Here is a 42,924-nt window from a genome sequence, read left to right on the forward strand (position 1 = left end):
GGCTATCAGGAGTATTTCTACTCGGCCCAGCGCAAGGGATATTCGGGCACAGCCTGCTACTGCCGCACCCAGCCTCTGGCGGTGACCATGGGGGTGGGGATGGAGGAGCACGACCAGGAGGGCCGCGTCGTCACCCTGGAATACCCCGGTTTTTACCTGGTGAACTGCTATACCCCCAACAGTCAGGACGGGCTCAAGCGCCTGGACTACCGGATGGAGTGGGAGGCCATGTTCCGCCGCTACCTGCTGGATCTGGACGCCAAAAAGCCGGTGATCCTCTGCGGCGACCTGAACGTGGCCCATCGGGAGATCGACATCAAGAACCCCGCCTCCAACCGCCGCAGCGCCGGCTTCACCGACGAGGAGCGGAACGCCATGACCCAGCTGCTGGAGGCCGGCTTTGCCGACAGCTTCCGGCTGCTGCACCCCGACGAGGTGAAGTACAGCTGGTGGAGCTACCGTTTCCGCGCCCGGGAGCGGAACGCCGGCTGGCGGATCGACTATTTCCTGGTTTCCCGGCGGATCGCCGACAAGGTGCAGGCCGCTGAAATTCATAACGAGATCATGGGCTCGGACCACTGCCCGGTGGAATTGGTCATTGATCTTTGAACCGAAAGGAGCATATAGGTATTATGGAAGAAAAACGGTCTGAGACCGCGTCCGTCGGGACCGCCGACCAACGCCTGGGCACAGCGCCCCTGCTGCCCCTGATTTTCAGCCTGGCCCTGCCCACGGCCCTGGCCCAGCTGGTCAACATGCTGTACAACATCGTGGACCGGATTTACGTGGGCCACATCCCCGGCACCGGCAGCCTGGCGCTGGCCGGCCTGGGCGTGACCTATCCCATCATCGTCCTGATCACCGCCTTCTCCAACCTGGTGGGCATGGGCGGCGCGCCCCGGGCCTCGGTGGCCATGGGCCGCGGCGACTACAAGACCGCCGAGAAGATCCTGGGCAACTGCATCACCATTCTGGTGGTGCTGTCGGTGGTGCTGAGCGTGGGGTTCACCATCTACGGTGAGCCGGTGCTGCTGGCTTTCGGCGCCAGCGAAAACACCCTGCCCTACGCCATGGCCTATCTGCGGATTTACCTGCTGGGCACCATCTTTGTCCAGTTCACCCTGGGCATGACCCCCTTTATCACCAACCAGGGCTTTGCCAAGACCAGCATGGCCACCACCTGCATCGGCGCCATCAGCAACATCATCCTGGACCCCATCTTTATCTACGGGTTCAACATGGGCGTGGTGGGCGCTGCGGTGGCCACCATCCTGAGCCAGGCCCTGAGCATGATCTGGGTGCTCTGTTTCTTCCTGGGCAAGCGCAGCGTCCTGCGTATCCGCAAGGAAAACCTCATCCCCGACAAGGCCATTCTGGTGCTGGTGCTGTCGCTGGGCGTCTCGCCCTTCCTGATGACCGCCACCGAGTGCCTGATTCAGCTGTCCTTCAACACCGGCGCCGCCACCTACGGCGGCGACAGCGCCGTGGCCATCATGAGCATCCTGTTCTCGGTGTCCCAGATCGCCAGCCTGCCGGTTCAGGGCTTCTGCCAGGGCGCACAGCCCCTCATCGGCTATAACTTCGGCGCGCAGAAGCTGGAACGCGTCCGCAAGACCTTCCAGGTCATGCTGACGGTGTCCATGAGCACCACAACCCTGGTGGTGGCGGCGGTGGAGATCGCGCCCCAGATGTTCCTGGGCCTGTTCTCCAGCGACGCGGCCATTGTGGCCATGGGCTCCGCACCGCTGCGGATTTATATGCTGGGCCACTTCTTCATGGGCGCCCAGAACGCCTGCCAGCAGACCTTCCTGGGTCTGGGCGAGGCCAAGCTGAGTATGTTCATCGCCCTGCTGCGCAAGGTGATCCTGCTGCTGCCCCTGTCCCTGGTGATTCCCCGGGTCTTTGGCCTGCTAGGCATCAGCCAGCTGCTGGGCCTGTATGTGTCAGAGCCGGTCAGTGACTTTATCTCGGCGTCCACCTGCACCATCCTGTTCTTTGTGATTGAGTGGAAGAAGCTCAATCCCGCTCCCAAAGCTACCAACTGATCAAAGGAGGCCCCATGCTGGAAAAGTATCTGTTTGTGTTTTTCGTCTCCATGGTTCCCATCATTGAGCTGCGCGGCGCCATCCCCATCGGCCTTGGCCTGGGTCTGGACGCCCTGCCCACCTATCTGGTGGCGGTGTTGGGCAACATGCTGCCGGTGCCCTTCATCTACCTGTTCGCCCGCAAGTTCCTGATCTGGGGCTACAACAAGCCCCTGATCGGCGGCATCTGCAAGTTCTTTGTGGTCAAGGGCGAAAAGGCCGGCCGCGCTCTGGAAGCCAAGGCCGGCCGCGGCCTGGTGATTGCCCTGCTGATCTTTGTGGGCGTGCCCCTGCCGGGCACCGGCGCATGGACCGGCACCCTGGCGGGGTCCATCCTGGACATGAAGTTCAAGGATGTGCTGATCGCCTGCATGGGCGGCGTCCTGATGGCCGGCATCATCATCGGCCTGGCCAGCGCCGGACTGCTGGGCGTGTTCAGCGTCTTCTTTGCGGTGTAAACCCGTTGTTGTTTCTCAAAGCTCCCGCCCCGGCGGGCAGCTTTAGAATAGAAAGGAATGGATATCTATGGATCAGGAACTGAATCAAAAGATTGACGCCTTCATTGCGGCCAACCGCGAGCAGCTGCTCGACGACATCGCCGCTCTGGTGGCCATCAACAGCGTCGAGACCGCCCCGGCGGAGGGCGCACCCTTCGGCGAGGGGGCCCGGGCCGCTCTGGACAAGGCTCTGGAGTTGGCCGGCAAGATGGGCCTTGCCACCCACAACTGTGAGGGCTACATCGGCTATGCCGAGCTGCCCGGCGCCGACCCGGACAAGTACCTGGCCACCATCTGCCATGTGGACGTGGTGCCTGCCGGAGAAGGCTGGGAGGCCGATCCCTTCACCATGCGCCGTCAGGACGGCTGGATTCTGGGCCGCGGCGTCATGGACGACAAGGGCCCCATGGTGGTGACCCTCTACGCCCTCAAGTTCCTCAAGGAGATGGGCGTGCAGCTGCGCTACCCCATCCGCGCCCTGGCCGGCACCAACGAGGAAACCGGCATGAAGGACGTGGAGTACTATCTGGCCCACAACAAGGCCCCGGCCTTCTGCTTCACCCCGGACGCTGAGTTCCCGGTCTGCAACGGCGAGAAGGGCCACTTCCACGGCAAGCTGGTCAGCCCGGTGTGCAAGGGCAAGATCCTTTCCTTCACCGGCGGTGTGGCCAACAACGCTGTGCCGGACCGCGCCAGCGCCCTGGTGGACGCCGACATCGTAGGCCTGAAGAACGCCCCCAACATCACCCTGGAGCCCGAGAACGGTGGGGTCCGGGTCCGCGGCTGGGGCAAGTCGGGCCATGCAGCCAGCCCCGAAGGCACCGTCAACGCCATCGGCCTGGTGGTGGACTACCTGCTGGCCAATGACCTGTGCACCGAGGAGGAGCGGAAATATCTGGAGGCCCTCCACAAGCTGCACAGCTCCACCGCCGGCGAGGGCCTGGGCATCGCCACTTCGGACGGTCCCTTCGGCCCCCTGACCATCATCGGCGGCCGGATCTATATGGAGGACGGCCGGATGGTCCAGACCATGGACAGCCGCTATCCCACCTCCACCAACGGCGAGGTCATCGCCCAGGCCATCCGCAATGCCATCGGCGACGGCGCCGCCCTGGAGGATGTGGACGCTGCCGATCCCTTCTATATTGAGGCGGACACCCCCGCCATCCTGGCCTGCATCGACACCTACAACCAGGTCACCGGCAAGAACGAGAAGCCCTTCACCATGGGCGGCGGCACCTATGCCCGCCACTTCCCCTATGCCGTCAGCTTTGGCCCCGAGTCCCACGACCTGGTGCTGCCCTCCTTCGGCGGCCCCATGCACGGCGCCAACGAGTCGGCCCCGGTGGACGCTCTGCTCCAGTCGATCAAGATTTATATTCTGGCCCTGCTGCGGCTGGAGGAAATTGATTTCTGATCCATCCCTATAAAATCATAACAAAAGGCAAAACCGACACGGATTTTGCCTGATGGTATACAAAAAAGACCCGGACCTTGCGGTGTGCCGCAGGGTTCGGGCCTTTTGCTTTATGTATGGTTACAGGGGTTTCAGTTGTTCGTTGAGGGCTACCACCGCGCAGACCTCGTTCTCCCGCACAAAGGAGACCAGCCAGCCGCCGTCCTGACGGGTGCTCTTGAGCACCAGAGGGTCACCCCGCCGCAGAGGGCTGCGGTAGGAGATGCGGATGGAACGCACCCCCTGGGAGAGGATCTCCTGGGGCGCGGCGTCCAGAGCCAGATTCAGATAGGCGGTGTTGTGCAGGTGGTCGTTGTAGTCCATGTCGCTGCGGCGCAGCAGAACCGGTTGTTCGTCGGTGTAGGATGTGGGAGGCCGCAGCCGGGGCAGCCGGTCGGGGAAGGCGGAGGCATCCTCGGGCTGGTAGGCGGCCATCCGCTCAGGAGAGGGCAGCTGGGGGGTACTGGTGCTGCGGACCACCATGCACAGCTTGGCCTGGCCCCGGGCCAGCAGCTCGCCCGATTCGCTTTTCAGCAGCATTTCACGGGTGGCCTGGCGGGGACCGTTCCGCAGCCAGGTGCTGGCCGAGAAGTTCTCCTCATAGGAGGGCGACCGAAGCACCTGAATCCGCCAGTTGGTGACCACCCAGGCCATCCCGCAGCAGAGGCTCTCTTTCATGACGGAATACCCCACCAGCTCGGCGTGGCGGGAGGCGGTGTTTTCGAAGATGGACAGGAAGGCAGGCGGGGCCAGCAGGCCCCGCTGATCGAAGTCCTCCACCCGGGTGTGGACAGGAAGGGTGAATATCATGGCGTTGCAAACCTCCCGATATGTTAGTTCATGGGTCCGGTGCGTTCAAACATCCGGTTGACCTGCTGGGCCAGCAGGGCGTGTTCCGGCGCGGTGAGCAGAGGGTCTTTGTCCAGCAGGGCAGCGGCCTCGCTCTGGGCGGCGTGAAGGGTGGCGGTGTCGTTGGCCAGGTCGGCGATCTGAAGGGCCGGCAGGCCGTGCTGGCGGCTGCCGAAGAAGTCGCCGGGGCCCCGGGTTTCCAGGTCGTACTGGGCCACCGCAAAGCCGTCGGTGGTGGAGCAGAGGAACTTCAGCCGGCTGCGGACGCTCTCGGCCTCGTTGTCGCTCACCAGAAAGCACCAGCTCTCGGCGGCGCCCCGGCCTACCCGGCCCCGCAGCTGATGCAGGGCGCTCAGGCCGTACCGCTCGGCGTTCTCGATGACCATTACGGTGGCGTTGGGCACGTCCACCCCCACCTCAATGACGGTGGTGGACACCAGGGCGTCCAGCTGCCCGGTGCGGAAGTCCTCCATGACGGCAGCTTTCTCCTTGGGCTTCAGCTTGCCGTGCATCAGGCCCACCCGGCGGTTGGGCAGCAGGGCCTTGGCGGTCTGCTCGTAATAGGTTTTGACGGGGGTGAGGCTGGCGTCGGGGCCTTCCTCGATGGCGGGGCATACAATATAGACCTGACGCCCCGCGCCGATTTCCCGGTCCAGAAAGCCGTAGAGATCCTTCCGGCGGGCGCCCGTCATCACCCGGGTTTTCACCGGGCGGCGGCCGGGAGGCAGCTCGTCCAGGATGGAGATGTCCAGGTCGCCGTAAATCAGCAGGCCCAGCGTCCGGGGGATGGGGGTGGCGCTCATCACCAGCAGGTGGGGCGCGCAGCCCTTTTCGGCCAGGGCGCCCCGCTGGCGGACGCCAAAGCGGTGCTGCTCGTCAATGACCGCCAGACCCAGCCGGGCAAACTCCACCCCTTCCGACAGGATGGCGTGGGTGCCCACCACCAGGTCCGCCTCCCCGGAACGGATGGCCGCCAGGGTGGTGCGGCGGGCGGCGGCTTTCAGGCCGCCGGTCAGGAGAGCCACCCGGATGCCGAATTTGGCCAGCATCCGGTTCAGGTTTTCGGCGTGCTGTTCGGCCAGCAGTTCGGTGGGGGCCAGCAGTGCCCCCTGATACCCTGCGCCGATGGCTGCCCAGAGGGCCGCCGCGGCCACCAGGGTTTTGCCGCTGCCCACGTCCCCCTGAAGCAGACGGTTCATGGACTCGGTTCCGGCCATGTCCTCCAGAATCTCGTCCACCGCCCGACGCTGGGCGCCGGTGGGGGAGAAGGGAAGGCTGGCCCAGAAGGGGGCGGGGTCAATCCGGCGCATGGGGGCGCCGGTGGAGGCGGAGCCGCGGTTTTTCATCTGGCCCATTCCCAGCTGGAGCACCAGCAGCTCCTCGAAGATCAGGCGGCGGCGGGCCTCCTGGGCGGCCTCCGGCGAGGAGGGCGCATGGATGTCCCGCACCGCCTGGGCCTTGCCGGGCATCCGGTATTTTTGGAGCAGGGCAGGGGGGAGCGGGTCCCCCAGCAGTTCGGCATGGGGGAGAAGCTGGGCTACACAGCGGCTGATGGCGCTGCTGGTGAGGCCTTCGGTCTGGGGATAGATGGCCGCCAGGGGCGCGGCCTGCACCTGGGCGGCGGTGCGCACCTGCGGGTTCACCATCTGGCGGCGCAGCAGCCCGCCGGTGACCTCTCCCTCAAAGAAATACTCCTGGCCCACCTCCAGCTTCTGGATGGTGTAGGGATTGTTGAACCAGGTCAGCTCCAAAGTGGCCACATCGTCCCCGGCGGTGGCTTTCTCCACCCGGCGGCCCCCGGTGACGTACCGGCCGCCCTGCTTGGACAGCAGCTCGGCCCGGACCACGCACTCCACCCCGGCCGGGGCCTCGGAGGGGGGATAGGGATGGGTAAAGTCCAGATACCGGCGGGGATAATGCTCCAGCAGGTCGGCCAGGGTGCGGATGCCCAGCTTTTCAAAGCGCTGGGCCAGCTTGGGGCCCACCCCCTTGAGGTACTGCACCGGGGTGTCAGGGGTCAGGGTGGTGCGGTTTTCGGGCAAAGACGCCGGGCACATGGGCAGGGCCTCCTTTCATGGAATATGCTTATTGTAGCACCGAACCGGGGCCGGCGCAAGGAACCAAAGCTGGAACCCGCCTTCCAGCCCGCAGCCCGGGCAGGGGATACAAAAAAACCGCTGTCTCCCAAAGGAAACAGCGGTTTCTGGAGGTGGCGACCAGATTTGAACTGGTGAATGAAGGTTTTGCAGACCTTTGCCTTACCACTTGGCCACGCCACCATAGAGAGCAGAAAATCTGCTCCGTTATGGAGCGGCCGACGAGGCTCGAACTCGCTACCTCCACCTTGGCAAGGTGGCGCTCTACCAGATGAGCTACGGCCGCATATTCGACGCATTTTTCCCTGCGTCCGCCCGGCGAAGGGCGCTCCATGTTATTGGAGTAGGATTTGTTGGCGACCCGGATCGGGCTCGAACCGACGACCCCCAGCGTGACAGGCTGGTGCTCTAACCAACTGAGCTACCGGGCCAAAAGAAAGGAGTGAAACTTGTCACTCCCATGGAGCGGCCGACGAGGCTCGAACTCGCTACCTCCACCTTGGCAAGGTGGCGCTCTACCAGATGAGCTACGGCCGCATATGGTGCCTCCGATCGGAATCGAACCAATGACACGGGGATTTTCAGTCCCCTGCTCTACCAACTGAGCTACAGAGGCGCACCGGACGTTGATTATTATACCGCAAAATCCAAATTTGTAAAGAGGAAAATGCAAATTTTTTCAAAAAAGTTGAAAAAGGACGTTCAGACGCTGCTTCTTTTGCTCTGAGAGGGGCGTATATTTGACTTTTGGCCGGTGAATATGGTTAAATGAACATTTGAAAAGAATCCATCAGCAAATTTGCCGGAGGAACAACATGGCAAAAAAACAGGAATACGGCAATGAAAGCATTACTTCTTTAAAAGGGGCCGACCGGGTCCGCAAGCGGCCGGCGGTTATTTTCGGCTCCGACGGGGTGGAGGGCTGCGCCCACTCCATCTTTGAGATCATTTCCAACTCCATCGACGAGGCCCGGGACGGCTACGGCAAGGTGATCAACGTCACCCGCTGCAAGGATGGCAGCATCCGGGTGGAGGACTTCGCCCGGGGCATCCCGGTGGACTGGAACAGCGGCGAGAACCGCTACAACTGGGAGCTGCTGTTCTGTGAGATGTACGCCGGCGGCAAGTACGGCGAAGGGGACGACAACTACGAGTTCAGTCTGGGCCTCAACGGCCTGGGTCTGTGCGCCACCCAGTACGCCTCGGCCTGGATGACTGCCGACATCTACCGGGACGGCCTCCACTATCATCTGGACTTCGCCAAGGGCGAAAACGTGGGCGGCCTGCAGAAGGAACCTTATAAGGGCCGCCGCACCGGCAGTGTCATCCACTGGAAGCCGGACGAGGAGGTCTTCACCGACATCGACGTGCCGGCCAGCTATTTTAAGGATGTGCTGCGCCGTCAGGCGGTGGTCAACGCCGGCCTGACCCTCACCTTTACCGATGAAAAGGAGAAGGACCCCGCCACCGGCAAGCCCTGGCAGGAGAGCTACTGCTACCAGAACGGCATCGCCAACTATGTTCAGGAGGTGGCGGGGGAGGAGTCCCTGACCCCGGTGTTCACCTGTGAGTCGGAGGCCACCGGCCGGGACCGGGAGGACCAGCCCGATTATAAGGTGCGGATGAGCGCGGCCTTCTGCTTCTCCAATAAGGTGCAGATGCTGGAGTTTTACCACAACTCTTCCTGGCTGGAACACGGCGGCAGCCCTGAGCATGCCGTCCGCACCGCCTTTGTCTATCAGATCAACAAGTATCTGAAGGAAAAGGGAATGTACAAGAAGGGGGAGAGCAGCGTCAGCTTCCAGGACATCCAGGACTGCCTGGTGTATGTGTCCTCCAGCTTCTCCACCCGCACCAGCTATGAGAACCAGACCAAAAAGGCCATCACCAACAAGTTTATCTCCCAGGCCATGACCGACTTCCTCAAACACTATCTGGAAGTGTACTTCCTGGAGAAGCCGGAGGAGGCCCAGAAGATCTGTCAGCAGGTCCTGGTGAACAAGCAGAGCCGGGAACACGCCGAAAAGACCCGCCAGAGCATCAAAAAGACCCTGGCCACCCAGATCGACCTGGCCAACCGGGTCCAGAAGTTTGTGGACTGCCGCACCAAAGACCCCGCCCGCCGGGAACTGTATATCGTGGAGGGCGATTCGGCCATGGGCGCCGTCAAGACCAGCCGGGACAGTGAATTCCAGGCCATTATGCCCATCCGCGGCAAAATCCTCAACTGCCTGAAGGCCGATTATGCCCGGATTTTCAAGTCGGACATCATTGTGGACCTCATCAAGGTGATGGGCTGCGGCATCGAGCTGGGCGGCAAGTACAATAAAGAGCTGGCCACCTTCAACCTGGACAATCTGCGGTTCAATAAAATCGTCATCTGTACCGATGCCGACGTGGACGGCTATCAGATCCGCACCCTGGTGCTGACCATGCTCTACCGCCTGACCCCCACCCTGATTGAAAAGGGCTATGTCTATATTGCCGAGTCCCCGCTGTATGAAATCAATACCAAGGATCAGACCTGCTTTGCCTACACCGAGGCGGAAAAGGCCGCCTTCCTGAAGAAGATCGGGGACAAAAAGTACACCATCCAGCGCTCCAAAGGTCTGGGTGAAAACGACCCCGAGATGATGTGGCTGACCACCATGAACCCGGAGAGCCGCCGCCTGATCAAGGTGATGCCCACCGACGCGGCCCAGACGGCCCAGGTGTTCGATATCCTGCTGGGCGACAACCTGGCCGGCCGCAAGGACCACATTGCCGCCCACGGGGCGGAGTATCTGGACGAACTGGATCTGTCCTGACAGACCGCGCACAACCGGGAGATGAAACGATAAAACTATGGCGAAAAAAGCAACCAAAAAGCAAACCAAACCGGTGCGGCCCCAGCTGGGAGAAGGGGTGGAAATCCTGAACGCGGGCAGCGTCCTGGAGGACCCCATCACCCGCACCCTGGAAACCAACTATATGCCCTACGCGATGAGCGTCATCGTCAGCCGGGCCCTGCCCGAGATCGACGGCTTCAAGCCCGCCCACCGCAAGCTGCTGTACACCATGTACGACATGAACCTGCTGAAGGGGGTCCGGACCAAGTCCGCCAACATCGTGGGCGCCACCATGCACCTGAACCCCCACGGCGACGCCGCCATTTACGACACCATGGTCCGCATGGGCCGGGGCAACGAGAGCCTGCTGGTGCCCTATGTGGACAGCAAGGGCAACTTCGGCAAGGCCTACAGCCGGGATATGTCCTACGCTGCCGCCCGTTACACCGAGGCCCGGCTGGAGCCGGTGTGCGAGGAACTGTTCCGGGACATCGACAAGGAGACGGTGGACTTTGTCCCCAACTACGACGGCACCACTACCGAGCCCACCCTCCTGCCGGTGACCTTCCCCACCATCCTGGCCAACAACACCCTGGGCATCGCGGTGGGCATGGCCTGCAACATCTGTTCCTTCAACCTGGCCGAGCTGTGCACCACCACCATTGCCCTCATCAAGGACCCCCAGCACGACATTGGGACCACCATGCCGGCCCCTGACTTTGTGGGCGGCGGCCAGATTCTCTACGACGCCGCCCAGATGCGGGAAATCTTTGAGACCGGCCGGGGCAGCGTCCGGGTCCGGGCCCGCTGGCAGGCGGTTCCCGGTCAGAACATGATCGAGATCACCCAGATCCCTCCCACCACTACGGTGGAGGCCATCATGGATAAAATCGCCGAGCTGGTCAAGGCCGGCAAGCTGAAAGAACTCAGCGACATGCGGGACGAGACCGACCTGAACGGCCTCAAGCTGACCCTGGACCTGAAGCGGGGTGTGGACCCCGCCAAGCTGATGACCCGGCTGTTCAAGCTGACCCCCCTAGAGGACAGCTTCAGCTGCAACTTCAATATTCTGGTGTCGGGCCAGCCCCGGGTGATGGGCGTCCGGGAGATTCTGCAGGAGTGGACCGCCTTCCGCACCGAGTGCGTCCGCCGCCGCACCTACTATGACCTCCACGGCAAGGAAAAACGCCTCCACCTGCTGGAAGGCCTGGCGGCCATCCTGCTGGACATCGACAAGGCCATCCGCATCATCCGGGAGACCGAGGAAGAGGACGAGGTGGTCCCCAACCTGATGATTGGCTTCGGCATCGACGAGCAGCAGGCCGACTATGTGGCTGAAATCAAGCTGCGCCACCTGAACCGGGAATATATCCTCAAGCGGACCGGCGAGATCGACGCCCTGAAAAAGGAGATCGACGACCTGAACGACATCCTGGCCAAGCCCGCCCGCATCCGGAAAATCATCATTCAGGAGCTCACCGCCGTGGCCAAAAAGTACGGCCAGCCCCGCCGCAGTGAGATCCTCTACGACCTGCCCGAGGAGGAAGCCGCCGCCGCAGAGGAGGCAGTGCCCGACTACCCGGTCACCGTCTTTTTCACCCGGGAGGGCTATCTCAAGAAGATCCCGCCCCAGAGCCTGCGGACGGCCGGCGCCCACAAGCTCAAGGAAGGGGACGAGATTGTGGTCCAGGCCGAGGCCCGGAACAATCTGGAGGCTCTGTTCTTCACCGACCAGCACCAGGTCTACAAGACCCGCCTGGCCGAGTTTGAGGACGGCAAGGTGGGCCAGATGGGCATTTATCTGCCCACCCGCCTGGGCATGGACGAAGGGGAGAACATCGTCTCGATGGTGCTGACGGGGGATTACAGCGGCTGGATGCTGTTCTTCTTTGCCAGCGGCAAGTGCGCCAAGATCCCCCTGTCGGCCTACGCCACCAAACAGAACCGCCGCAAGCTGCTGCGGGCTTACAGCGACAAGGACCCCCTGTCCACCATGCTGTTCCTGCCGGAGGAGGCCGAAATCGCCATCCGCACCAGTGCGGGCCGGCTGCTTCTGGTGGGCTCGGCCCAGATCCCCGAAAAGGCCACCCGTGACAGCCAGGGCGTGGCAGTGGTGACCCTCAAGCGGAACCAGTCCATCACCTCGGTGCGCCCGGCGGCCGGGCTGGACCTGGCCGGCCCCCACCGGTACCGGGTCCGCACCCTGCCGGCGGCGGGCGCTCTGCTGCGGGGCGAGGACATTGCAGAACAGACCAGCCTGCTGTAAGGCCGGCCGGAAAGGAAGAACCGATGCAGAACATTGACCTGATCTGTCTGGGCAAGCTGAACGCCAAATACTGCGCCGAGGGTGTGGCGGAATACGCCAAGCGGCTGTCCGCCTTTGCCAACTTCCGGATCATCGAGCTGCCGGAGGAAAAAATCGAGGAAAAGAACGCTTCCCCCGCCCTGGTGGCCCGAGCCCTGGAAAAGGAGGGCAAGGCCATCCTGTCCAGCCTGCGCAAGGGGGAGAGCCTGGTGGCTCTCTGCGTGGAAGGGAAGATTGTTTCCAGCGAGGACCTGGCGGATCTGCTGGCCCAGAAGGCCGGCAGCGGCGCCGGGGATGTGGCCTTTGTGATTGGCTCCTCCCACGGCCTCTCCGATGAGGTCAAGCGGGCCGCCTCGGCCCGCATCAGCCTGGGACGAATCACCCTGCCCCATCAGCTGGCCCGCCTTGTGGTGACCGAACAGCTCTACCGGGCCTGCACCATCAACGCCGGCATGAAGTACCACAAATAAAACCACAGCAAACGAAAAGCGCCCCCGATCTTCCCGGATGGGAAGAGCAGGGGCGCTGTTTTTATGGGTTCAGAAGCTCAGCGGGGACAGAGACAGATCAGAAGGCGATCTTCTCCTCCAGCCAGCTGCGCAGCTGGTCGATGGGCATACGGACCTGTTCCATGGTGTCGCGGTCGCGGACGGTGACGCAGTTGTCGGCTGCGATGCCCTTGGCCTCGTCGCCCACCGTGTCAAAGTCCACGGTGATGCAGTAGGGAGTGCCAATCTCGTCCTCGCGGCGGTAGCGCTTGCCGATGGAGCCGGTCTCGTCGTAGTCCACCATGAAGTACTTGGACAGCTCGTTGCGGATCTCCATGGCCTTGGGTCCCAGCTTCTTGCTCAGGGGCAGGACGGCGCACTTGAAGGGAGCCAGAGCCGGATGCAGGTGCAGCACGGTGCGGACATCTTCCTTGCCCTTGGCGTCGGTCAGGTGCTCCTCGTCGTAGGCCTCGCACAGGAAGGCCAGGGCCACGCGGTCGCAGCCCAGAGAGGGCTCGATGACGTAGGGGATATAGTGCTCGCCGCTCTCGGCGTCGAAGTACTCCAGGCTCTTGCCCGAGGCCTCCTGATGACGGTTCAGGTCATAGTCGGTGCGGTCGGCAATGCCCCACAGCTCGCCCCAGTCGGTAAACGGGAAGGCGTACTCGATGTCGGTGGTGGCGCGGCTGTAGAAGGCCAGCTCGGCGGGCTCGTGGTCCCGCAGGCGCAGGTGCTCTTCCTTGATGCCCAGGCTCAGCAGCCAGTTCTTGCAGTATTCCTTCCAGTAGGCGAACCACTCCAGGTCGGTGCCGGGCTTGCAGAAGAACTCGCACTCCATCTGCTCGAACTCGCGGGTGCGGAAGGTGAAGTTGCCCGGGGTGATCTCGTTGCGGAAGGCCTTGCCCACCTGGCACACGCCGAAGGGCAGCTTGCGGCGGGTGGTGCGCTGGATGTTGGCAAAGTTGACAAAGATGCCCTGGGCGGTCTCGGGCCGCAGGTAGCACACCGAGGAGCTGTCCTCGGTGACGCCGATGGCGGTCTTGAACATCAGGTTGAACTTGCGGATGGGGGTGAAGTCGTGCTTGCCGCAGACGGGGCAGACCACCTGCTCGTGCTCGGCGATGAACTGGTCCATCTCGTCAAAGCTCATGGCGTCCACGTTGACGTCGGGGAACTCGTCCGAGATCAGCTTGTCGGCGCGGTGACGGGCCTTGCAGGCGCGGCAGTCCAGCAGGGGGTCCGAGAAGCTGGCCACATGGCCGGTGGTCACCCAGGTCTGGGGGTTCATCAGGATGGCTGCATCCAGGCCCACGTTGTAGGGGCTCTCCTGCACAAACTTCTTCAGCCATGCCTTCTTGACGTTGTTCTTAAATTCCACGCCCAGGGGGCCGTAGTCCCAGCTGTTGGCCAGGCCGCCGTAAATCTCCGAACCGGGGAAAACGTAGCCCCGGTTCTTGCACAGGGCGACAATCATATCAAGGGTCTTTTCGCTGTGTTCCATAACAAATACATCCTTTCCGTCCGCGGCTGGTTTGCCGTGTCGTTGTGTCGGCCCGGGCCAGCCCCGGGCGCAGTACCTCTTTACTTTACCATGTTCCGCGCAAAATAACAAGGCCTGCAGCGGTTTTGGGGCGGGCGGTGGACAACCGGGGCCGATTGGGCTATACTGATAGCAAAATCATCATCATCCGGCCCCCCGGCCGGGAAAGGATCAGGAACTATGGAAAACTTTGCACAACTGCTGAAGCAATACGCCGAATTCATCGTCCGGGTGGGCTGCAACGTCCAGCCGGGCCAGACCCTGATTATCAGCGCGCCCCTGGCGGCGGCCCCCCTGGCCCGCCTGTGCGTCCGCAGCGCCTTTGAGGCCGGCGCCCGGGATGTCCGGGTGGACTGGAGCGACGACGACGTCACCCGCACCCGGATGGAGCTGGGCGCCGAGGAGGCCCTCTGCGACGTCAAGCCCTATGTCCTGCGCAGCTATCTGGACTACGCCGAGAGCGAGGGCAGCGTCTGCGTCCTGAGCCTCCTGGCCAACGACCCCGAGGCCATGGCCGGCCTGGACGCCGGCAAGGTGAGCCGCGTGTCGGCGGCCCGCCGCAAGGCCCTGCGCCCCTGGCGGGAGTACACCATGAACGACCGGGTGCAGTGGTCCATTGCGGCCATGCCCTCTCCGGCCTGGGCCAAAAAGCTGTTCCCCGACCTGCCGGAGGAGGAAGCCGTGGAAAAGCTCTGGCAGCTGATTTTTGATACCTGCCGTGTCACCGGCGGCGACCCCGTCCACGCCTGGCAGGCCCATCTGGACCGCCTCAAGACCCTGCAGAACAAGATGAACGCCCTGGACCTGGAGTCGGTACATTTTGAGAGCTCCAACGGCACCGACCTGACGGTGGGCCTGGCCGACGGCGCTGTCTGGGAGAGCGCTTCCAGCGTCAGCGAAAAGGGCTATGTGTTCCTGCCCAACATCCCCACCGAGGAGATTTTCACCGCTCCCCACAAGGACAAGGTCAACGGCGTGGTCTACGGCACCAAGCCCTATATCCACGGCGGCCAGGCCATCAAGGGCTTCCATGTGACCTTTAAGGACGGCCGGATTGTGGAGTACGGCGCCGAAGAAAACGAGGCCCTGCTGGGCGAGATCCTGGACACCGACGAGGGCGCCCGCCACATCGGCGAGGTGGCTCTGGTGCCCGCCTCCAGCCCCATCAACCGCAGCGGCGTCATCTTCTACAGCACCCTGTTCGATGAGAACGCCTCCTGCCACATCGCATTCGGCGCCAGCTATCCCGGCACCACCCGGGGCGGCACCACCCTGTCGGAGGAGGAGCTGACCGCCCGCGGCATGAACCAGTCCCTCATCCATGAGGACGTCATGATCGGCGCCGAGGACACCCGCATCACCGGCCTCACCCGGGACGGCCGCACCGTGCCTCTGTTTGAGGGCGGCGAGTGGGTCCTGGCTTAATTTATCCGGAAACTTTTGGGAGAAAGAGGGCACGGCCTCTCTTTCTCCCTTTTGTTTGGGGACGGGCAGGGGCCTTTCGGACGGGGAGGGGCCTCTTTTCTTTCAAAATACTTGCATATTCCGCCGATGTGTGGTATATTCTGATAGTACGAATACACGATTGAATGGAAAGTGGGCCGCAAGGTCCGCTTTTCTTGTTTGATATGGAGGTTTAAGCATGGCGAAACAAGCTGGCGGCAATACCGCGCGGCGGGTGGAGGCTCTGGTGCGCCCCATTGTGGAGGGCATGGGCCTGCGGCTTTGGGATGTGGTCTTTGAGAAGGAGGGTCCCGACTGGTACCTGCGCGTTCTGATTGACCGGGACGGCACCATGGATACCGATACCTGCGCAGAAGTTTCCCATGCGCTGGACCCCGTGCTGGATGCGGAGGACCCCATCCCCCAGAGCTACTATCTGGAAGTGGGTTCCCCCGGCCTGGGCCGCCGCCTGACCCGTCCCGAGCACTACGACGCCATGATGGGCCAGAAGATCCGTCTGCGTCTGTACCGCCCCGATGCGTCGGGCCGGCGGGATCTGGCCGGCATCCTGACGGCGCGGGAAGAGGACACCATTACCATTGAGACCGAGGCAGGCCCCGCCCAGGTGGCCCTGAGCGCCATCACCATGGCCCGTCTGTGCGACGACGAGGACCTGTTCTGATCCCTGCGGCCCCCAGCGGCGCAGGATTTCTGCCCGGCTCCGCGCCCTTTGGGGCGGGACGCCGGCGTCCGGCCTGTGCCCAGGACGTCTGGGCCGGACGTACACCCTTTGACAGCCTGATTGAATGAGAACATACCGGGAGGAAGACTTAAAAATGGCAGGCAACAACGAATTTTTTGAAGCGCTTACCATGCTGGAACATGAGCGCGGCATCACTGCAGAATACCTGATCGAGAAGATCCGCGCGGCCATCGTCATTGCGGTCAAGAAGAACTACGATGTCGAGGACGACAATGTGGCGGTGGAGATCGACCCCACCACGGGCAAGTTCAACGTTGCCCTGGTGCAGGAGGTCGTGGCCGATGAGGATTGGGTGAGCGAGTACGCCGAGATCCCCCTGAGCAAGGCCCAGACCCTCCGCCGGACCTATCAGCCCGGCGACCGGGTCATCACTCCCCTCAAGACCAAGGAGTTCGGCCGCATCGCTGCACAGACCGCCAAGCACGTGATCCGTCAGGGCATCCGTGAGGCTGAGCGCAGCCAGCAGCTGAGCGAGATCCAGTCCAAGAGCCACGACATCGTCATGGCCACGGTCACCCGCGTGGATCATGAGCGCGGCATCGTGGCGGTGGATATGGGCAAGGGCGGCGAGGCCATCCTGCCCCGCAGCGAGCAGGTGCCCGGCGAGACCTACACCGAGGGCCAGCAGCTGCAGGTGTATATCATCGACGTGGTCAGCACCGAGCGCGGTCCCCGCGTCATGATCAGCCGCACCCACCCCGGCCTGGTCAAGCGCCTGTTTGAGCTGGAGGTCCCCGAGATCTTCGACGGCACCGTCGAGGTCAAGGCCATCAGCCGCGAGGCCGGCACCCGCACCAAGATGGCGGTTGCCTCCCGCGACCCCAACGTCAACCCCGTGTCGGCCTGCATCGGCCCCCGCGGCGACCGTGTGGCCGCTGTGGTGGAGCACCTGCACGGTGAGAAGATCGACATCGTCCAGTGGAGCGAGGACCCCGCCGCCTTCATCGCGTCGGCCCTCAGCCCGGCCAAGGTCCTGAAAGTGGAGCTGCTGCCCGGCGAGACCCGCTCCTGCCGCGTCACCGTGCCCGACGGCCAGCTGAGCCTGGCCATCGGCAACAAGGGCCAGAACGCCCGCCTGTGCGCCCGTCTGACCGGCTATAACATCGATATCCGGCCCGAGAGCGGCTACTACGGCGAGGAAGAAGACAAGCCCGAGGACGCTCCCGTTGAGAGCCCCGCAGCCGAGGCATCGGCTCAGCCGGACGAGGCCGCTGAATAAACAGGGGAGGGAAACGGATGCCGCAAAAGAAGATACCCATGCGCCAGTGCATCGGCTGCCAGACCAGCCGCCCCAAAAAGGAGCTGGTGCGTGTCGTGCGGGGGCCGGACGGCTCCATCAGCATCGACACGGTGGGCAAAAAGCCGGGCCGGGGAGCTTATCTCTGCCCCGACCCCGCCTGCCTGGCCAAGGCGCAGAAGAAAAAGGCGCTGGAGCGCAGCTTTGAACAGCCCGTCCCCGCCGAAGTTTATGAGGCGCTGGCCGCACAGCTGGCCGCCGCCCAGGAGGAGGGAACCGATGCCAAAGCATAACACTGCCCCCAAGAAACCGGCCCTGCCCCCGGAGGACGCATTGTTCCAGGCCCTGAGCCTGTGCCGCAAAGCCGGCAAACTGGTGATGGGCTTTGACGCGGTGGAGGACGCCGCCGTCAAGGGTACGGCCTGGCTGGTTCTCACCGCAGCGGATGCCAGCCCCAAGACGGTGCAGCGCATGGCGCGCAACGTCGGCGACCTGGTGGACGTTCTGCCCACCCCGCTGACCATGGACCGTCTGGCTCCGCTGGGCCGCCGCCCCGTGGCCGTCTTTGCCGTGACAGACCGCAATCTGGCCCGGCTGTGCTACGACCGCCTGGATGCGTGCGGCACCATCAAACACGAGGAGGAAATGACTGAATGATCGTAAAATATAAAGTGACCGATTTTGCAAAGGACACCGGCCTGCCCGTCAGGAAGATCCTCGATACGCTGGCTGCCATCGGCATCGAGGGCAAGAAGAACAGCTCTGTCCTGGAGGAAAAGGACCTGAACGCCCTGCTGGACCGGCTGAGCCGCGACAACAGCGAGGCAGACCTGTCGGCCTTCCTGAACAGCGCCAAGCCCGAGCCCGCCAAGGAGGCAGCTCCCGCCGCCAAGGCCAATGCCCCCAAGGCAGCCGCCAAGAACAACGACAAGGCCGGCAAGGGCGGCAGCGCCCAGGCCGCTGACAACAGCGGCAAGCAGCAGGCGCAGGCTGCCAAGAGCAATAACAACAACGGCAACAACGCCAATAACGCCCGCAAGAACCAGCCCCAGCAGCCCCACAAGAAGCGGGACGAGAAGACTGTCTCCTTCAGCGAGCTGGCCCGTGAGACCGGCACCAAGGCATCGGCCGCCGAGGCTGTGGAAGTCAAGCGCGAGAGCAACCAGGTGACGGTGGATACCCGCACCGTGGACGTCAACGTGGACCGCTTCGATGTCCGCTACGACGACCTGGCCTCCACCAAGAATACCGAGAACCGCCGCAAGCCCACGCCCCAGGGCAACAAGCAGAAGTTCTCCCAGCGGACCCAGCGTCAGCGCCAGCAGTTCCAGAAGGGCAAGCGGGAGACCGAGGCCGAGCGGATGCAGCGCATCCAGCTGGAGAAGGCCCGCAATGCCCAGCTGAAGGTTTCCATCCCCGATGAGATCACCATCGCCGACCTGGCCGCCCGCCTGAAGCAGCAGGCCAGCAAGGTCATCGCCAAGTGCATGCAGATGGGCGAGATGCACGCCATCAACGACGTCATCGACTTTGATACCGCCTGCCTGATCGCCGAGGAGTTCCACGCCAAGGTTGAGCACGAGGTCCACGTCACCATTGAGGAGCGCCTGTTTGTGCAGGAGGAGGACAACGAGGCCGATCTGGTGTCCCGTCCGCCGGTTGTCTGCGTCATGGGCCACGTCGACCACGGCAAGACCAGTATTCTGGACGCCATCCGCAAGACCAACGTCACCGCAGGCGAGGCCGGCGGCATCACCCAGGCCATCGGTGCATACCAGGTCAAGGTGGGCAACGACCTGATTACCTTCCTGGATACCCCGGGCCATGAGGCATTCACCTCCATGCGTGCCCGCGGCGCCAACATGACCGATATTGCGGTCCTGGTGGTGGCTGCCGACGACGGCATCATGCCCCAGACCATTGAGTCCATCAACCACGCCAAGGCCGCCGACGTCAAGGTCATCGTGGCCATCAACAAGATGGATAAACCCACCGCCAACCCCGAGCGCGTCATGGAGGATCTGACCAAGTACGGCCTGATCTCCGAGGACTGGGGCGGCGATACCGCTTGCATCCCCGTGTCGGCTCTCACCGGCATGGGCATCAATGACCTGCTGGAGCGGATCGCTCTGGAGGCCGAGGTCATGGAGCTGAAGGCCAACCCCAACCGCCGCGGCAAGGGCGCCGTGGTGGAGGCCCGTCTGGACAAGGGCCAGGGCCCCATCGCCACCCTGCTGGTCCAGAACGGTACCCTGCACGCCGGCGATGTCCTGATTGCCGGCACCGCCGTGGGCCGTGTCCGCACCATGCGGGACGACAAGGGCCGCGCCATCACCACCGCCGGCCCCTCCACCCCTGTGGAGATCACCGGTCTGACCGCTGTGCCTGAGGCCGGCGACCTGTTCGAGGCCGTCGAGGACGAGCGCCTGGCCCGTGAGCTGGCCGAGAAGCGCGCTGCCGCCGCCCGCGAGAAGCAGTTCTCCGCCTTCCAGAAGGTCACCCTGGATAATCTGTTCAACCAGATGGCCCAGAATGACATGAAGGAGCTGGCCATCGTGGTCAAGGCCGACGTCCAGGGCTCTGCCGAGGCCGTCAAGCAGTCGCTGGAAAAGCTGTCCAACGAGGAGGTCCGGGTCCGGGTCATCCACGCCGGCGTCGGCGCCATCAGCAAGTCCGACGTGGACCTGGCTGACGCTTCCAACGCCATCATCATCGGCTTCAACGTCCGTCCCGACAACATCGCCAAGGAAGAAGCTGCCGCCACCAAGGTGGAAATGCGTATGTACCGCGTCATCTACGACGCCATCAACGATGTTTCGGACGCTATGAAGGGTATGCTGGCTCCCAAGTTCCGCGAGGTTTCTCTGGGCGAGCTGCAGGTCCGCCAGGTGTACAAGATCAGCAGCGTGGGCACCGTCGCCGGCTGCCGCGTCACCTCCGGCAAGATCACCCGCGACAGCAAGATCCGCGTGGTCCGTGACGGCATCGTCATCGCCGAGGACGAGATCGCATCCCTCCGCCGCTTCAAGGACGACGTCAAGGAAGTGGCCGACGGCTACGAGTGCGGCGTCACCCTGGAGAAGTTCTCCGACGTCAAGGAGGGCGACGTGTACGAAGCCTTCCGCATGGAGGAGTACAGAGACTGAGAATCCCCGGCCCGGAGCCGTGGTCCCGGCGGGTAAAATCTTATGGAATCAACGCTTTTTTCACGTCTTGTGAGAAAGGAGCAACACCATGTCTGAGAAAAACATGGGCCGTCTGGCGCAGGACATGAAGCGGGAGATCATTGCCATCATCTCCCGGCTGAAGGATCCGCGTCTGTCCGGCGGCCTTCTGACCGTCACCCGGCTGGACGTCACGCCCGACCTGGATGTGGCGAAAGTTTATGTGAGCGTGTTGGGCAACCCGGAGGGTCCCGCGCCGGTCATCAAGGCGCTGAACTGCGCCGCCGGCCATGTCCGCACCGAAATCAGCCGCAAAATGCACATCCGCAAGGCTCCCCGCCTGATCTTCGTCGAGGACGACGGCGCAGCCTATGCGGCCCATATCAACGAGCTGCTCAAGGAACTGAACGTGGACAGCGGGCCGGACGCCTCTGAGGAGGCCGACGGGGAATAACCCGCCCGCGGAAAGGACAAAACACTTATGACCGAACCGCTGAATGTGGAGCAGGCGGCCGCCATGCTGCGGAACGCCGACAACATTCTGATCCTCTGCCATAAAAACCCGGACGGCGACACCATCGGCTGCGGCAGCGCGTTGTATTACGCGCTGGCCTCCCTGGGCAAGACGGCGGCCGTCCTGTGTTCCGATCCCATCCCCCGCCGGCTCAGCTATACCCGGCCCCGGCTGTTCCGGGGCGAGTTTGAGCCGGGTCTGGTGGTGGCGGTGGACGTGGCCGGGACCCAGCTTTTCGGGGACAGCGGCTTGATGCCGTCCTACAGCCGCCGGGTGGATCTGTGCATTGACCACCACGCCGGCAACAACGGCTACGCCCAGTACACCCTGCTGAACCCCGAGGCCGCCGCGGCAGCCGAGCTGCTGTGGGAGGTCATCGAGGCCATGGGGGTGCAGCTGGACTCCCAGATGGCCGACTGCCTCTACACCGGCCTGGCCACCGACACCGGTTGTTTCCGGTTTGCCAACACCAAAGCCAAGACCCACCGGGTGGCGGCCCGCCTGATGGAGGCGGGGGCCCGGGTGGAGGAGCTGAACACCCTGCTCTTTGCCACCAAGACCCGGGGACAGATGGAGGCCGAGCGGATCGCCCGCAGCCATCTGGAATACGCTCTGGATGGCCGGTGCGCCCTGATCTGGCTGGACCGGGACGAAATCGAGGCCAGCCAGGCCGATCCCTCCGACCTGGAGGAGCTGGCCGCCCTGCCCATCGGCATCGAGGGGGTCAAGATCGGCCTGACCTTCCGTCAGCAGCCCGGCGGCAGCTGGCGGGTGAGCATCCGCACCGCCAACGGGGTGGATGCGGTGGCAGTGGCCCGGCGCCTGGGCGGCGGCGGCCATCTGCGGGCGTCCGGCTGTGAGCTGCTGGGCACCCTGGACAATGCCAAGAGCGCCGTTCTGGCCGAGGCGAAAGCCGTTCTGGACCAGAGCGGGGAGGAGGCATAATGCAGGGAATCCTCATCGTTGACAAGCCCGCCGGCTGGACCAGCTTTGACGTCATCGCCAAGATGCGGGGGGTGCTGGGCACCCGGAAGCTGGGCCACAGCGGCACGTTGGACCCCATGGCCACCGGCGTCCTGCCGGTGTTCTGCGGGGGAGCCAGCAAGGCGGTGGACCTTCAGCTCAACCACGACAAAACCTATCGGGCCACCCTGCGGCTGGGCAGCCGCACCGACACCGGCGATATCACCGGCACGGTGCTGGAAATCCGCCCCGTCACCGCCGGAGAGGCGGAACTGAAAGACATCCTGCCCCGGTTTGTGGGGCCCCAGATGCAGGTGCCGCCCATGTACTCGGCGGTGAAGATCAACGGTCAGCCCCTCTACAAGGCGGCCCGCCAGGGCCTGACGGTGGAGCGGAAGGCCCGCCCCATCGAGATTTACGGCATCACCTATGAGGGCAGCCCCGCCCCGGGGGAGTACACCCTGACGGTCCGCTGCTCCAAGGGAACCTATATCCGCACCCTGCTGGAAGATATCGCCCAGGGGATGGGCCAGCTGGGGACCATGAGCGCCCTGCGCCGCACCCAGGCGGGCCTGTTCGCCGAGGCGGACGCCCACACCCTGGAGGAAATTCTGGCCGCCAAAGAAGCCGGCCCCGACGCACTGGAAGGGCTGCTGCTGCCGGTGGAGCGGGTGTTTGAACCGCTGCCCCTGCTGAAGGTCAGCCCCGGCGTGGTCCAGCACCTCTACAATGGCTGCCCCACCAGCCGCTACCCGGCCCCCGACGGCCGCTACCGCGTGCAGGATGAGGCGGGGCAGTTCCTGGGCCTGGCCAACATCACCGGCGGCGTGCTGCGGGTGGAAAAGCTCTTTGTGGAGCGCGGATGAGGCCGCAGGCCCCGATCAATCTTTTGGGAATCAGAAACTATGCAGATTTATCCAACCATGTCGCCCCTGGAACTCGGGGGCAAGCAGGGCAGCGCGGTGGCGCTGGGCTATTTTGACGGCATCCACATCGGCCACCGGTCGGTGATCGGCGGGGCGGTGGACTGGGCCGCAGCCCATGGCGCAGCCCCGGCGGTGTTCACCTTCAAGCTGCCCGCCGGCAGCAAGATCAAGGGCCGCCGCCTCTTTTCCGCCGAGGACAAGCACCGTCTGGTGGCGGGCCTGGGGGTGGAACACTATCTGGTGCCCGCCTTTGAGGACATCCAGGCCATGACCCCCGACCAGTTCGTCCGGGGTCTGGTGGCGGACTGTCAGGCCCGGGCCTTCTTCTGCGGGGAAAACTTCACCTTCGGCGCCAAGGCCGCCGGAAACCCGGCCCTGCTGCAGGAACTCTGCGCCCCCCTGGGGGTGGAGGTTCATATCCTGCCCATGGCGCAGTATGAGGGCAAGCCGGTTTCCTCCACCCGCATCCGGGCGGCTCTGGAGGGGGGCGACATCCCCGCCGCCAATGGAATGCTGGGTGCGCCCTACGCCATCCGGTTCCCGGTGCGGCATGGCCAGGGCCTGGGCCACACCCTGGGGGTGCCCACCATCAACCAGATTTACCCCGACGGCTACCAGCTGCCCCGGTACGGCATCTACATCACCCGCACCTGGATCGGCGGCAAGGCATATCCCTCGGCCACCGGCCTGGGCAGCCGCCCCACCGTCAACGACGACCCCGCCAAGGTCACCTGCGAGACCTTTATTCCCGGCTTCTCGGGGGACCTGTACGGCGCGGACCCGGTGGTGGAGTTCCACACCTACCTGAGCCCCAGCAAGAAGTTCGATACGCTGGACGAGCTGCGTGCCTGCATCCAGAACGCCGCCCGCCGGGCACAGGAATACTTCCAATAACAAAAAGACCTGCCTCCTGTTTCCAGGACGGCAGGTCTTTTTGTTGTCGGTCAGCGGGCTCGTCAGACCCAGAGGGATGGGTTTTGATAGCGGGCGTCCAGCTCGGCGCTGAAAATCCGCCCGTTCAAAATCTGGCGGATCACCAGCTCCTTGGTGCTGTCCGGGACGCTGTTGTCGGCGTCCAGCTGGTCCAGAACGGCGCCGCAGTCCGACGGGGCGTCCTGGAGGGTGAAGGCGGCCGAATCGGCGCTGTTCCCGGCGTCCAGCACCAGGGCCCGGGGAGAGGCGGCGGTCCAGGGCTGCCAGTCCACCCCGGCACCGTCGGGGGTGCCGGTGCGGATGAAGGAGCGGAAGGCCGCGGTGAACCGGTCGGACAGGGCCGCAAAGCCGGGGCTGCTGAGGGAGACAAAACCGGACAGGTTGTTTTCACCCGACAGCAGGGGAAGGCTGATGCCGTGATAGGACCCCAGGCCCATGGCCCGGATGGGGCTGGCGCTGTCTGCGCTGCCGTAAGCGATCTCGCACACCCAGACAGGGGCGGCGGAACGGCTGGACAGGGAGGCCGCGGCGGCTCCGCCGTTGAAAATCCGGTACAGCTCGGAGCCGTAGGCGGTGGCAAAATCCCGGGCCGCGGCGGTGTCGGCGGCACTGAGGCCGTTGGTCTGCACCGTGGTGGTCAGGGGATTGAACAGGCTGAACTCGGTGGTGCCGGTCACCAGCAGCAGGGGAACCGGGCAGGACAGGGGGGCGTCCAGGCCGTTTTCAGGCAGGAGAACCCCGTCCGCAAACAGGTGGGGGAAGCTGCTCATCCGAATCCCGCCGCCGTCGGCCATCAGCAGGCAGACCCGGGCGGGGTCCAGATCGTACAGCCAGCGGGTCACGTCCTCGCCGTTGGTGAGAAGCCAGTCCGCCGCTGCGGTTGGGTCGGAGAACAGGCCGTCCTCCACCGCCAGAGGCGCAAAGGCCGCGGCGGTCTGGCGGGCGCTGGCGTCGGGGTCGGCCATGGTCAGACCGCCCGACAGGGACACCGCCCGCTGGAACCGCCCTGCAAAATAGGGGCTGGCCAGCATGGCCAGCACATCCCGTCCGCCGGCGGAAAAGCCCATGGCGGTGACATTGGCGGGGTCGCCGCCAAAAGAGGCAATGTTTTCCTGCACCCAGTCAAAGGCTTTGGCTGCGTCCAGCAGGGCATAGTTGCCGGTGCTGTCGGGGCCGTTCTGGAGGGCGGGCAGGCTGTTGAAGCCCAGCAGGCCCAGCCGGTACCCCACCGACACAAGGACGCATTCGGCCCGGGCGGACAGGGAGCCGCCCGGCAGCTCCTCCGGGGAACCGGTGCGGTTGCCGCCGCCGTGGAAATACACCACCACCGGCAGCCCGGCGGCGCCGTCCGGGGCGTAAACGTCCAGCTTGAGACAGTCCTCGGTGCCGGCGGCCATCCCGTTGCAGCACTGCAGGGCCATGGGTGCGGGCGCGGTGCAGTCCAGCGGATCGGACCAGGGGGCCGGGTCCTGGGGCGGCTGCCAGCGCAGCGACCCCGACGGGGCGGCGCCGTAGGGCACCCCGTACCAGGCCAGACTGCCTCCGGTCCCGTTTTCCCGGCCCTGAACCGGGCCAAAGGAGGTGGGCCGGAGGGTGCCCTGCAGAGGAGCGGAAGGGGTTTCGGCCTGGCTGGCCTGGGCCGGCAGGCCGCCGGCCAGACCGGCCGCCGTCAGGGCCCCCGCTTTCAGAAAGCCTCGCCGTGAAATGTTCATGGTTGATTTACTTCCTTTCTGTTGCACTGCTTACCAGTATAACAAAACATCCCCCGAACACAAGTGAAAATTCCGTGGCAGAGCCTCCGGCAGAACTACCTAAAATTGTTTCAACAATTCGGGGGTTTTGTGCTTGCTTTTTGTACGTTTTTTTGCTATACTATCCACGTTACCGCGGCGCAGCGATGGGAGTATGCCCGTTTGCGAGGGAAGACCGTTTCCCACCGCTTTGTCACGGCAGAAATAATAGAAAGAGGTATTTTTCCATGAACAAACAGGAAGTTATGGCCAAGGTTGCCCTCAACGAGAAGGACACCGGTTCCCCCGAGGTTCAGGTCGCTCTGCTGACCGCTCACATCAATGAGCTGAACGAGCACCTCAAGAAGAACCCCAACGATCACCACAGCCGCCGCGGTCTGCTGAAGATGGTTGGCCGCCGCCGCAATCTGCTGGCTTACCTGCAGAAGAAGGATGTGGAGCGCTACCGCGCCCTGATCGCTACGCTGGGTCTGCGCAAGTAATTTCAATGAACGAGGGGGCAGGCACCATCCAAAGGTGCCTGCCTTTTTCCTTAGGGTGGATTTTTGGCCGGGTATTGGTAAGCCGGGCCGCCGCTGCGTGTTGCAGCAGTAAATCGGGCGTCTGAGAGGCGCACGCCCCTCTGGGACGTCGGATTTATTGCTATAGCTCGCGGCGGCCGGCCTGATGATATGCCGGGCGCCCCAGCGCCCGGACAAACAAGGAGGTAACTACATGGCAATCGAATTCGGCTCCCGCAAAGAGACCTTCCCCAACTACAAGGTCTATGAGATGGAACTGGCAGGCCGCCCGTTCAAGGTCGAGATGGGCAAAATGTGCGGGCTGTCCAACGCCAGTGCTCTGATCCGCTACGGCGAGACCGTTGTGCTGTGCAACGTCACGATGAGCCCCAAGCCCCGGGAAGGGGTGGACTTCTTCCCCCTGAGCGTCGAGTATGAGGAGAAGCTGTACGCAGCGGGCCGCATCCCCGGCAGCTTCATGCGCCGTGAAGGCCGTCCCGGCGAGCGTGCCATCCTGACCAGCCGGGTGGTGGACCGCCCCATGCGCCCCCTGTTCCCCAAGGAAATGCGCAATGACGTCTGCATCACCATGACCGTCATGAGCCTGGATCCCGACTGCAGCCCCGAGATCGCCGGCATGATCGGCGCCTCTCTGGTGACCGCCGTGTCCGAGATTCCCTGGAACGGCCCCATCGGCGGCGTCCAGGTGGGCCTGGTGGACGGCGAAATCGTCCTGAACCCCACCTATGAGCAGCGCCGGGTCAGCGACCTGGCCCTGACGGTGGCCGGCACCATGGACAAGATCGTCATGATCGAGGCCGGCGCCAACGAGGTGGACGAGGACACCATGCTCAACGCCATCAAGACCGCCCATGTGGAGATCAAAAAGACCATCGCCTTCATCAACGAGATCGTGGCCGAGCGGGGCAAGGACAAGGTCCAGTTCCAGACCGCCGGCATCGATATGGAGATCTTCCACGCCGTCCATGACAAGTACCTCGACCGGTTCAAGGCCGCCATGGACACCGACGACAAGAACGTCCGTGACGCAGCCCTGCTGCCCATTCTGGACGACATCGCTGCCGAGTACCCCGACCTGACCGCCGCCGACCTGGATCTCATCAGCTACAAGATGCAGAAGCAGGTGGTTCGCCGCTGGCTGCTGGATGAGGGCAAGCGTGTGGACGGCCGCGGCATCAACGAGATTCGTCCTCTGGCCGCCGAAGTGGGCATCCTGCCCCGCGTCCATGGCTCGGGCATGTTCACCCGCGGCCAGACCCAGGTGCTGACCACCTGCACCCTGGGCGGCACCAAGGACAGCCAGCTGATGGACGACCTGACCGATGAGCAGACCAAGCGTTACATCCATCACTATAACTTCCCGCCGTACTCGGTGGGCGAGGCCCGCGCACCCCGCAGCCCCGGCCGCCGCGAGATCGGCCACGGCGCTCTGGCTGAGCGCGCTCTGGTGCCGGTGCTGCCCTCCATGGAGGACTTCCCCTACACCATCCGCTGCGTCTCTGAGGTCCTGAGCTCCAACGGCTCCACCTCTCAGGCTTCCATCTGCGGCTCCACCCTGGCCCTGATGGACGCAGGCGTGCCCATCAAGGCCCCCGTGGCCGGCATCTCCTGCGGCCTCATCACCGAGGGCGACCGCTGGATGACCATGCTGGACATCCAGGGCGTGGAGGACTTCCACGGCGACATGGACTTCAAGGTGGGCGGCACCCGCAAGGGCATTACCGCCATCCAGATGGACATCAAGATCGACGGCCTGACCTACGACATCATTGCGGATGCCTTTGAGAAGTGCCGCAAGGGCCGCCTGTATATCCTGGACGAGATCATCAAGCCGGTCATCGCCCAGCCCCGTCCCGAGCTGAGCCGCTGGGCACCCAAGATGTTCAGCATCGTCATCCCCACCGACAAGATCAAGGACGTCATCGGCAAGGGCGGCAAGGTGATCCAGGAGATCTGCGCCAACTGCAACTGCAAGATCGATGTCCAGGAGGACGGCCACGTCTTTGTCTCGGCCATCGACCAGGAGGACGCCAAGCGGGCCATCTTCACCATCAAGACCATTGTGGAGGATCCCGAGATCGGCGCCATCTACAAGGGCAAGGTCACCCGCCTGATGAACTTCGGCGCATTCGTTGAGATTGCTCCGGGCAAGGAAGGCCTGGTCCACATCTCCAAGCTGGACACCAAGCGTGTCGAGCGGGTGGAGGATGTGGTGGCTGTGGGCGACGCCATCGTGGTCAAGGTCACCGACATTGACCAGCAGGGCCGCATCAACCTGTCCCGCCGCGACGCCATCATCGCGCTGGAGGCCCGCAAGAACAGCCAGAACAAGGAATCCTGATTGACTTAAAGCGCACACAAGCCGCTTCCCCTGCCGGGGAGGCGGCTTTTTTGATGGGGCAGGGAAGGCGGAAAAAAGAAAAAACTGTTTTTCTTATAAAAATACAGTTGTTTGTCTTGCATAGACGCCTGGGTTTTGCTATTATAAAGGAAACTGCTGCGAGGGTGCAGCGGCGGATGCAGTTTGAAAAAGAGAGGGGTATTGTTATGTACAAGGAAATGATGGACACCATCGGTCTGGTCAACGGCGTGGACCCGGAAGTGGGCGCGGCCATGGGCCGCGAGCTCACCCGCCAGCGGGAAAACATCGAGCTGATCGCCAGCGAGAACATCGTCTCTCCGGCGGTGATGGCCGCCATGGGCAGCGTGCTGACCAACAAGTACGCCGAAGGCCTGCCCGGCAAACGGTATTACGGCGGCTGCGTCTACGTGGACGAAGTGGAAAACATCGCCATCCGCCGCGCCTGTGAGCTGTTCGGCGCCAAGTATGCCAACGTGCAGCCCCACTCGGGCGCCCAGGCCAACCTGGCGGTCTACTTCGCCCTGCTGGAGCTGGGGGACACCGTCATGGGCATGGATCTGTCTCAGGGCGGTCACCTGACCCACGGCTCTCCGGTGAATATGTCGGGCAAAAATTACCACTTCTTCTCCTACGGCGTGGGGGAGGATGGCCGCATCGACTACGTGGAGCTGGAAAAGGCGGTCAAGAAGGTCCGTCCCAAGATGCTGGTGGCGGGCGCATCGGCCTATCCCCGGGCCATTGATTTCGAGAAGCTGGCCGAGATCGCCCACGGCTACGGCGCATACCTGATGGTGGATATGGCCCACATCGCCGGCCTGGTGGCAGGCGGCGCCCATCAGAGCCCGGTGCCCTACGCCGACGTGGTGACCACCACCACCCACAAGACCCTGCGGGGCCCCCGCGGCGGCCTGATCCTCACCAACAACGCCGTTCTGGCCAAGCGGATCAACTCGGCTGTCTTCCCCGGCACCCAGGGCGGTCCCCTGGAGCACGTCATCGCCGGCAAGGCGGTCTGCTTCGGCGAGGCCCTCAAGCCCGAGTTCAAGGCCTATGCCCACAAGATCGTGGAGAATGCCCAGGTCATGGCAGCCGAACTGCAGGCCCGGGGCGTCCAGCTGGTTTCGGGCGGCACCGACAATCACCTGATGCTGGTGGACCTGCGTCAGGAGGAGTGCACCGGCAAGGAGCTGGAGGCCCGTCTGGACGCCGTCCATATCACCGCCAACAAGAACACCGTCCCCGGCGAGACCCGCAGCCCCTTTGTGACCTCGGGCGTCCGTCTGGGCACCCCGGCGGTCACCACCCGCGGCATGGGCGCCGAGGAGATGAAGATCATCGCCAACTGCATCGCTGACTGCATCTGGCACTTCGATGAAAAGAAGGATGACATCGCAGCCCGGGTGCTGGCTCTGACCAAGCAGTTCCCCCTGTACGAATAATCCCATACACAACAAAGGGCGAAGCCGCAATGGCTTCGCCCTTTTTCTGTCGATGGATTTTTACGGTTTGGCGCTGGGGTTGGACCGGGCTGCCACCTGTTCGTGGGTGGGGGGAATGTCCCCCTGGGCCGCCTTTTCCAGATGGCTGATGCGCTGGTCCAGGGCGGTGATCCGCTGGGAGACAATATCCGGCAGATCCTGCTGGTCCAGATCGTCGGCGGGATTCACCGACTTGTTGTTGATCCGCACCACCTCCGCCGGCACGCCCACAGCGGTGCAGTTGGCAGGCAGGTTGTGGAGCACCACACTGCCGGCGCCCACCCGGGCGTTGTCCCCGATGTACACCGGGCCCAGCACCTTGGAGCCTGCGCCGATCAGCACGTTGTCCCCCAGGGTGGGGTGACGCTTGCCGGTGTCCTTGCCGGTGCCGCCCAGGGTGACCCCGTGGTAGATGGTGCAGTTGTCGCCGATCTCGGTGGTCTCGCCAAAGACGATCCCCATGCCGTGGTCGATGAACAGGTTTTTGCCGATGGTGGCGCCGGGATGGATTTCGATGCCGGTCTTATGCCGGCCCCGCTGGCTGATCCACCGCGCCAGGAAAAAATGTCCCCGCTGGTAGAGCCAATGGGCGATTTTGTGGTATACTAAGATGTGAAAACCCGGGTACAACAGGATAACTTCGATTACGCTGCGTGCGGCCGGGTCTTTGCGCTGAATATTGCGCGCGTCGTCAAGCAGACCCATGGACGTACCTCCTTCATATCCGAAAGCGATTGGCATGTGAATGTGTTTTTATTTTAGCACAGCCGGCGGCCAAAGTACAGCGCGCCGGTCACACAGAAGCGGGTTTTTGGCCTGCCAGCGGGGGAATTTGGACCCCTATGCAGAATTTTTGTAAGCTTTACTAAAAATTTCCGGGCATGGACGTACTACTTCTCACAAACAAAATTGCAGATGTTATTGACACTTTTTGCGTTTCTATGATAAAATACCTGAAAGACAATTGCAGAAAGGGGAACCTGTATTTTATGATGTGCGTCTGCGGCGTTGAGAAGCTGAAGATGTGCTTTGCAGCCGGTTTTTTCGCAGCCGGTTTGTTCCCCATTTTCAAAATTTGAACTTTTCCCGTCTGGGAAAAGTTTTTTTTTGCCCGCACCGGGACAGGCGCGGCTTCAAAAAGGAGGAAGCGGTCATGCTGATTCAACATGCAGTGGACGTCCATGGAGAAGAAATCGAACTCTACCTCAGCGAGGGCAAAATCCAGGCGGTGGGCCGTGGTCTGGCGGCCCTGGCCGGCCCGGAGGACGCCGTCCTGGACGCAGGGGGGCTGACGGTTCTGCCCGCCTTTGTGGACTTGCACGTCCACTGGCGTACCCCCGGCTTTGAATATAAGGAGGACGTCACCACCGGCAGCCATGCGGCGGCGGCCGGCGGCTATACCTTTGTCAATCTGATGCCCAACACCAAGCCGGTCTGTTCCTCGGCGGCCCAGGCGGCCATGATCGAGGACGAGGCCGCCCGGGTGGGTCTGTGCGACGCCAACCAGACGGTGTCCATCACCGAGAACTTTGACGGCCATACCCTGGACCACCTGAAAACCCTGCCCGAGTCGGTGCGCTTTGTCACCGAGGACGGCCACGGGGTCCAGAGCGCCAGCGTGATGGCCAAGGCCTTCGCCATCTGCCACCAGAAGGGGATCACCATTATGAGCCACGCCGAGGACATGGAGATCAGCCCCTGGGACTACCGGCTGGCCGAGGACGTGGAAACCCTGCGGAACTGCTGGCTCAGCGAGTACTACCAGACCCGGCTGCATATGTGCCATGTCTCCACCCGCGGAGCCATCGAGGCCATCCGCATCGCCAAGCTGCGGGGCGCGCCGGTCACCTGTGAGGTGACCCCCCACCACCTGTGGTTCACCGAGGACCTGTGCGATTACCGGGTCAATCCCCCCATCCGCACCGCCGACGATGTGGCGGCCCTGGTGGACGCCATCCAGGACGGCACCGTGGACGCCATCGCCACCGACCACGCTCCCCATTCGGAGGAGGACAAGGCGGCAGGCGCCGCCGGCATGGTGGGCAGCGAGACGGCCTTCGGCGTCTGCTACACCAAGCTGTGCCGCGGCGAGGGCCTGCCCCTGGAGCTGCTGAGCGAGCTGATGAGCAGCCGCCCCGCCCAGATTCTGGGCCTGAACAAGGGCCGTCTGGAGCCCGGCTACGACGCCGACCTGGTTCTGGTGGATCTGGACACCCCCTACACGGTGGACCGGGACAAGCTCCACTCCAAATCGAAGAACAGCCCTTATCAGGGGGCTGCACTCTATGGCCGTGTCTGCGCCACCATCAAAGGCGGCCAGCTGACCTATCAGGCTGAGTAAGATCAAAAGAAAGGGAATGATGCTATGATGACCAACATGGATAAGCTGTATGAGGCAGTCGAGGCTCGGGGCCCGGTCTGCGTCGGCCTGGACACCGATTTCTCCTATCTTCCCGAGGATTTTGTGGACACCGCTCTGAGCAAGGGCGAGAACATTGTCCGCTTCAACAAGGCTCTGATCGAGGCCACCAAGGCGGTCGCCGGCTGCTACAAGGTGCAGATCGCTTACTATGAGGCTCTGGGTCTGGACGGCCTGCGGGCTTACGCCGAGACCCTGCGGGCTGTCCGCGCCGCCGGCGTGCCCGTGATCGCTGACATCAAGCGGGGCGACATCGCCAAGACCGCCGAGATGTACGCCATCGGCCACTTCACCGGTGATTTCGAGGCCGATTTCGTCACCCTGGCCCCCTACATGGGCCTGGATTCCATCAGCCCCTACCTGCCCTACGCCGAAAAGGCCGGCAAGGGCATGTTCGTCCTCTGCCGCACCTCCAACGGCGGCGCCAAGGACTTTGAGTATGAGAAGCTGGCCGACGGCCGCCACGTCTACGACCTGGTGGGCGACAAGCTCAACGAGCTGGGCAAGGGCTACATGGGCGAGCACGGCTACTCCTCCATTGGCCTGGTCATCGGCGGCACCCACATCGAGGAGGCCTCCGAGATCCGCGCACGGTATCAGGACAGCTTCTTCCTGATCCCCGGCTATGGCGCCCAGGGCGGCAAGGCCGAGGACATCGCCCAGTACCTGAACAAGGGCAACGGCGGCACCGTCAACTCCAGCCGCGGCATCCTGCTGGCCTACAAGAAGCAGCCCGGCGTGGCCTTCGATGAGGCCGCCTACAACGAGTGCGTCAACATGAAGGAGGCCATTGCCCATGCGTGCAGCCTGCTGTAAGGCCACCGTCCTGGGCCAGAGCAACGTGGCGTCGGACGTCCGGCTGCTGCGGGTTCTCTGGCCGGACCCCGGCCACGCCCCCCACGCGGGGCAGTTCTTCACCCTGCGCAGCTGGGGCGCAGGGGAGGCACCGTTCCTCTCCCGGCCCATCAGCGTCCACAAGTGGGAGCCTGAGACGTTGACCGTCTCCTTCCTGTATCAGATTGTGGGCCAGGGCACCGAAAAGCTGGCCGCCCTGACCGAGGGCGACTTCATCCAGCTCACCGGCCCCATGGGCAACGGCTTCGATGTGCCCGCCATCGCCGAGAAATACCAGAAGATCGCCCTGGTGGGCGGCGGCATCGGCACCGCCCCCATGTACCAGCTGGCCCGGGAACTGGCCGCCGCAGGCCGCCAGCCCGACGTCTTTTTCGGCTTCCGGGACGAGCCCTACTGCATGGAGCAGTACCGCGGTCTGGCCGGCATCGTCAAGGTGTCCACCGACAGCGGCCGGTTCGGCTTCCATGGCTTTGTCACCCAGCTGTATGACCCGGCGGACTACGATATCGTCCTGATCTGCGGCCCCACGCCCATGATGAAGAATGCCGCCCGCCTCTGCGCGGAGAAGGGCACCCCCTGCCTGGTCAGCCTGGAAAAGAAGATGGCCTGCGGCATCGGCGCCTGCCTGGGCTGCACCATCGAGACCGCCTCGGGCGCCAGGAGCGTCTGTAAGGACGGCCCTGTCTTTGCAGGAACGGAGGTGTTTGGATGGCAGACCTGAGAACCAACCTCCTCGGCTTCACCATGAATAGCCCCATCATCGGCGCGTCCGGTACGGTGGGCTACGGAGTCGAGTATGAGGACCTGGCCGATTTCAGCAAGATCGGCGGCATTTCCGGCAAGGGACTGACCCTTCACGGCCAGTTCGGCAACAAGGGCGAGCGCCTGTGGGAGACCCCTTCGGGCCTCATCAACAGCATCGGCCTGCAGAACCCCGGCGTGCAGCACTTCATCGACGTGGAGCTGCCCGAGATGCTCAGCCTGAAACGGCAGTACGGCACGGTGGCCATTGCGAATCTGGGCGGCCACAGTGAGGAAGAATATGTGGAGGGCGCAGCCCTGCTGAACGACAGCGCTGTGGACATTGTGGAGCTGAACATCAGCTGTCCCAACGTCAAGCAGGGCGGCATGGCCTACGGCGTCAAGGCCGACGCCGCCGGCGAGGTGGTGCGGATGGTCCGCGACGTCTGCAAAAAGCCCCTGATGGTCAAGCTCAGCCCCCAGGCGGAGAACATCCCCGAGATGTGCAAGGCGGTGGAAGCTGCCGGTGCCGACGCCATCAGCCTGACCAACACCTTCCAGGCCTGCGCCATCGACCTGGAAAAGCGCCGTCCCGTCTTTGACAACATCTTCGCGGGCCTGTCGGGCCCGGCGGTGCGGCCCATTGCCCTGCGGATGGTCTGGCAGGCGGTGGGTGCAGTCCAGATCCCCGTGGTGGGCCTGGGCGGCATCGCAACCGGCCGGGACGCCCTGGAGTTCATCATGGCGGGCGCCGCCGCAGTCCAGGTGGGCGCGGCCAACTTCGCCAACCCCCGGGCCATGGAGACCATCGCCGACGAGATGGCCGCCTGGATGGATGCCCACGGGGTGGCCAGCCTGGATGAAATCCGCGGCTGCGCTCGGTGAGTATACCTAAAAAATGACATATATTCATTAAAATAAGAATATAACGAATAAATTTGCATTTTCCGGGCTTGCGTGATACAATACCGTGAGACCGATTTATGTGGAAAGAGGAAGGGAGTAAAAACAATGAGCGAAGCAATTGAAATTTTGAAGAGCTGTGAAGCATTCCTGGAGGGTCACTTCCTGCTGTCGTCCGGCCGCCATTCCAGCGCCTACTGCCAGATGGCATTCCTGCAGCAGTACCCCGACCGCTGCGCCGAGGTGATGGCTCCTGTGGCCGCCAAGGTCAAGGAGCTGGGCGCCGACGTCATCGTGGGACCCGCCATGGGCGGCATCGTCTACGCCTACGAGCTGGCCCGTCAGACCGGCCTGCGCGCCATCTTCACCGAGCGTGTGGACAACGTCATGACCCTGAAGCGGTTCGCCATCCATCCGGGTGAGAAGTGCATCATCGCCGAGGACGTGGTCACCACCGGCATCTCCTCTCTGGAGACCAAGCGGGCCATCGAAGAGGCCGGCGGCATCTGCCTGGGCATCACCTGCGTGGTGGACCGCACCAAGCCCGAGGCTCCGTCTCCCATTCCCATCCTGGCCAGCGCCCTCAAGCTGGACCTGCCCAACTATGCACCCGAGGAGTGCCCCCTGTGCAAGGAGGGCAAGCTGCCCCTGGTGCACCTGGGCAGCCGCAAGATGAACCAGCAGGCCAAGCAGACCCTGTGAGTCCTGCAACGAGATAAAACGAGGGAACGCAATGAACGCATATCTTCTTTTGGCAAACGGAATGGTTTTTGCGGGCCAGTCGGTGGGCGCTGAGGGCGTCACGGTGGGCGAAGTGGTCTTTGCCACCGGCATGGTGGGCTTTCAGGAGACCCTGACCGACCCCAGCTACTATGGCCAGATCATCACCCAGACCTACCCGCTGATCGGCAACTACGGCATGAATCACTGGGATATGGAGTCGGGCAAAATCTGGGCCCGGGGCTACATTGTCCGCGAGGCCTGCAAGACCCCGTCCAACTGGCGCTCGGAGGAGACGCTGGACAGCTTTTTGAAGAAAAACAACATCATCGGCATCGAGGGGATCGACACCCGTCATCTGACCCGCGTCATCCGCGAGAGCGGCGTCATGAACGGCGCTATTCTCACCGAGTTTGACCCCGCCGACCCCGCCAACAAAGAGCGCACCGAGGCCCTGCTGGCCCAGGTGCAGACTTATGCTGTCACCGACGCCGTCAAGAGCGTCACCTGTGCCGCGCCCGAGGTCCACAACCCCGACGGCGCACCCCACATCGCCCTGATGGACTACGGCTGCAAGCGGAACATTGTCCGCTGCCTGGTCCGCCGCGGCTGCAAGGTGACCGTCATGCCCGCCTTCTCGACGGCGGAGCAGGTGGCCGCCCTGAACCCGGACGGCATCATGCTGTCCAACGGCCCCGGCGACCCCGCCGAGCCGGTGGAGGCCATCGAGAACCTGCGCAAGATCTTTGAGCTGGGCATCCCCACCTTCGGCATCTGCCTGGGCCATCAGCTGTCGGCCCTGGCCGCCGGCGCCAAGACCACCAAGCTCAAGTACGGCCACCGCGGCGCCAACCAGCCCGTGACCGATTTTGCCAGCGGCCGCACCTTCATTACCAGCCAGAACCACGGCTATGCGGTGGTGGGGGACCAGCTGCCCCCCGAAATGGGCGTTGTGGCCCAGGTCAATGCCAACGACGGTACCTGTGAAGGCATCCAGTACAAGAAATGGAACTGCTTTACCGTCCAGTTCCACCCGGAAGCAAACGGCGGCCCCAAGGATACAGAGTTCCTCTTCGACCGTTTCCTGACCAATGTAAAGAGCGCAAAGGAGGCTCGCTGATATGCCCAAGGACCCCAGAATCAAAAAGGTGCTGGTGATCGGCTCGGGACCCATCATCATCGGCCAGGCGGCTGAGTTCGACTACTCGGGCACCCAGGCCTGCCGCGCCCTGAAGGCGGAAGGCATCGAGACCGTTCTGCTCAACTCCAACCCTGCCACCATCATGACCGACCCCGACGTGGCCGATCACGTCTATATCGAGCCCATGACCCTGGAGGTCGTGGAGCGCATCCTGGACATCGAAAAGCCCGACTCGGTGCTGCCCAACCTGGGCGGCCAGATGGGCCTGAACCTGTCCATGGAGCTGGCCCGCAGCGGCTACCTGGACCGCACCGGCATCCGCCTGCTGGCCTGCAAGCCCGAGACCATCGACCGGGCCGAGGACCGCGAGCTGTTCAAAGAGACGATGGAAAAGCTGCATCAGCCCATCATCCCCTCGGAGGTCGTGGAGACCCTGGAGGACGCTCTGGCCTGCGCCGACCGCATCGGCTACCCGGTCATCGTCCGTCCCGCCTTCACCATGGGCGGCACCGGCGGCGGTATCTGCGAGGACAAGGCCAAGCTGATCGAGATCGGCACCAACGGCCTGCGTCTTTCCCCCATTCACCAGATCCTGGTGGAAAAGTGCATCGCCGGCTGGAAGGAAATCGAGTATGAGGTGATGCGCGACCACAAGGGCAACGTCATCACCGTCTGCAACATGGAGAACCTGGACCCCGTGGGCATCCACACCGGTGACTCGGTGGTTGTGGCTCCCTCCCAGACCCTGACCGACCACGAATACCAGATGCTCCGCACCGCTGCCCTGGACATCATCACCGAGCTGGGCATCGAGGGCGGCTGCAACTGCCAGTTTGCCCTCAAGCCGGACAGCTTTGACTATGCGGTCATCGAGGTCAACCCCCGTGTGTCCCGCTCGTCGGCTCTGGCCTCCAAGGCCACCGGTTACCCCATCGCCAAGGTGGCCACCAAGATCGCCATCGGCTATACCCTGGACGAGATAACCAACGACGTCACCGGCAAGACCTGCGCCTGCTTTGAGCCCGCGCTGGACTATATTGTCGTCAAGTACCCCAAGTGGCCCTTCGACAAGTTCGTCTATGCGGACAAGTCCCTGGGCACCCAGATGATGGCCACCGGCGAAGTCATGTCCATCGGCAACAGCTTCGAGGCCGCCATGATGAAGGCTGTCTCCTCCATCGAGCTGGGCATGGACACCCTGACCCACAAGCCCTTTGAGGAGCTGGACGATCAGGAGATCATCGCTCACATGCACGTGCAGGACTCCGAGCGGGTGTTCTGCGTCTATGAGGCCCTCAAGCGCGGCATCGACCATCAGACCATCTACGACATCACCAAGATTGACTGGTGGTTCCTGGACAAGATGCAGCACCTGGCCGACCTGGAAAATGGTCTGGCCCGCTGCAACGGCGTCCTGAGCCTGGAGCAGTACCAGGAGGCCAAGAAGTACGGCTTCCAGGATAAGACCATCCGCCGCCTGGCCCAGGTGGAGCAGCTGCCGGTGGAGAACTACCGCGCCGGCTTCAAGATGGTTGATACCTGCGCCGCCGAGTTCTCGGCCAATACCCCCTACTTCTACTCCACCTACGACGGCGACAACGAGGCCGCCGAGTTCATCGCCAAGAAAGAGGACGGCCAGCCCCACAAGAAGCGGATTCTGGTCTTTGGTTCGGGCCCCATCCGCATCGGCCAGGGCATCGAGTTCGACTACTGCTCGGTTCACTGCGTCTGGACCCTGAAGAAGCACGGCTGTGAGGCCATTCTGGTCAACAACAACCCCGAGACGGTGTCCACCGACTTTGATACCGGCGACCGCCTGTACTTTGACCCCCTGACCCCCGAGAGCGTGGACAACATCATCGCCACCGAGAAGCCGGACGGCTGCGTGGTCCAGTTCGGCGGCCAGACCGCCATCAAGCTGGCCAAGCACATGGACGAAGTGGGCCTGCCCATCCTGGGCACCCCCGCCGACGCCATCGACGAGGCCGAGGACCGGGAGCGTTTTGACGAGCTGCTGGAGCGCTGCGGAATTCCCCGCGCCCCCGGCCGCACCGTCTATACCCTGGACGAGGCCCTGGCTGCCGCCGAGGAAATCGGTCTGCCCGTGCTGATGCGTCCCTCCTACGTGCTGGGCGGCCAGAACATGATCGTGGCCTACACCCAGGCCGACGTCATCGAGTATATGGGTGTCATCACCGAGCACGTGGACATGGATCACCCCGTCCTGCTGGATAAGTATATCCAGGGCACCGAGTGCGAAGTGGACGCCATCTGCGATGGCACCGATTTCCTGATCCCCGGCATCATGGAGCAGGTGGAGCGGACCGGCGTCCACTCCGGCGACTCCATCTGCGTCTATCCGGCCCAGCATCTGACCCAGAACATCATCGACACCATGGTGGACTATACCGGCCGCTTTGCCCGTGAGCTGAAAGTGGTGGGTCTGGTCAACGTTCAGTATGCTGTTTCGGATGGCAAGGTGTACGTCATCGAGGTGAACCCCCGTTCGTCCCGTACCGTGCCCTATATCTCCAAGGTCACCGGCGTGCCCATGGTGGACCTGGCGGTCCGCTGCTGCCTGGGCGAGAAGCTGGCCGACATGGGCTATGGCACCGGCCTGCACCCCAACGCTCCCTATGTGGCCGTCAAGGTGCCTGTGTTCAGCTTTGAGAAGCTGCACGGCGTGGACACCCAGTTCGGCCCCGAGATGAAGTCCACCGGCGAAGTGCTGGGCATTGCCCCCAACTACCATGACGCCCTGCTCAAGGGCCTCATTGGCGCCGGCTATACCTTCAAGACCCCCGGCCCCGCCAGCTGCTGCATCTTCACCGTGAAGGACAGCGACAAGCCCGAATTTGTGGACATCGCTTGGAAGCTCAAGAGCATGGGCTACAAGCTGTACGGCACCTCCGGCACCTGCGCCTGGCTGAACAAGCACATGGTGCCCTGCAACGAGGTGCGGAATATGTCGGGCGAGGCTCCCAACATCATTGACCTGCTCCAGAGCGGTCTGGTGGACTATGTCTTCTCCACCAGCGCCAAGGGCCGCGACCCCCGGCGTGACTCGGTGCGGCTGCGCCGCAAGGCCGTCGAACTGAGCATCCCCTGCATTACGGCAGTGGATACCGCCAACGCTCTGGTGGATTGTCTGCGCAGCGAGCACAGCCTGAAAAATGTGCCGCTGGTGGACATTGCAACGCTGTATAAGGAAAAATAAGCCTTCGTGTGCAGGAAGGCCTGTTTCGTGCGCAGAGTATCGATTTGAGACCGACCGTTTGTTATACTCTGCGACGTAAATTTTGCAAAAGTACGTTACTTTTATGAGTTTCCTGCAGGGCCCGGCCCGCAGTGGAAAACTCTGGATATAACAAGTAGTTCCAGGAGGATATTGATACATGACCCGTTCCCAGATGATCGAAACCGTTGCCCGCAAAACTGGCTTCCCCGAGAGCCAGGTCGAAATGACGATGGACGCCATGTTCGACCAGATCGCAGAGTGCCTGCGCGCTGACGAAAAGGTGACCATTGCCGGATTTGGCCGGTTTGAAATGCGTCCCCGCAAGCCCAAGGCTTACACCAACCCCAAGACCAAGGTGTCCAGCCGGCTGGAGTCCACCTCGATTCCCGGCTTCAAGGCAAGCGGCCGCTTCAAGCAGAAGCTGGAGGCTGCCCGTGCAGCCGCGGCAGCCGAGAATAAGGCTCTGGAAGAGACGGCGTAACAATTCCATACCAACCACAGGCCGGGCGTCGATGGGCGCCCGGCCTTTTTGTATGCAATGGGCCGGGAGATTGGAAACAAGGCTTTTCAGATCCCGCAAGCCGTGTTATACTGATAAGGACTTGACAAATTGCGTACCCCCAGAAAGAACGGAGAAAACCATGCGTTACAGTGAATTACAGTGTAGTGAGGCCATCCACCAGGCCGTGGAGCGGATGGGCTTCGAGGATATGACCGAAATTCAGGAGAAGGTGATCCCCCTCATGATGCAGGGGCGGGATATCATCGCCAAAGCCCCCACCGGCACCGGCAAGACCTGTGCCTTCGGCATCCCGGTGGCCGAGCATATCGACCCGGAACAGGCCTGGCCCCAGGCGGTCATTCTGGCCCCCACCCGGGAGCTGGCCCAGCAGATTGCAGGGGATATGGAAGATCTGACTTACTTTATGCCGGGGGTCAAGGTGGCGTGTGTCTACGGCGGCGCCAACATGGACAAGCAGGCCCGCCGCCTGGCGGAGGGCTGCCAGATCGTGGTGGCCACGCCCGGCCGCCTGATGGACCATTACAAGCACCGCAGCATCGACCTGAGCCATGTGACCCAGATTGTCCTGGACGAGGCGGACGAGATGCTGAATATGGGCTTTTACAAGGATGTGCGGCACATCATCGACCTGATGAAGAGCCGGAAGTCCCTGTCCATGTTCTCGGCCACCATCAGCCGGGAGGTTATGGACATCGGCTGGCTGTACCAGCGGGATGCCGAGGAGATCACCGTCCAGCCCAAAGAGGAGAGCCAGCCCAAGATCACCCAGTACAAGCTGGAGACCTCCGGCCGCAATAAGCTGTCCGACCTGGCCCAGCTCATCATTGGAGAGGGTTATAAGCGGGTGATGGTGTTCTGTGATACCAAGTTCGGCACCGCCACCCTGGCCAATCAGCTGGCCCGTCTGGGCTTCTCGGTGGACTGCCTCCACGGCGACCTCTCCCAGAAGGACCGCAACCGGATTATGCAGAGCTTCCGGGATGGCAAGGTGTCGGTCCTGGTGGCTACCGATGTGGCCGCCCGCGGCATCGACGTGTCGGATGTGGACGCTGTGGTCAACTACGACGTTCCCTCGGACAATGAGCATTATACCCACCGTATCGGCCGTACCGGCCGCGCCAAAAAGGAGGGCGTCAGCTACCTGTTCTATATGCCCGACGAGAAGAAGCGGGTGGATGAGCTGCTGCGGATGACCCGCAACACCGATCTGTGCCTGCCGGTCCACTTCGATTTCAACCACGAGCACATCGTGGTGGAGGAAAAGAAGGAGACGGGGGATAAGTTTCAGATACGGAGCTATTTCTAAACCATTCCAAGGCCAGGGCCCCGTGCCCTGGTCTTTCTTATAAGAGGAGAGAACCATGGTAAAGCTGGTGCCGGTAGACCGCCAAAACGCAGCGGAGATTCTGCATTTGCAGGTGAAAAAGGAACAGAGGGCGTTTGTAGCCTCCAATGGGCAGAGTCTGGCCGAGGCAGAAACTGCCCTGGCAGCCGGCGGACGGGCCTTTCCCTTTGGCATCTATGCAGGAGAGCAGGCGGTAGGGTTTTTGATGGTGGGTTTTGGGACAGATGAGGAATGGATCGACCCGCCGGCGGTGGCCCATGGCAATTACAGTCTGTGGCGATTGATGATCGACGAGCGCTATCAGCACAGGGGATATGGGACGGCCGCTCTCCAGCTGGCGCTGGATTGGATGCGGACATTGCCCTGCGGCCCGGCGGAGTATTGCTGGGTGTCCTATGCACCCCAGAATAAGGATGCAAGAGAGCTGTATAGACGCTTTGGATTTTGTGAGACAGGGGAAATGACCGGCGGAGAGAGCATAGCAGTAAGGAGATTGTGAGGGTTAAATTAAAAAATGAACACGTCATCGAAGAAAGTGAAATAAAGTCAATTTTTGAGCAAAAAAGTTCCAGAAAATGCTTGACAAAAGTCAGACTCTGTAGTATTATACTCAGGCGCCCAGCGGAACAGCTTCCGCGAGAGTCCGAAAGAATGAAAGCACTTCAAAATCACTTGAAAAAAGATGAAAAAAGTGCTTGACAAAACGGACCGGACGTGATAAAATAAACGGGTCGCCAGCCGAGAGGCTGAGCGGACAGGACCTTGAAAATTGAACAATATCGAATACTTGTAACGGAACCTTTAAAGTGTTGGAAACACTTAAAATTCCAAAAAGTAATTC

General features: G+C 62.9%; 36 protein-coding genes and 5 tRNA genes (1 of these 41 only partly in view). 30 read left to right on the forward strand and 11 right to left on the reverse strand.

Features of this window, described 5'->3' with window-relative positions; genetic code table 11:
• From B5E67_RS07765 to B5E67_RS07780, 4 genes are all read left to right on the forward strand, one after another.
• A protein-coding gene (locus B5E67_RS07765; protein WP_087384512.1) for an exodeoxyribonuclease III crosses the window boundary here: on the forward strand, positions 1-609 show its 3' portion. It extends 144 nt beyond the left edge of the window; 609 of the gene's 753 nt are visible here — the last part of the coding sequence; the start codon falls outside the window, past its left edge; the stop codon is at positions 607-609.
• 23 nt (positions 610-632) lie between these two features.
• Complete coding sequence (locus tag B5E67_RS07770; protein WP_087384514.1) at positions 633-2,045, forward strand: MATE family efflux transporter; 1,413 nt, start codon at positions 633-635, stop codon at positions 2,043-2,045.
• Between the two features lie 14 nt (positions 2,046-2,059).
• A complete protein-coding gene (locus B5E67_RS07775; protein WP_087384516.1) occupies positions 2,060-2,542 on the forward strand; it encodes a small multi-drug export protein in 483 nt (160 codons plus the stop codon).
• A gap of 67 nt (positions 2,543-2,609) precedes the next feature.
• Complete coding sequence (locus B5E67_RS07780; RefSeq protein ID WP_087384518.1) at positions 2,610-3,998, forward strand: Sapep family Mn(2+)-dependent dipeptidase; 1,389 nt, start codon at positions 2,610-2,612, stop codon at positions 3,996-3,998.
• 120 nt (positions 3,999-4,118) lie between these two features.
• Here the strand turns inward: B5E67_RS07780 and B5E67_RS07785 are convergent, their stop codons facing one another.
• From B5E67_RS07785 to B5E67_RS07815, 7 genes are all read right to left on the reverse strand, one after another.
• Positions 4,119-4,847 carry an acyl-ACP thioesterase domain-containing protein gene (locus B5E67_RS07785; protein ID WP_087384520.1) on the reverse strand — a complete coding sequence of 243 codons (729 nt, stop codon included), beginning with the start codon at positions 4,845-4,847 and terminating at the stop codon, positions 4,119-4,121.
• 23 nt (positions 4,848-4,870) lie between these two features.
• Positions 4,871-6,943 (reverse strand): ATP-dependent DNA helicase RecG, encoded by a 2,073-nt coding sequence (gene recG / locus B5E67_RS07790; protein ID WP_204246536.1) that lies wholly within the window; start codon positions 6,941-6,943, stop codon positions 4,871-4,873.
• 147 nt (positions 6,944-7,090) lie between these two features.
• Positions 7,091-7,165 (reverse strand) — tRNA-Cys (locus B5E67_RS07795).
• 27 nt (positions 7,166-7,192) lie between these two features.
• Positions 7,193-7,268: transfer RNA gene (locus B5E67_RS07800), tRNA-Gly, on the reverse strand.
• A gap of 68 nt (positions 7,269-7,336) precedes the next feature.
• Positions 7,337-7,413, reverse strand: a tRNA-Asp gene (locus B5E67_RS07805).
• Positions 7,414-7,443: 30 nt separating this feature from the next.
• Positions 7,444-7,519 (reverse strand) — tRNA-Gly (locus tag B5E67_RS07810).
• Between the two features lie 3 nt (positions 7,520-7,522).
• Positions 7,523-7,598, reverse strand: a tRNA-Phe gene (locus tag B5E67_RS07815).
• Positions 7,599-7,797: 199 nt separating this feature from the next.
• On the opposite strand from B5E67_RS07815, the gene B5E67_RS07820 reads away from it, so the two are divergent.
• The 3 genes from B5E67_RS07820 to B5E67_RS07830 are packed head-to-tail and all read left to right on the forward strand — an operon-like array spanning position 7,798 to position 12,585.
• Positions 7,798-9,789, forward strand: coding sequence for a toprim domain-containing protein (locus tag B5E67_RS07820; RefSeq protein ID WP_087384522.1), 1,992 nt, complete (start codon positions 7,798-7,800; stop codon positions 9,787-9,789).
• A gap of 37 nt (positions 9,790-9,826) precedes the next feature.
• Positions 9,827-12,076 carry a DNA gyrase subunit A gene (locus B5E67_RS07825; RefSeq protein WP_087384524.1) on the forward strand — a complete coding sequence of 750 codons (2,250 nt, stop codon included), beginning with the start codon at positions 9,827-9,829 and terminating at the stop codon, positions 12,074-12,076.
• A gap of 23 nt (positions 12,077-12,099) precedes the next feature.
• The gene (locus tag B5E67_RS07830) at positions 12,100-12,585 is read left to right on the forward strand and encodes a 23S rRNA (pseudouridine(1915)-N(3))-methyltransferase RlmH (RefSeq protein WP_087368280.1); all 486 of its coding nucleotides are present in this window, start codon (positions 12,100-12,102) and stop codon (positions 12,583-12,585) included.
• A gap of 97 nt (positions 12,586-12,682) precedes the next feature.
• Here the strand turns inward: B5E67_RS07830 and B5E67_RS07835 are convergent, their stop codons facing one another.
• Positions 12,683-14,104: a glycine--tRNA ligase gene (locus B5E67_RS07835; protein WP_087368137.1), complete on the reverse strand. Its 1,422-nt coding sequence runs from the start codon at positions 14,102-14,104 to the stop codon at positions 12,683-12,685.
• Between the two features lie 219 nt (positions 14,105-14,323).
• Between B5E67_RS07835 and B5E67_RS07840 the strand changes: the two genes are divergently transcribed.
• The 10 genes from B5E67_RS07840 to B5E67_RS07885 all read left to right on the forward strand — a co-directional run bounded on the left by B5E67_RS07840 (position 14,324) and on the right by B5E67_RS07885 (position 24,047).
• Complete coding sequence (locus tag B5E67_RS07840; RefSeq protein WP_087384526.1) at positions 14,324-15,568, forward strand: aminopeptidase; 1,245 nt, start codon at positions 14,324-14,326, stop codon at positions 15,566-15,568.
• Positions 15,569-15,785: 217 nt separating this feature from the next.
• The gene (rimP, locus tag B5E67_RS07845; RefSeq protein ID WP_087248428.1) at positions 15,786-16,268 is read left to right on the forward strand and encodes a ribosome maturation factor RimP; all 483 of its coding nucleotides are present in this window, start codon (positions 15,786-15,788) and stop codon (positions 16,266-16,268) included.
• 154 nt (positions 16,269-16,422) lie between these two features.
• A complete protein-coding gene (gene nusA, locus B5E67_RS07850) occupies positions 16,423-17,568 on the forward strand; it encodes a transcription termination factor NusA (protein ID WP_087248426.1) in 1,146 nt (381 codons plus the stop codon).
• Positions 17,569-17,585: 17 nt separating this feature from the next.
• Positions 17,586-17,879, forward strand: a complete 294-nt coding sequence (locus B5E67_RS07855; RefSeq protein WP_087248424.1) for a YlxR family protein — start codon at positions 17,586-17,588, stop codon at positions 17,877-17,879.
• Positions 17,866-18,243, forward strand: coding sequence for a 50S ribosomal protein L7ae (locus B5E67_RS07860; RefSeq protein ID WP_087248422.1), 378 nt, complete (start codon positions 17,866-17,868; stop codon positions 18,241-18,243). Before B5E67_RS07855 ends, B5E67_RS07860 begins: the two co-directional genes overlap by 14 nt.
• Complete coding sequence (gene infB / locus B5E67_RS07865; RefSeq protein ID WP_087384528.1) at positions 18,240-20,732, forward strand: translation initiation factor IF-2; 2,493 nt, start codon at positions 18,240-18,242, stop codon at positions 20,730-20,732. The genes B5E67_RS07860 and infB overlap by 4 nt, the downstream gene beginning before the upstream one ends.
• Before the next feature lie 88 nt (positions 20,733-20,820).
• Complete coding sequence (rbfA, locus tag B5E67_RS07870; protein ID WP_087248418.1) at positions 20,821-21,204, forward strand: 30S ribosome-binding factor RbfA; 384 nt, start codon at positions 20,821-20,823, stop codon at positions 21,202-21,204.
• 27 nt (positions 21,205-21,231) lie between these two features.
• Complete coding sequence (locus B5E67_RS07875; RefSeq protein ID WP_087384530.1) at positions 21,232-22,209, forward strand: bifunctional oligoribonuclease/PAP phosphatase NrnA; 978 nt, start codon at positions 21,232-21,234, stop codon at positions 22,207-22,209.
• Positions 22,209-23,093, forward strand: coding sequence for a tRNA pseudouridine(55) synthase TruB (gene truB, locus B5E67_RS07880; RefSeq protein WP_087384532.1), 885 nt, complete (start codon positions 22,209-22,211; stop codon positions 23,091-23,093). Before B5E67_RS07875 ends, truB begins: the two co-directional genes overlap by 1 nt.
• 39 nt (positions 23,094-23,132) lie before the next feature.
• A complete protein-coding gene (locus B5E67_RS07885; protein ID WP_087248412.1) occupies positions 23,133-24,047 on the forward strand; it encodes a riboflavin kinase in 915 nt (304 codons plus the stop codon).
• Positions 24,048-24,109: 62 nt separating this feature from the next.
• On the opposite strand, the gene B5E67_RS07890 is transcribed toward B5E67_RS07885, so the two are convergent.
• Positions 24,110-25,798, reverse strand: a complete 1,689-nt coding sequence (locus B5E67_RS07890) for a carboxylesterase family protein (RefSeq protein WP_087384534.1) — start codon at positions 25,796-25,798, stop codon at positions 24,110-24,112.
• A 266-nt stretch (positions 25,799-26,064) separates the two neighbouring features.
• Here B5E67_RS07890 and rpsO point away from each other — a divergent pair, with 266 nt between their 5' ends.
• The 3 genes from rpsO to glyA all read left to right on the forward strand — a co-directional run bounded on the left by rpsO (position 26,065) and on the right by glyA (position 30,159).
• Entirely contained in the window at positions 26,065-26,319 is a 255-nt protein-coding gene (gene rpsO / locus B5E67_RS07895) for a 30S ribosomal protein S15 (RefSeq protein ID WP_087232972.1), read from the forward strand.
• Positions 26,320-26,551: 232 nt separating this feature from the next.
• Entirely contained in the window at positions 26,552-28,699 is a 2,148-nt protein-coding gene (locus B5E67_RS07900; RefSeq protein ID WP_087248410.1) for a polyribonucleotide nucleotidyltransferase, read from the forward strand.
• Between the two features lie 206 nt (positions 28,700-28,905).
• Entirely contained in the window at positions 28,906-30,159 is a 1,254-nt protein-coding gene (gene glyA, locus B5E67_RS07905) for a serine hydroxymethyltransferase (protein WP_087384536.1), read from the forward strand.
• A 60-nt stretch (positions 30,160-30,219) separates the two neighbouring features.
• On the opposite strand, the gene epsC is transcribed toward glyA, so the two are convergent.
• Entirely contained in the window at positions 30,220-30,903 is a 684-nt protein-coding gene (epsC, locus tag B5E67_RS07910; protein ID WP_087248406.1) for a serine O-acetyltransferase EpsC, read from the reverse strand.
• 448 nt (positions 30,904-31,351) lie between these two features.
• Between epsC and B5E67_RS07920 the strand changes: the two genes are divergently transcribed.
• The 10 genes from B5E67_RS07920 (at position 31,352) to B5E67_RS07965 (ending at position 42,582) form a co-directional block, all read left to right on the forward strand.
• Positions 31,352-32,539, forward strand: a complete 1,188-nt coding sequence (locus B5E67_RS07920) for a dihydroorotase (RefSeq protein ID WP_087368160.1) — start codon at positions 31,352-31,354, stop codon at positions 32,537-32,539.
• Between the two features lie 27 nt (positions 32,540-32,566).
• Positions 32,567-33,433: an orotidine-5'-phosphate decarboxylase gene (gene pyrF, locus B5E67_RS07925; protein WP_087248438.1), complete on the forward strand. Its 867-nt coding sequence runs from the start codon at positions 32,567-32,569 to the stop codon at positions 33,431-33,433.
• The gene (locus B5E67_RS07930) at positions 33,414-34,193 is read left to right on the forward strand and encodes a dihydroorotate dehydrogenase electron transfer subunit (protein ID WP_087368162.1); all 780 of its coding nucleotides are present in this window, start codon (positions 33,414-33,416) and stop codon (positions 34,191-34,193) included. The genes pyrF and B5E67_RS07930 overlap by 20 nt, the downstream gene beginning before the upstream one ends.
• The gene (locus B5E67_RS07935) at positions 34,181-35,098 is read left to right on the forward strand and encodes a dihydroorotate dehydrogenase (protein WP_087368164.1); all 918 of its coding nucleotides are present in this window, start codon (positions 34,181-34,183) and stop codon (positions 35,096-35,098) included. The genes B5E67_RS07930 and B5E67_RS07935 overlap by 13 nt, the downstream gene beginning before the upstream one ends.
• Positions 35,099-35,224: 126 nt before the next feature.
• Positions 35,225-35,818 carry an orotate phosphoribosyltransferase gene (gene pyrE, locus B5E67_RS07940; RefSeq protein WP_087248398.1) on the forward strand — a complete coding sequence of 198 codons (594 nt, stop codon included), beginning with the start codon at positions 35,225-35,227 and terminating at the stop codon, positions 35,816-35,818.
• A 31-nt stretch (positions 35,819-35,849) separates the two neighbouring features.
• Positions 35,850-36,956, forward strand: a complete 1,107-nt coding sequence (locus B5E67_RS07945; protein WP_087384538.1) for a carbamoyl phosphate synthase small subunit — start codon at positions 35,850-35,852, stop codon at positions 36,954-36,956.
• 1 nt (position 36,957) lies between these two features.
• Positions 36,958-40,194, forward strand: a complete 3,237-nt coding sequence (gene carB, locus B5E67_RS07950; protein WP_087248394.1) for a carbamoyl-phosphate synthase large subunit — start codon at positions 36,958-36,960, stop codon at positions 40,192-40,194.
• Between the two features lie 178 nt (positions 40,195-40,372).
• Positions 40,373-40,696, forward strand: coding sequence for an HU family DNA-binding protein (locus tag B5E67_RS07955; RefSeq protein WP_087248392.1), 324 nt, complete (start codon positions 40,373-40,375; stop codon positions 40,694-40,696).
• A 160-nt stretch (positions 40,697-40,856) separates the two neighbouring features.
• Complete coding sequence (locus B5E67_RS07960; protein ID WP_087384540.1) at positions 40,857-42,044, forward strand: DEAD/DEAH box helicase; 1,188 nt, start codon at positions 40,857-40,859, stop codon at positions 42,042-42,044.
• 55 nt (positions 42,045-42,099) lie between these two features.
• Entirely contained in the window at positions 42,100-42,582 is a 483-nt protein-coding gene (locus B5E67_RS07965) for a GNAT family N-acetyltransferase (protein ID WP_087384542.1), read from the forward strand.
• Between the two features lie 111 nt (positions 42,583-42,693).
• Here B5E67_RS07965 and B5E67_RS15725 read toward each other — a convergent pair.
• On the reverse strand, positions 42,694-42,924 hold a 231-nt coding region (locus B5E67_RS15725; RefSeq protein ID WP_204246537.1), incomplete at its 5' end, for a hypothetical protein.

Source organism: Faecalibacterium sp. An122, assembly GCF_002160895.1.
Classification (GTDB): domain Bacteria; phylum Bacillota; class Clostridia; order Oscillospirales; family Ruminococcaceae; genus Faecalibacterium.

Coding starts and splice junctions, on each gene's coding strand:
- B5E67_RS07830 (WP_087368280.1), top strand. CDS start 12,100: ATGCAGAACATTGACCTGATCTGTCTGGGCAAGCTGAACGCCAAATAC.
- B5E67_RS07770 (WP_087384514.1), top strand. CDS start 633: ATGGAAGAAAAACGGTCTGAGACCGCGTCCGTCGGGACCGCCGACCAA.
- epsC (WP_087248406.1), bottom strand. CDS start 30,903: ATGGGTCTGCTTGACGACGCGCGCAATATTCAGCGCAAAGACCCGGCC.
- B5E67_RS07840 (WP_087384526.1), top strand. CDS start 14,324: ATGGAAAACTTTGCACAACTGCTGAAGCAATACGCCGAATTCATCGTC.
- pyrE (WP_087248398.1), top strand. CDS start 35,225: ATGAGCGAAGCAATTGAAATTTTGAAGAGCTGTGAAGCATTCCTGGAG.
- B5E67_RS07965 (WP_087384542.1), top strand. CDS start 42,100: ATGGTAAAGCTGGTGCCGGTAGACCGCCAAAACGCAGCGGAGATTCTG.
- infB (WP_087384528.1), top strand. CDS start 18,240: ATGATCGTAAAATATAAAGTGACCGATTTTGCAAAGGACACCGGCCTG.
- B5E67_RS07875 (WP_087384530.1), top strand. CDS start 21,232: ATGACCGAACCGCTGAATGTGGAGCAGGCGGCCGCCATGCTGCGGAAC.
- B5E67_RS07960 (WP_087384540.1), top strand. CDS start 40,857: ATGCGTTACAGTGAATTACAGTGTAGTGAGGCCATCCACCAGGCCGTG.
- B5E67_RS07900 (WP_087248410.1), top strand. CDS start 26,552: ATGGCAATCGAATTCGGCTCCCGCAAAGAGACCTTCCCCAACTACAAG.
- B5E67_RS07945 (WP_087384538.1), top strand. CDS start 35,850: ATGAACGCATATCTTCTTTTGGCAAACGGAATGGTTTTTGCGGGCCAG.
- B5E67_RS07890 (WP_087384534.1), bottom strand. CDS start 25,798: ATGAACATTTCACGGCGAGGCTTTCTGAAAGCGGGGGCCCTGACGGCG.
- rpsO (WP_087232972.1), top strand. CDS start 26,065: ATGAACAAACAGGAAGTTATGGCCAAGGTTGCCCTCAACGAGAAGGAC.
- rimP (WP_087248428.1), top strand. CDS start 15,786: ATGGCGAAACAAGCTGGCGGCAATACCGCGCGGCGGGTGGAGGCTCTG.
- carB (WP_087248394.1), top strand. CDS start 36,958: ATGCCCAAGGACCCCAGAATCAAAAAGGTGCTGGTGATCGGCTCGGGA.
- B5E67_RS07780 (WP_087384518.1), top strand. CDS start 2,610: ATGGATCAGGAACTGAATCAAAAGATTGACGCCTTCATTGCGGCCAAC.
- B5E67_RS07820 (WP_087384522.1), top strand. CDS start 7,798: ATGGCAAAAAAACAGGAATACGGCAATGAAAGCATTACTTCTTTAAAA.
- B5E67_RS07860 (WP_087248422.1), top strand. CDS start 17,866: ATGCCAAAGCATAACACTGCCCCCAAGAAACCGGCCCTGCCCCCGGAG.
- pyrF (WP_087248438.1), top strand. CDS start 32,567: ATGACCAACATGGATAAGCTGTATGAGGCAGTCGAGGCTCGGGGCCCG.
- B5E67_RS07885 (WP_087248412.1), top strand. CDS start 23,133: ATGCAGATTTATCCAACCATGTCGCCCCTGGAACTCGGGGGCAAGCAG.
- B5E67_RS07775 (WP_087384516.1), top strand. CDS start 2,060: ATGCTGGAAAAGTATCTGTTTGTGTTTTTCGTCTCCATGGTTCCCATC.
- B5E67_RS07920 (WP_087368160.1), top strand. CDS start 31,352: ATGCTGATTCAACATGCAGTGGACGTCCATGGAGAAGAAATCGAACTC.
- B5E67_RS07930 (WP_087368162.1), top strand. CDS start 33,414: ATGCGTGCAGCCTGCTGTAAGGCCACCGTCCTGGGCCAGAGCAACGTG.
- truB (WP_087384532.1), top strand. CDS start 22,209: ATGCAGGGAATCCTCATCGTTGACAAGCCCGCCGGCTGGACCAGCTTT.
- nusA (WP_087248426.1), top strand. CDS start 16,423: ATGGCAGGCAACAACGAATTTTTTGAAGCGCTTACCATGCTGGAACAT.
- glyA (WP_087384536.1), top strand. CDS start 28,906: ATGTACAAGGAAATGATGGACACCATCGGTCTGGTCAACGGCGTGGAC.
- B5E67_RS07835 (WP_087368137.1), bottom strand. CDS start 14,104: ATGGAACACAGCGAAAAGACCCTTGATATGATTGTCGCCCTGTGCAAG.
- B5E67_RS07825 (WP_087384524.1), top strand. CDS start 9,827: ATGGCGAAAAAAGCAACCAAAAAGCAAACCAAACCGGTGCGGCCCCAG.
- recG (WP_204246536.1), bottom strand. CDS start 6,943: ATGTGCCCGGCGTCTTTGCCCGAAAACCGCACCACCCTGACCCCTGAC.
- rbfA (WP_087248418.1), top strand. CDS start 20,821: ATGTCTGAGAAAAACATGGGCCGTCTGGCGCAGGACATGAAGCGGGAG.
- B5E67_RS07855 (WP_087248424.1), top strand. CDS start 17,586: ATGCCGCAAAAGAAGATACCCATGCGCCAGTGCATCGGCTGCCAGACC.
- B5E67_RS07955 (WP_087248392.1), top strand. CDS start 40,373: ATGACCCGTTCCCAGATGATCGAAACCGTTGCCCGCAAAACTGGCTTC.
- B5E67_RS07935 (WP_087368164.1), top strand. CDS start 34,181: ATGGCAGACCTGAGAACCAACCTCCTCGGCTTCACCATGAATAGCCCC.
- B5E67_RS07785 (WP_087384520.1), bottom strand. CDS start 4,847: ATGATATTCACCCTTCCTGTCCACACCCGGGTGGAGGACTTCGATCAG.